36 protein-coding genes, 1 tRNA gene, 1 pseudogene and 1 riboswitch (1 of these 39 cut by a window edge) are annotated in these 41,561 nt (G+C 67.4%); of the genes and pseudogenes, 28 read left to right on the plus strand and 10 right to left on the minus strand.

Annotated features, from left to right (window positions below; all coding sequences use genetic code 11):
- The 4 genes from rnc to ftsY form a co-directional block, all read left to right on the plus strand.
- Nucleotides 1–653, plus strand: partial view of a ribonuclease III gene (rnc, locus tag AC1DCZ_RS05960; protein ID WP_476973754.1) — the 3' portion only. The gene continues 103 nt to the left of window position 1, outside the view; 653 of the gene's 756 nt are visible here — the last part of the coding sequence; its start codon lies off the left edge, out of view; the stop codon is at nt 651–653.
- Between the two features lie 9 nt (nt 654–662).
- The gene (mutM, locus tag AC1DCZ_RS05965; RefSeq protein WP_476973755.1) at nt 663–1,658 is read left to right on the plus strand and encodes a bifunctional DNA-formamidopyrimidine glycosylase/DNA-(apurinic or apyrimidinic site) lyase; all 996 of its coding nucleotides are present in this window, start codon (nt 663–665) and stop codon (nt 1,656–1,658) included.
- Nucleotides 1,659–1,822: 164 nt separating this feature from the next.
- Entirely contained in the window at nt 1,823–5,428 is a 3,606-nt protein-coding gene (smc, locus tag AC1DCZ_RS05970; protein ID WP_476973756.1) for a chromosome segregation protein SMC, read from the plus strand.
- A 65-nt stretch (nt 5,429–5,493) separates the two neighbouring features.
- Nucleotides 5,494–6,708 (plus strand): signal recognition particle-docking protein FtsY, encoded by a 1,215-nt coding sequence (ftsY, locus tag AC1DCZ_RS05975; RefSeq protein WP_476973757.1) that lies wholly within the window; start codon nt 5,494–5,496, stop codon nt 6,706–6,708.
- Nucleotides 6,709–6,828: 120 nt separating this feature from the next.
- Here ftsY and AC1DCZ_RS05980 read toward each other — a convergent pair whose 3' ends face one another.
- Complete coding sequence (locus AC1DCZ_RS05980; RefSeq protein ID WP_476973758.1) at nt 6,829–8,070, minus strand: MFS transporter; 1,242 nt, start codon at nt 8,068–8,070, stop codon at nt 6,829–6,831.
- 241 nt (nt 8,071–8,311) lie between these two features.
- Between AC1DCZ_RS05980 and AC1DCZ_RS05985 the strand changes: the two genes are divergently transcribed.
- Both AC1DCZ_RS05985 and AC1DCZ_RS05990 read left to right on the plus strand, forming a co-directional pair.
- Nucleotides 8,312–9,688: an ammonium transporter gene (locus tag AC1DCZ_RS05985; protein ID WP_476973759.1), complete on the plus strand. Its 1,377-nt coding sequence runs from the start codon at nt 8,312–8,314 to the stop codon at nt 9,686–9,688.
- Entirely contained in the window at nt 9,685–10,023 is a 339-nt protein-coding gene (locus tag AC1DCZ_RS05990; protein WP_476897031.1) for a P-II family nitrogen regulator, read from the plus strand. Before AC1DCZ_RS05985 ends, AC1DCZ_RS05990 begins: the two co-directional genes overlap by 4 nt.
- Nucleotides 10,024–10,199: 176 nt before the next feature.
- Here the strand turns inward: AC1DCZ_RS05990 and AC1DCZ_RS05995 are convergent, their stop codons facing one another.
- Complete coding sequence (locus AC1DCZ_RS05995; protein WP_476973760.1) at nt 10,200–11,588, minus strand: glucose-6-phosphate dehydrogenase; 1,389 nt, start codon at nt 11,586–11,588, stop codon at nt 10,200–10,202.
- Nucleotides 11,589–11,740: 152 nt separating this feature from the next.
- Here AC1DCZ_RS05995 and ffh point away from each other — a divergent pair, with 152 nt between their 5' ends.
- The gene (gene ffh, locus AC1DCZ_RS06000) at nt 11,741–13,330 is read left to right on the plus strand and encodes a signal recognition particle protein (protein WP_476973761.1); all 1,590 of its coding nucleotides are present in this window, start codon (nt 11,741–11,743) and stop codon (nt 13,328–13,330) included.
- Nucleotides 13,331–13,390: 60 nt separating this feature from the next.
- Nucleotides 13,391–14,125 carry an alpha/beta hydrolase gene (locus AC1DCZ_RS06005; protein ID WP_476973762.1) on the plus strand — a complete coding sequence of 245 codons (735 nt, stop codon included), beginning with the start codon at nt 13,391–13,393 and terminating at the stop codon, nt 14,123–14,125.
- A gap of 10 nt (nt 14,126–14,135) precedes the next feature.
- Here the strand turns inward: AC1DCZ_RS06005 and AC1DCZ_RS06010 are convergent.
- A pseudogene (locus tag AC1DCZ_RS06010) lies at nt 14,136–15,484 on the minus strand (phosphomethylpyrimidine synthase ThiC); the annotation flags it as partial.
- 67 nt (nt 15,485–15,551) lie between these two features.
- Nucleotides 15,552–15,659: riboswitch (TPP riboswitch) on the minus strand.
- A gap of 171 nt (nt 15,660–15,830) precedes the next feature.
- On the opposite strand from AC1DCZ_RS06010, the gene AC1DCZ_RS06015 reads away from it, so the two are divergent.
- The 11 genes from AC1DCZ_RS06015 (at nt 15,831) to AC1DCZ_RS06065 (ending at nt 23,781) form a co-directional block, all read left to right on the plus strand.
- Nucleotides 15,831–16,706: a VOC family protein gene (locus tag AC1DCZ_RS06015; protein WP_476973763.1), complete on the plus strand. Its 876-nt coding sequence runs from the start codon at nt 15,831–15,833 to the stop codon at nt 16,704–16,706.
- A 528-nt stretch (nt 16,707–17,234) separates the two neighbouring features.
- Nucleotides 17,235–17,672 carry a hypothetical protein gene (locus tag AC1DCZ_RS06020; RefSeq protein ID WP_476973764.1) on the plus strand — a complete coding sequence of 146 codons (438 nt, stop codon included), beginning with the start codon at nt 17,235–17,237 and terminating at the stop codon, nt 17,670–17,672.
- Between the two features lie 218 nt (nt 17,673–17,890).
- Entirely contained in the window at nt 17,891–18,313 is a 423-nt protein-coding gene (gene rpsP / locus AC1DCZ_RS06025) for a 30S ribosomal protein S16 (protein ID WP_476895627.1), read from the plus strand.
- A gap of 1 nt (nt 18,314) precedes the next feature.
- Nucleotides 18,315–18,557: an RNA-binding protein gene (locus AC1DCZ_RS06030; protein ID WP_211881261.1), complete on the plus strand. Its 243-nt coding sequence runs from the start codon at nt 18,315–18,317 to the stop codon at nt 18,555–18,557.
- Nucleotides 18,558–18,729: 172 nt separating this feature from the next.
- Nucleotides 18,730–19,293, plus strand: a complete 564-nt coding sequence (gene rimM / locus AC1DCZ_RS06035) for a ribosome maturation factor RimM (protein ID WP_476973765.1) — start codon at nt 18,730–18,732, stop codon at nt 19,291–19,293.
- 1 nt (nt 19,294) lies between these two features.
- Nucleotides 19,295–20,272 carry a tRNA (guanosine(37)-N1)-methyltransferase TrmD gene (gene trmD, locus AC1DCZ_RS06040; RefSeq protein ID WP_476973766.1) on the plus strand — a complete coding sequence of 326 codons (978 nt, stop codon included), beginning with the start codon at nt 19,295–19,297 and terminating at the stop codon, nt 20,270–20,272.
- Nucleotides 20,273–20,515: 243 nt separating this feature from the next.
- Complete coding sequence (gene rplS, locus AC1DCZ_RS06045; RefSeq protein ID WP_476895630.1) at nt 20,516–20,875, plus strand: 50S ribosomal protein L19; 360 nt, start codon at nt 20,516–20,518, stop codon at nt 20,873–20,875.
- 131 nt (nt 20,876–21,006) lie between these two features.
- Nucleotides 21,007–21,684: a signal peptidase I gene (gene lepB / locus AC1DCZ_RS06050; RefSeq protein ID WP_476973767.1), complete on the plus strand. Its 678-nt coding sequence runs from the start codon at nt 21,007–21,009 to the stop codon at nt 21,682–21,684.
- The gene (gene lepB, locus AC1DCZ_RS06055) at nt 21,685–22,695 is read left to right on the plus strand and encodes a signal peptidase I (RefSeq protein ID WP_476973768.1); all 1,011 of its coding nucleotides are present in this window, start codon (nt 21,685–21,687) and stop codon (nt 22,693–22,695) included.
- An 11-nt stretch (nt 22,696–22,706) separates the two neighbouring features.
- Complete coding sequence (locus tag AC1DCZ_RS06060; protein WP_476973769.1) at nt 22,707–23,372, plus strand: ribonuclease HII; 666 nt, start codon at nt 22,707–22,709, stop codon at nt 23,370–23,372.
- Between the two features lie 82 nt (nt 23,373–23,454).
- The gene (locus AC1DCZ_RS06065) at nt 23,455–23,781 is read left to right on the plus strand and encodes a DUF2469 domain-containing protein (RefSeq protein WP_018773443.1); all 327 of its coding nucleotides are present in this window, start codon (nt 23,455–23,457) and stop codon (nt 23,779–23,781) included.
- A 33-nt stretch (nt 23,782–23,814) separates the two neighbouring features.
- Here the strand turns inward: AC1DCZ_RS06065 and AC1DCZ_RS06070 are convergent, their stop codons facing one another.
- Nucleotides 23,815–24,744: a transglycosylase domain-containing protein gene (locus AC1DCZ_RS06070; RefSeq protein WP_476973770.1), complete on the minus strand. Its 930-nt coding sequence runs from the start codon at nt 24,742–24,744 to the stop codon at nt 23,815–23,817.
- A gap of 313 nt (nt 24,745–25,057) precedes the next feature.
- Here AC1DCZ_RS06070 and AC1DCZ_RS06075 point away from each other — a divergent pair, with 313 nt between their 5' ends.
- From AC1DCZ_RS06075 to AC1DCZ_RS06095, 5 genes are all read left to right on the plus strand, one after another.
- Nucleotides 25,058–25,414, plus strand: coding sequence for a YraN family protein (locus tag AC1DCZ_RS06075; protein WP_476973771.1), 357 nt, complete (start codon nt 25,058–25,060; stop codon nt 25,412–25,414).
- Nucleotides 25,415–26,968 (plus strand): YifB family Mg chelatase-like AAA ATPase, encoded by a 1,554-nt coding sequence (locus AC1DCZ_RS06080; RefSeq protein WP_476973772.1) that lies wholly within the window; start codon nt 25,415–25,417, stop codon nt 26,966–26,968.
- 49 nt (nt 26,969–27,017) lie between these two features.
- On the plus strand, nt 27,018–28,205 hold the full coding sequence (gene dprA / locus AC1DCZ_RS06085; RefSeq protein ID WP_476973773.1) for a DNA-processing protein DprA: 1,188 nt from the start codon (nt 27,018–27,020) through the stop codon (nt 28,203–28,205).
- Nucleotides 28,206–28,265: 60 nt separating this feature from the next.
- On the plus strand, nt 28,266–29,192 hold the full coding sequence (locus AC1DCZ_RS06090) for a tyrosine recombinase XerC (protein ID WP_476973774.1): 927 nt from the start codon (nt 28,266–28,268) through the stop codon (nt 29,190–29,192).
- A 289-nt stretch (nt 29,193–29,481) separates the two neighbouring features.
- Entirely contained in the window at nt 29,482–29,985 is a 504-nt protein-coding gene (locus AC1DCZ_RS06095; RefSeq protein WP_476973775.1) for a DUF3145 domain-containing protein, read from the plus strand.
- Nucleotides 29,986–30,125: 140 nt separating this feature from the next.
- Here the strand turns inward: AC1DCZ_RS06095 and fabF are convergent, their stop codons facing one another.
- The 6 genes from fabF to aceE all read right to left on the minus strand — a co-directional run bounded on the left by fabF (nt 30,126) and on the right by aceE (nt 38,204).
- Nucleotides 30,126–31,361, minus strand: coding sequence for a beta-ketoacyl-ACP synthase II (fabF, locus tag AC1DCZ_RS06100; protein ID WP_476895640.1), 1,236 nt, complete (start codon nt 31,359–31,361; stop codon nt 30,126–30,128).
- Between the two features lie 154 nt (nt 31,362–31,515).
- Nucleotides 31,516–31,764, minus strand: a complete 249-nt coding sequence (locus tag AC1DCZ_RS06105; RefSeq protein ID WP_476973776.1) for an acyl carrier protein — start codon at nt 31,762–31,764, stop codon at nt 31,516–31,518.
- Between the two features lie 132 nt (nt 31,765–31,896).
- Nucleotides 31,897–32,958, minus strand: a complete 1,062-nt coding sequence (locus tag AC1DCZ_RS06110; protein ID WP_476895642.1) for a beta-ketoacyl-ACP synthase III — start codon at nt 32,956–32,958, stop codon at nt 31,897–31,899.
- Nucleotides 32,955–33,884: an ACP S-malonyltransferase gene (locus AC1DCZ_RS06115; protein ID WP_476973777.1), complete on the minus strand. Its 930-nt coding sequence runs from the start codon at nt 33,882–33,884 to the stop codon at nt 32,955–32,957. Before AC1DCZ_RS06115 ends, AC1DCZ_RS06110 begins: the two co-directional genes overlap by 4 nt.
- An 87-nt stretch (nt 33,885–33,971) precedes the next feature.
- Nucleotides 33,972–35,216 (minus strand): PucR family transcriptional regulator, encoded by a 1,245-nt coding sequence (locus AC1DCZ_RS06120; RefSeq protein WP_476973778.1) that lies wholly within the window; start codon nt 35,214–35,216, stop codon nt 33,972–33,974.
- 207 nt (nt 35,217–35,423) lie between these two features.
- Nucleotides 35,424–38,204, minus strand: coding sequence for a pyruvate dehydrogenase (acetyl-transferring), homodimeric type (gene aceE / locus AC1DCZ_RS06125; RefSeq protein WP_476973779.1), 2,781 nt, complete (start codon nt 38,202–38,204; stop codon nt 35,424–35,426).
- A 397-nt stretch (nt 38,205–38,601) separates the two neighbouring features.
- Between aceE and AC1DCZ_RS06130 the strand changes: the two genes are divergently transcribed.
- The 4 genes from AC1DCZ_RS06130 to AC1DCZ_RS06145 all read left to right on the plus strand — a co-directional run bounded on the left by AC1DCZ_RS06130 (nt 38,602) and on the right by AC1DCZ_RS06145 (nt 40,673).
- Complete coding sequence (locus tag AC1DCZ_RS06130) at nt 38,602–39,021, plus strand: DUF3052 domain-containing protein (RefSeq protein WP_476973780.1); 420 nt, start codon at nt 38,602–38,604, stop codon at nt 39,019–39,021.
- Between the two features lie 71 nt (nt 39,022–39,092).
- Complete coding sequence (locus AC1DCZ_RS06135) at nt 39,093–39,563, plus strand: peroxiredoxin (protein WP_476973795.1); 471 nt, start codon at nt 39,093–39,095, stop codon at nt 39,561–39,563.
- Between the two features lie 31 nt (nt 39,564–39,594).
- A complete protein-coding gene (locus AC1DCZ_RS06140) occupies nt 39,595–40,488 on the plus strand; it encodes an NAD-dependent protein deacetylase (protein ID WP_476895648.1) in 894 nt (297 codons plus the stop codon).
- A gap of 109 nt (nt 40,489–40,597) precedes the next feature.
- Nucleotides 40,598–40,673, plus strand: a tRNA-Val gene (locus tag AC1DCZ_RS06145).
- Nucleotides 40,674–41,561: the final 888 nt, after the last annotated feature.

Genomic DNA, 41,561 nt, shown 5'->3' on the forward strand with positions numbered 1-41,561 from the left:
GCATCCCCACCAACGAACGGCTCGAGTTCCTGGGTGACTCCATTCTGGGGTTCTCCGTAACCGACGCGCTGTACCGTGACAACCCCACGCTGCCCGAAGGCGACCTGGCCAAACGCCGCTCCGCCGTCGTCAGCACCCGGGCGCTGGCAGGCATCGGCCGCAGCATCGGGCTGGGTGACTACATCTACCTTGGCCAGGGCGAAAAGCTCACCGAAGGCAAGAACAAGGCGTCCATCCTGGCGGACACCATGGAGGCGCTGATCGGTGCCACCTATATCTCCAATGACATCGAGACGGCCCGGCAGCTGGTGATGCGGTTGATCGGGCCGCTGCTTCAGGACGCGGCAGCCCTCGGCGCCGGAACCGACTGGAAGACGTCCATCCAGGAGCTAGCCGCCAGCCGGCAGCTCGGAACCATCAACTACGCAGTGGACGGCTCCGGGCCGGACCACGCTCGGACCTTTGAGGCCGTGCTGCGGATCGGCGGCACTGACTATGGCACCGGCAGCGGCAACTCCAAGAAGGAAGCCGAACAGGAAGCCGCCGCCGACGCCTGGCGCCGGCTGACGGCCCCGGCCGGTTCCGTGCCGGAAGTGTCTGGAGCGGTCCCGGCGTCACCGCCGGACACGCCGTCGACGCAGACCGGCAGCTAGGCAGCAGCATTGCCTGAACTGCCAGAGGTCGAAGTTGTCCGGCGCGGCCTGGTGAGCTGGGTGCGGGGACGGACCATCACTTCTGTTGACGTGGTGGACCCCCGTTCCCTGCGCCGGCACGCGCTCGGACCCGAGGACTTCGCCGGAAACCTGGAAGGCGCCCGCGTCCTGGACGTGGTACGGCGCGGTAAGTTCCTGTGGATGCCGCTGGCGGACACGCCCGCGCCGGCCGGACCGTTCCCTTCGGGGCCGGATGCCGTGGCCTCGGGGGATTCGATGGCGCTTCCCGCCGTGGCACTCATGGCCCACCTTGGCATGTCCGGGCAGCTCCTCATGCAGGACGGGGGCGTGCCGGACGAGAAACACTTGAAAGTGCGGTTGCGCCTGAGCGCTGCCGATGGAATGCCGGACCAGCTCCGGTTCGTGGACCAGCGTATCTTCGGCGGCCTGTTCCTGACCTCGCTCATCCCGACCCCGGACGGCGGACCCGGCGGGCTCGCCGAAACGCCCCTGCCGCTGATCGCCGCGGAGGCCGCCCACATTGCCCGGGACCCGCTGGACCCGCACTTCTCCTTCGACGGGTTCTACCGGCGCCTCCGCACCCGCAAGACCGGGCTCAAGCGCGCCCTGCTGGATCAGGGCCTGGTGTCCGGCATCGGGAACATCTATGCTGACGAGGCCCTGTGGAAGGCGAAGCTGCACTATGCCCGGCCCACGGACACCCTTCGCCGCCCGGACGCCCTCCGGGTGCTCGAGGCCGCCCGCGACGTCATGACCGATGCCCTCGCCGCCGGCGGGACAAGCTTCGACTCGCTTTACGTCAACGTCAACGGAGCCTCCGGCTACTTCGACCGCGCCCTCAACGCCTACGGCCGCGAGGGCCAGGAATGCAAACGCTGTGCAGCGGCTGGCATCGTGAGCCTGCTCAAGCGGGAGCAGTTCATGAACCGCTCCTCCTACACCTGCCCCGTGTGCCAGCCCCGGCCCCGGAACGGCCGCTGGTGAACCCGGCACCCTCACGCCGGGCCGGGTCCGCCCGGCGGCCGGTGTCCAGCCCGTCTAACCCCCCGAAATCCCCGGCTTTCCGCGCTTGAACCGGTAGATTTGGGGCAGGAAAGCACCCCCGGCAGCGGTTGCTGCTGCCGCCACCGAAAGAGAGCCGAAGCACCTTGCATCTGAAGAGCCTGACCGTTCGGGGATTCAAGTCGTTCGCCTCAGCGACGACGTTTGAGTTCGAACCAGGCGTCACTGCGGTGGTCGGCCCGAACGGCTCGGGCAAATCCAATGTGGTGGACGCCCTCGCCTGGGTCATGGGCGAGCAGGGGGCCAAGACACTCCGCGGCGGAAAGATGGAAGACGTCATTTTCGCCGGCACCTCCGGCCGGCCGCCCCTGGGCAGGGCCCACGTCTCGCTGACCATCGACAACAGCGACGGCGCCCTCCCCATCGAGTACAGCGAAGTGACTATCTCGCGCACCCTGTTCCGCACCGGCGGTTCCGAGTACGCCATCAACGGCGCCAGCTGCCGGCTGCTGGACATCCAGGAGCTGCTCTCGGATACCGGTCTGGGCCGGGAAATGCATGTGATCGTCGGCCAGGGCCAGCTGGACAAGGTCCTGCACGCCACCCCGGAAGACCGGCGCGGCTTCATCGAGGAGGCCGCGGGCATCCTCAAACACCGCCGCCGCAAGGAAAAGACGGTCCGCAAACTCGAAGCCATGCAGGCGAACCTGCAGCGCCTCAGCGACCTCACCGGCGAACTCCGGCGCCAACTGACCCCGTTGGGGAAACAGGCCGAGGTGGCCCGGCGCGCCCAGACCGTCCAGTTCGAGGTCCGCGATGCACGCTCACGCCTCCTGGCCGACGACCTCGTCCAGCTGCAGTCCGCACTGGCACAGGATGCCGCGGATGAAGCGGCACTCAAGGGCCGCCGTGCAGTCGTCGAGCGGGACCTCGAGGCCGGCCGCCAGCGCCAGGCAGCCCTCGAGCAGCTTGCCGCCGAGGCGACGCCGAAGCTCAACGCCGCGCGGGAGAACTGGTACCAGCTCTCCGCCACACGCGAACGCTTGCGTTCCCTTGGCTCGCTCGCCGGGGAGCGCCGCCGCCTGCTCGGCGCCGCGGATGGGGTCCCCGACTCCGGCCGGGACCCCGACCAGCTCGATCAGCAGGCGGCCCGCGTCCGTGAAGAACAGGCCGGGCTGGAGCAAGCGATCCTGGCACGGCGCGTCGCCCTGGAGGCCGCGACCGCGGCCAAACAGGACGCCGAGAACGCTGCCGAGGCGGAAAACAAACGGCTCGCGGCCCTGCTCCGAGCCGCCGCAGACCGGCGCGAAGGCCTGGCCAAACTCGCCGGGCAGGTCGGCGCGGCCAGGTCCCGGGTGGAGTCGGCCCAGGCCGAACTAGGCCGGCTGCGGGAGTCACAGAAGGCCGGCGAGGAGCGCCGCAGGCATGCCCAAAGCGAGTTCACGGCACTGGAATCGCAGGTGGCCGGCGTGGAGGACGGCGAGGAGGGCCTTGACGCCGAGTACGAGGACGCCAGCGCGGCCCTGGACGCCGTCGTCGCCGAGATCGATGCCCTGAAAGCGGCCGAACGCGAGGGCGAGCGGGAACGCGGCGCCCTCGTGGCGCGCCGCGACGCCCTCCAGCTGGGCTTGAACCGGAAGGACGGCTCCGGGCATGTCCTCGGCTCCGGTGCGTCCGGCGTGCTGGGAGCACTGGCGGCCATGATTACCGTGGAGCCCGGGTTCGAGTCCGCGATCGCCGCTGCCCTCGGCAGTTCCTCGGATGCCGTCGTGGTGCGGGACGGCGACGCCGCCGCTGCTGTTGTGAGGTTATTGAAGGACGACGACGCCGGCCGGGCCTCGCTGCTGCTGGCGGATGTTCCGGCCGGCGCGGCTCGTCCCGTGCCCGATGCCCCGCCGCTTCCGGACGGGGCCCGCTGGGCGGCCGGACTGGTCACGGCCTCGGGTGCCGCCGGGGCGGCAAATCTCCGACGGCCGGTGGACCGGCTCCTGGCGGGGATCGCCGTCGTCGGCGACCTGGACGCCGCGGCGCGGCTGATTGCTGCCCGCCCCGAACTCACCGCCGTCACCACGGCCGGGGACGTGTTCACGGCGCTGACGGTGGATGGCGGCTCCGCCAAGGCACCTTCCCTGCTCGAAGTCCAGGCGGCCGTCGACGACGCCGCGGCGAAGCTGGCCTCGATCACGGCCGGGCTGGAACGCAACCGCTTCGCCCTCTCGGCGGCGCAGGCCCGGCGGGCCGAGGCCGAGGACCGTGCGGATGCCGCCCTGGGCAGGCTCCACGACTCCGATGCAAAGCTGGCGGCCGTCGCCGAGCGCCTGGGGCACCTCAACTCGGTGCTGCGCAGCGCCGTCGGGGAAAGTGACCGCCTGGCCGCGTCCCTGGCCAAGGCCGAGGGCAACATCCTCAGCGAGCAGGAATCCCTGGAAGCGGTGTCGGCGCGGCTGGCCGCGGCCCAGGGTGCACCCGCCGAGGAGGAGCCTTCCCCGGAGCACCGCGACGCCCTGGCCCTGGCCGCCTCGCTGGCCCGGAGCAGCGAAATGGACGCGAGGCTCGCCCTGCGGAGTGCTGAGGAGCAGTTGGGCTCGACCCGCAACCGGGCGGCCTCGCTCGAACGCGCCGCCGCCACCGAGCGCCGCGCCCGGGAGGAGGCCGCCGAACGCGCGCGCCGGCGCCTGCTCCAGGCCCGGCGGGCAGCCGCCGTTTCGACTGCCGTGCACCATGTGCTCGGGTTCATCGACGCGTCCGTGGAACTCGCCCGCCAGGAACGGGACAGCGCCGAGGAACGCCGGGAACGGATGGACCGCGAGCTCGCGGAGGTGAGGACCGGCAACGGCGCCCTGGCCCGTGAACTGGCGGACCTTACGGACTCCGTTCACCGCGACGAGCTCGCCCGTGCGCAGCAGCGGCTCCGGATCGAGGCGCTGGAGCTCAGGAGCGTGGAGGAGCTCGGGCTCACCGCGGACCAGCTCGTGGCCGACTACGGCCCCGATCAACCCGTGCCCCTGCCCGCGGGTGAATCCGGCGACAAATGGGCTGCGTTGCGCGCCCCCGTGGACGAAGAAGGCCGCGAGATTCCCGAAGGCGGCCCCTTCGTCCGCGCAGAGCAGGAAAAACGGCTCAAGAGGGCCGAACGGGATCTCTCGGCGCTGGGCAGGGTCAACCCGTTGGCGCTGGAGGAATTTGCCGCGCTCGAGGAACGCCATCAGTTCCTCAGCACCCAGCTCGAGGACCTCAAATCCAGCCGCAAGGACCTGCTGGACATCATCAAGGAAGTCGATGAGCGCGTGCAGAAGGTCTTTGCCGAAGCTTTCGAGGACACGTCCGCCCAGTTCGTCCGCGTCTTCGCGCGGCTGTTCCCCGGAGGCGAAGGCCGGCTGATCCTGACCGACCCTTCCGACATGCTCACCACGGGCATCGAAGTGGAAGCCCGCCCGGCCGGGAAGAAAATCAAGCGGCTGTCCCTGCTCTCCGGCGGGGAGCGTTCGCTCACTGCGGTGGCACTGCTCGTGGCCATCTTCAAAGCCCGGCCCTCGCCCTTCTACGTCATGGACGAGGTGGAGGCCGCCCTTGACGACACCAACCTGGGCCGCCTCATCACCATCTTCGAGGAGCTGCGCGAGTCCAGCCAGCTGATCATCATCACCCACCAGAAGCGCACCATGGAGGTTGCCGACGCCCTCTACGGCGTGACTATGCGCGGGGACGGCGTCTCCACCGTGATCAGCCAGCGGCTCGGCGCCGGGGTCTGACCCGGGCGGCACTGCCGCGGGGTATACGCCCCCGGCGTGTTCGGGGTTTATGAGAAGCTAGGGGAGTGAACGACATCTTCCCCATTCTCCTGCCCATTCTCGCTGCCCTGGTGGTCCTTGGCGTGCTGATTCCGGTTCTCATGAAGACGCGGAAGAACATCACGAACTACCCCGGAACGCGTGATGCGAACGATCCCGCGGCGACAGGCACCGGCGCCGCCGGAACCCTCGTGGAGGACGGTCCGGGGCCGGTCCGCGAACGCAAGGCTCCCGACACCGTCGACCTTGAAGGCCTCGAAACGGTCGAGGTGCCGGACAACGTCGCGGGGCTGGAAACCGTGCCGGTGGAGACCCCGCTGCCTGTGGCCGGGCGCCTGACCCGCCTGCGCGAACGCCTGGTCAAGTCCAACAATATCTTCGGCAAGGGCCTGCTGGCACTGCTCTCCGCGGACAAGATCGATGAGGACGTCTGGGACGAGGTGGAGGAGACCCTCCTGCTGGCCGACCTTGGCACCGAGCCGACGATGCAGCTCGTGGACGCCCTCCGGGAGCGCGTCAAAGTGATCGGCACGCGCTCGCCCGAGCACGTCAAGGCCCTCCTGCGCGAGGAACTCATCAAGCTCGTGGACCCCACCATGGACCGCAGCCTCAACGTCGAACGCCATGCCGACAAACCCGCCGTCATGCTGGTGGTAGGGGTCAACGGCGTGGGCAAGACCACGACCGTCGGCAAGCTCGCCCGCGTGCTGGTGGCCGAAGACAAGGACGTCCTGCTGGGCGCAGCTGACACTTTCCGCGCCGCCGCCGCCGAGCAGCTGGCCACATGGGGACAGCGTGTCGGCGTCGCCACGGTACGGTCCGACGTCCACGGCGCAGACCCGGCGTCGGTCGCCTACGAGGCCGTCAAGGCAGGCATCGAGCAGGAAGTCGACGTCGTCATGATCGACACCGCGGGGCGCCTGCAGAACAAGGTCGGCCTGATGGACGAGCTCGGCAAGGTCAAGCGCGTCATCGAGAAGCTGGCCGAGGTCGACGAGGTGCTCCTGGTCCTGGACGCCACGACGGGCCAGAATGGACTGAACCAGGCCCGAGTCTTCGCCGAAGTCGTCAACATTACGGGCATTGTCCTGACGAAACTCGACGGCACGGCCAAGGGAGGGATCGTCGTCGCCATCCAGAAGTCACTCGGCGTTCCGGTCAAGCTCATCGGCCTCGGCGAGGGCGCCGATGACCTGGCGCCGTTCGACGCCGAAAGCTTCGTCGACGCGCTGCTGAACTAGGCCGCGAAGCCCGGCCGGGCCGTGCGGCTGAACTGAGCCGCGCTGCTGAACTGAGCCGCGCGGCTGAACTGAGCCGCGCTGCTGAACCAGGCCCGGGGCGGCGTCCGCCACCGCCCTGGATTATGCGGCTGGCCGCTGGAACGTCTCGCGGGCCAGCAGCCAGACCGCGGCCGCGGCTATCAGCACGCTGCCGGTGACGCCGAAGGCCCAGCCGTAGCCCAGCCGGTCCGCCAGCAGACCGGCGACCACCGGGCCGATGATCGCACCGCTGTCCTGGGTCATCTGGAAGACGGCAAGGACCCGGCCGCCGGAGCGTTCGTTGCCGATCACGTCGGCTATTGCCGCCTGCTGCGCCGGGCCGAGCAGCCCGGAGCCGATCCCGGCGACTGCTGACGCGAGCAGGAACCAGGGCAGCTCGTGCGTGAAACCGATGGCTGCCGTGGCCGTTCCCGTGACCATCAGGCCCGCCAGCATCATCGGCTTCCGGCCCGCGCTGTCCGCGAGCCGGCCCGAGAACGTCAGTGCCGCCGCGTTGCCGCCCGCGAACACCGCCAGCGCCCAGCCGGCCGACGTCGGCCCGGCGCCCAGGGCGACGACGGCGAAGAGCGGCACTGTCGCCATCCGCACCCCGAACGTGGCCCAGCCGTTGGCGAAGCTGGAAAACAGCCCGGCCCGGTAGGCGCTGTCCCGCAGCGCTTCGCGCAGCTCCATGGCCGGGGGCGTTGAGCCCGGCAGCCGCGAGCCCGCCGGAGCATGGCTGAGCTGGGTCTGGACGACGAGCGCCGCCAGCACCAGCGCCGCCGCGTAGGCAAGGAACGGAACCCTCAGCCCGAAGTTCGCGAGCAGTCCGCCGACGATCGGCCCGCAGACATTTCCGATCAGGAACGCCGAGGCGTAGGCCCCGGAGACACGGCCGCGGCTCTTCGGCGGCGCCAGCCGGACCACCAGGGCCATCGACGCCACCGTGAACATCACCGAACCGGCGCCGCCGAGTCCCCGGAAGACCAGCAGTTGCCAGTAGTTCTGGGCGAATGCGCACGCCGCCGTGGACGCGGCCACGATCAGCAGACCGGCGACATAGACCGGCCGTTCGCCGAGCCGCACGATCAGGGCACCGCCCGCCGGCGCAAAGACGAGCCGCATGAACGCGAAGATGCTCACGATCACGGCCGCCGCCGTCGCGCCCACATCAAAAGTCGTGGCGAACTGCGGGAGCACCGGCGCGACAAGTCCGAAGCCGATCGCAATGAGGAACGCCGCAACCAGCATCACCTTGATGTCCCGGGGCAGGCGGCCGCGGCCCGGCTGACTGTCGCCTGCCTCAGGCAGCGCGCCGCCGCGGAAACGGGTGGTTTTGCTCATAGCTGCTGTCGTCCTTGGGGAAGTCCCGGGTGCCGGCTGGCGGCGGGAGTGATTAATCGCGTGAAACATAACCGTAACAAGCGCGAGACGCACCATTTACGTCCGGGAGGTTCTTGTAACACTCCGGCAATCTAAATCCTCCGCCGGCGAAACACGACCCGGCGAAACTTTTCTTAGAACGCAAACATGCGTTGGGACCGGCGGACAAGTCCGCACCTAAAAGCAAGAGAGGACGTAGACCATGGAACTCACCGCAGGTCTCGTTTGGCTCCTGGTCGCATCAGCCCTCGTGCTGTTCATGACCCCGGGCCTCGCATTCTTCTACGGCGGCATGACCCGCGCCAAGTCGGCCTTGAACATGATGATGATGAGCTTCGTCGCCATTGGAACCGTGGGCATCATGTGGGTCCTGTGGGGCGCCTCGATGGCTACGAGCAACGAAGACAACTTCTTCCAGATCTTCGCGAACCCCTTCAGCCACTTCGGGCTGCACAACTTCACCGACCCCGCGGATCTGCTCAAGGTAGGCTACGCGGCCACCTTCGCCATCATCACGGTGGCCCTGATCTCCGGTGCCGTCGCCGACCGCGCCAAGTTCTCGGCGTGGGTCATCTTCACGCCGATCTGGGCCACCCTGGTCTACGCGCCGCTGGCCTTCATGGTCTGGGGCGGAGGCCTCTTCTCCAAGGACGGCTGGTTCGGCCAGACGTTTGCCCCGGTGATCGACTTCGCCGGCGGTACCGTGGTCCACATCAACGCCGGCGTGGCCGGCCTCATCCTGGTTCTGATCATCGGCAACCGCAAGGGCTTCGGCAAGGACCCGAACCACCGCCCGCACAACATCCCGTTCGTCATGCTGGGCGCTGCAATCCTCTGGTTCGGCTGGTTCGGCTTCAACGCCGGTGCCGCCGCCACAGTCGAGCAGGCCGGCCTGATCTGGATCAACACCCTCGCCGCGCCGGCAGCCGCCATGCTCGGCTGGCTCGCCGTCGAACGCTTCCGCGACGGGCACCCGACGTCCCTCGGCGCCGCTTCCGGCGTCGTGGCCGGCCTTGTCGCCATCACCCCGGCCTGCGCCAACGTCTCCCCGCTCGGCGCGATCGCCCTTGGCGTCGTCGCCGGTGTGGCCTCGGCCCTCGCGGTCGGCCTGAAGTTCAAGTTCGGCTATGACGACTCGCTCGACGTCGTCGGCGTGCACCTTGTTTCGGGTGTTGTCGGCACCGTGGCGATCGGCTTCCTGGCTACCCCGACCCAGGGCACCGCGGGCCTGTTCTACGGCGGCGGCACCACGCAGCTCGTCGCCCAGGTTCTCGCGGCACTGTGCTCCATCATCTTCACCGCGGTGATGACCTTCATCATCGCCTTCCCGATCCACAAGCTCATGGGCTTCCGGGTATCCCAGGAACAGGAAGTCGTCGGCGTGGACCTGAGCCTGCACGCCGAGACCGCCTACGAGTTCGGCGTCGGCGGCCACGGCGGAAGCTTCCAGCCGCTGCACGAGCTCATCACCGGCAAGCCGCAGGGCGACGGAGTCGTATCCGCGGCCGGGGTAGCCGCCGTGGACGTCGCATCGAACGGCAAGAAGACCGCAGCAGGTAAGGAAAGTGTGGGGGCATGAAACTGATCACAGCAATCGTCCGTCCGGAAAAGCTTGAGTCCATCCGCGAAGGGCTGGAAGCCTACGGCGTGCAGGGCCTCACGGTCAGCGCGGCCAGCGGCTACGGCCGGCAGCGCGGCTACACCGAGGTGTACCGCGGGGCCGAGTACAACGTGGACCTCCTGCCCAAGATCCGGGTCGAGGTACTGGCCACAGACGAGCAGGCGGACGACATCCTGGATGTCATCATTGCCAGCTCGAACACCGGCCGGGCCGGAGACGGCAAGGTATGGACGATGGATGTGTTCGAGGCAGTCAGGGTCCGCACCGGGGAGCGTGGATCGGCCGCCATCTAGCCGAACCCGCGCCAGCAAAACAGATCTGAAGAAGCGGGCCGGATACCGGAAAGGTATCCGGCCCGCTTCCTTCTGTCCGCGTTGGCCTGGCCGCCGGCCGTTCAGCTCGACCGGCCCTCCGGTCGTCTAGTTGGGCCGGTCCTCCGGCCGTTCAGCTGGGCCGGTCCTCCGGCCGTTCAGCTGGGCCAGCCCTCCGGGCCGGGGGTCCCGGCAGGATATTCCTCCAGCGGGACGTTCCCGGCAGCCCAGGACTTCAGCACGGGGTCCAGGATGCGCCAGCAGTCTTCCGCAGTATCCGCCCGCACGGACAGCAGCGGATCGCCGGTCAGGACCCCTTCCAGGACTTCGCCGTAGGGCAGGAGCTCCGAGGCGCTCAGCTCGGCCTTCAGAGTGGCCCGGTCCAGGCCCAGGACATTGCCCGGGCCGTTCACGTCGACGTCGAACTGCAGCGTGTCCGGGCCGAATCCGATTTTTAGCTTGTTGGGGGAGTCCACCCCGGTGAACCCCTTCGGGAGGTGCGGCACGGGCCGGAAGGTCACAACGGCCTCCTTGCGCTTGCTGCCCAGCGCCTTGCCCGAGCGCAGGATGAACGGCACGCCCTGCCAGCGCCAGTTGTCGATGTCCACCTGCACCTCGGCCAGGGTCTCGGTTTCCCGGCCGGCATCAACGCCGTCCTCCTCGGCGTAGTCCGGTACCTGCCGGCCATCGATGGAACCTGCCGTGTACCGTGCGCGGCGGGTGCTCTTGCGGTACGGGGCCTTGATGCTGCTGGCGCGCAGGACAGTGGCCACGGCGTCCCGGAGGTCCCGCTCGTCCACGGACGCGGGGGGCTCGATCGCCATCAGGGCCATGATCTCGAGCAGGTGGCTCTGGATCATGTCGCGGAGGGCGCCGGCGCCGTCGTAATAGCGGGCGCGTCCCTCCAAGGCGAGGTCCTCATCGAAGACGATCTCCACCTTTTCGATGTACTGCCGGTTCCACACCGGTTCCAGGAAGGTGTTCGCGAAGCGCAGTCCCAGGATGTTCAGGACGGTGGCCTTGCCCAGGAAATGGTCCACCCGGTGGATGTGGTCTTCGGGGACGAGCGCGCCCAGGGTCCGGTTCAGGTGGCGCGCGGACTCCTCGCCCGAGCCGAACGGCTTCTCCATGACGAGCCGGGTACCGGCTGGCACCTCGTCCGGAGCCAGCGCCTCACAGGCCAGTTGGCTGATGCGTGGCGGGAGCGCGAAGTAGACGGCCACAGGCCCCTCCAGCTGCGCCAGCAGGCCGGCGAGCTGGCCGGCGGCCGTAACGTCGAGCTGGTGGTAGCTAGTGGACTCCCGGATCCGCTTCAGCTCCCGCTTGCCGTACGCGTCCGCCTGCGAGTTCTCGTCGGCAAAAGATTCCCCGATGCGCCCCAGCCACTGTTCCGGCGTCCAGGAGTCCGATCCCGCGCCCACCAGGGTCAGGCCGTCGGCGCGCCCCCGGGCCACGAGCCGGGCCAGCCCGGGCAGCAGGAGCCTGCCGGTGAGGTCGCCTGAGGCGCCGAGGATGAGCAGTGTCTTTACAGTTGTTTGGCTGGTCACCTAAGCCAGCATGCCATCTTCAAGGCTCGTCTTGGTACCCTAGATAGTCGAGTCCCGTTGTCGAGGCAGTTCGTTCAGGCGAACACAAGCCGCGACGCTGGCGTGCCGGACCGGCCGCCATCTGTAGATCCACTGAAAGAAGTGCACGGCGCGTGTTCAATTCACTCTCTGACCGGTTGACAGCAACCTTCAAGAACCTCCGTGGCAAAGGCCGCCTGACCGAGGCCGACGTTGACGGCACCGTTCGCGAAATCCGGCGTGCCCTCCTGGACGCCGATGTCGCAGTCCCTGTCGTCCGGGAATTCACCGGGCGCGTGCGCGAGCGCGCCCTCGGCGCCGAGGTCAACGCCGCGCTGAACCCGGGCCAGCAGATCGTGAAGATCGTCAACGAGGAACTCGTGGAGATCCTCGGCGGCGAAACCCGCAGGATCCGCCTGGCCAAGACCGGTCCCACCATCATCATGCTCGCGGGCCTCCAGGGTGCCGGCAAGACCACCCTCGCCGGCAAGCTCGCCAAGTACCTCAAGGCCCAGGGCCACAGCCCCATGCTGGTCGCTTCCGACCTGCAGCGCCCCAACGCCGTCAACCAGCTGCAGATCGTCGGCCAGCGCGCCGGCGTCCCGGTGTTCGCCCCGCACCCGGGCGCCACGTCCGCCGAGCTTGAGCACCCCGCCGGGGACCCGGTCGCCGTTTCCCGCGCCGGAGTCGAGGAAGCCCGCCGCACGCTGCACGACGTCGTGATCGTGGATACTGCCGGCCGTACCGGCGTCGACGCCGACATGATGGAGCAGGCCCGCCAGATCCGCCAGGCGATCGTCCCGAACGAAGTCCTCTTCGTCATCGACTCGATGATCGGCCAGGACGCCGTCAACACGGCGCTCGCCTTCGATGAAGGCGTCAACTTCACCGGCATCGTGCTCTCCAAGCTCGACGGCGACGCCCGTGGCGGTGCGGCGCTCTCAGTCGCCTCAGTGACCGGCAAGCCCGTCATGTTCGCGTCCACCGGCGAAGGCCTCGACGACTTCGAGCTCTTCCACCCGGACCGCATGGCCTCACGCATCCTTGATCTCGGCGACGTGCTCACCCTGATCGAGCAGGCCGAAAAATCCTGGGACAAGGACGAAGCCGCACGGATGGCGAAGAAGTTCGCCGACCAGGAAGACTTCACCCTGGACGACTTCCTGGCCCAGATGCAGCAGATCCGCAACATGGGCTCCATGAAGAAGATGCTCATGATGATGCCGGGCGCGCAGAACATCCGGCAGCAGCTTGAACAGTTCGACGAACGCGAGATTGACCGCGTCGAGGCCATTGTCCGGTCCATGACGCCGCACGAGCGCGTCGCGCCCAAAATCATCAACGGCTCCCGCCGCGCCCGCATCGCCCGCGGCTCCGGCGTGCACGTCTCCGAGGTCAACGGCCTCCTGGAGCGCTTCGCCCAGGCCCAGAAGATGATGAAGAAGATGGCTGCCGGCGGCGGGATGCCCGGAATGCCGGGGATGCCCGGCATGGGCGGCGGAGGGGCCCGCAAGGGCGCCAAGAACGCCCCCAAGAAGAAGGCCCGCTCCGGCAACCCGGCCAAGGCAGCGCAGGAACTCCGTGACGCCGAAGCCCGGCGTGCGGCAGGGCCGACCAACCCCGTGCCCACCGGCGCGTCCTTCGGGCAGCAAGGCGGGGACTTCGATCCCTCCCAGCTGAACCTGCCCAAGGGCTTCGATAAGTTCCTCGGCGGCAGCAAGTAACCGGCAGCCCGCAGCTATGTCGCAGGCCCCCTTGCGGGACCGGTGCCCTAGGGTTAGATCATGTTCAAGCAGCGCGTAGTCTTCGTCCACGGGGCGGGCAGCTTCGGGGCCTCCGCGTGGCCAAAGCAGCACGGGATGGCGCTGGGCTACGACGCCCTGTTCCTGCGCCGCCACGGCTTCGACGCCGTCGCTGAACCGCTCGAATCCGACTTCGCCGCCGACGCAGCCATCGTGCTGGGCGCGCTCGCCGACGACGGACGCGGCGCGGCCGGCGGCCACGTCGTGGCGCACTCCCAGGGCGCCATCTCCGCGATGATGGCCGCCGTCGAACGGCCAGACCTCGTCCAGTCCCTCACCCTGGTGGAACCGGGCTGCCTCTCCCTGACGGCGGAACTGCCGGCCACGGCCGCGCACCGGACCCTGATGCAGCCGCTGTTCGACGTCCGCCACCATCTGAGCGACGACGATTTCCACAGGGAATTTGTGCGCCGCGCGTTTTCGGCGGAGGCTCCCGGCGCCACCACCCCGGAGGCACGACGCGCCGCCCGGCGGCTGAGGCTGCAGGCCCCTGCCTGGGAGGCGCCCCTGCAGATCGTGCCAGGGGTCCCCACACTGGTGCTCACCGGCGGCTGGGAACCACTGTACGAGGAAATCGCAGGCTACCTGCGTGAAACCGGTGCCCTGCACCGCGTCGCCGCGGGAGGACACCGGCCCCAGGACTCAGCGGACGGGGACCGGGTCATCCGCTCGTTCATTGCAGAGGTCAGCCGGCGCCAACACGCACAAGCGTCCTAGCCGAGGATGCCTAGGATGCTGCGGGTCCGCCTACGGAAGGCTCCGGCAGGTAGACCTTGCCGCCCGAGGCAAGGAACCCGTCGCTCTTGGCCTGCGTTCCGGCCGCCAGCTGTGCCAGGGCGGCCTGGGAATCCGCTGAACCGTACTCATCCCGGATGTTCTGGCTGATCCGCATGGAACAGAATTTTGGCCCGCACATCGAACAGCAGTGCGCCGTCTTGGCCGGTTCGGGCGGCAACGTCTCGTCGTGGAAAGCCTCTGCGGTGACCGGACCCAGGGAAGGGCGAACTGGTCCCGCCAGCGGAACTCGAACCGTGCCTTGGACAGGGCGTCATCGCGTTCGTGGGCGCCCGGGTGGCCCTTGGCCAGGTCGGCCGCCATCGGCCGCGATCTTCTAGGTGATCACTCCCGTTTTGACATCGTCCTTGTTCGGCAGCCCGAGGTGCTCCTTGGGCGTGACATAGCAGAGCATCGCGGTGCCGTACCGGGCGATCTCCGTGGCGCCGATGGCCAAGGTGATGTGGTCATAGCCCGGTGCGATATCCGCGACCAGCGGCCCGAGCGTGTAGAACGGTGCGCCCTGGCAGAGCTCCTGCTGGCGCTCCACGTTTTCACGGACCAGATGGAACGGCACATGGCCCGGCCCCTCCGGGAACGCGACATCGTATTTGGCGAAGATCGATCAGGGCCCGTCAAAGTGCGTGTAGAGGAAGTTCTCCCGGTGGTGCGCCAGGCACCAGCCGGCCATGATCGAGCCTCCGCGCGAGGCGATGCCCGTGACCCGGTCGGCGGTCAGTGGCAGATAGCATTGATCTTCACCAGGAAGGCTTTGCCGATGATCATGGGCTCGGATTCGGCGTGGTTGATGTTGTTCGGGATGGTGGTCCGGCCGGCCGCCACCTCGCCGCGGACCAGTTCGACGCGGCAGTTTTCGCGTAAGGCGACGAACGGCATCTCCGGCGTGACCACACCTTGCCGTGCGTGGCGCATCTGGGTCACCGTCCGGCCGGCGACGGCGCGGGGCACCGGCCGGGCGCCCTTCCACTCGGCGGACGCGTCACCGCGGCGCACGGCCGACCTGCCGTCGTCGAGCAGGTTCCGTTCCCGCCCGCTGTACGGCTCGGTATCGGCCCTGGCCGCAATCCACGGTGCGCGGAGCGGTTCCAGCCCCAGGACCGGGTCGCTGCCCGGCCCGGCCGTGCGGTAGACCCGGAACGGGGCGTTGGCGGCGCCGCCCGGAGCGGCCGCCAGCGCAATCTCGGTCACCGGAACACGGATGCCGTGCTCCGGATCGGTGGCGAACGCCAGGGAACGCGACTTCAGCGACTGTGTGGGGGCCGCGGGCTGGTTTTGTGCGGGCTGGTCTTGGTTGGTCCGGTCTTGTCCGGCCCGGTTTTAGGCAGGGCTGTGCTGTGCAGATTGGGTGCTCACGAAAATACTCACTTCCTTCGCCGGCATTACCCGGACAGGTTCAACGGTCGCAGGCTGCGTCAGCCCGATCTCAGCCCCTGCAGGGGCGCCCGTGTGGTCGTAGAAGAAGCTACCTCAGGGGCCCCGAGGTCCACCCGAGTGTGGCGGGCCCCGGATCGTCGCGTGGATCCAGCCACGGCGGCGGGCCCATTTGGAATAAATTGAAGCTTCAAGTAATTTTAATGTATGCAAGGTCATCGAAGGTCGGTGGCCACTGAACCACCGGAGCGTTCAAATGACTGCCGAAGCCACCAGCCACGATCTTCTTCCCGCCGCACTCACCATGGGCACTGTGATGCTCAAAGTCGGCGACATGCGGCTCATGACGGATTACTACCAGCGTGCCCTGGGCCTTGACATCGTGGCCGAGCAGGACGGCGGGCTCTACCTCGGCCGCCGCCAGAAGCCGCTCGTCCACCTCGCCCCCGCCCCCGGCCTAAACATCCCCTCCCGCGGCGAGGCCGGCCTCTTCCACACCGCACTGCTCTTCGAGGACCAGCCTGCCCTGGCCGCCACGGTCGCGAGCGCGGCCCAGTACGAGCCGCAGTCCTTCACCGGGAGCGCCGACCACCTTGTCAGCGAGGCGTTCTATTTCAACGACCCCGAAGGCAACGGAATCGAGCTCTACTACGACCGTCCGCGGGCCGCGTGGTCCTGGGACGGCAAGAACGTCGTGATGGACAGCCTCGCCCTGCCGCCGCAGCGCTATCTGGAACAGTTCCTGACCGAAGAATCCGTGAGCGGCCAGCGCGAGGCCGATGCCGGCGTCGGGCACGTCCACCTGCAGGTGGGCGACGTCCAGTCGGCCCACGACTTCTACGTCGGGACCCTGGGGTTTGAGAAGACGGCGGGCTGGCACGGCCAGGCGCTGTTCGTCTCCGCCGGCGGCTACCACCACCACATGGCTATGAACGTCTGGAACAGCCGCGGCGCCGGGCCCCGTCGGGATACCCTCGGCCTGGGCGAAGTGCTGATTGAAGTGCCTTCGGGGGACGACGTCGGAGCCCTCGCCGACCGTCTCAAGGTTGCCGGTGTCCAGTCCCACCACACCGGCGCCGAGCTGCGGTTCGAGGATCCGTGGCGCAACCGCATCCGTGTCGCTGTCCGCTGAGCACCCGCTGAGTCCGGCGCGGTCGCCGGGCGCGTGAGCCGTCCGCGGACGCACCATGTTGCGGTCAGCCACAGCTGTCCGGGATTTATTCCCACCGGTTTGCCATGCCCCGGTCCGCCACGCAGCCCTCGTTGACGGACACCGTTGCACGCAGCCCGTCTGCCTGCCGGGCACCGTTGCACGAAGCCTGCCTGCCGGACTGGTGATTGGCGAGTGCGCCGCCGCCGCCAAAGGCCTGCCGCTGCCCGTGCTGCGGCGGTGCGTAAGCTCTCCGCTTTCGCCAGGCACTGGACATGCCCAACGTTCAAGGGCAGCGCCTCAGGGGCATGTCCAACGCAGGCGGCCGGGAACGGACATAGTGCCAGCATGTCCATTGGTCGCGGTCGGGGGAGGGTATGTCCGCAGGCGAGGCCGGATGGAAGAGTTTCGACCACGGTCCAGGGGAGGTCATGTCCGGTCCGGGCGCGGCCGGGCTCGAGCGGCTAGGCTGAAACAACAATCCAGCCGCGACTCATGAGGAGTGTTTCCTTGGGATTCACCGAAATCTTTGTTTCCACCCACAACGCAGCCCTCAAGCGCGCCGGGGCCCTGGACGGCGGCGCGCCTGCCGCCCCGGGCGCCGTACGGATCCCGGACATCAGTGACTTCGAAGTCGAACGGCTCGGGGACCTGGCCGGCACCGCCGTCCACGCCGCCGGCGCCGACTATGAGCTGGCCATGGTGGATGTGGCCAGCGACTCCCTGCTCGGCGTTCCGCATGCCATGGTCCGGGCCCTCGCCGAGTTGCTCAGCTACGAGACCGAAGACGAAGGCAACATCCTGGAAGACGTGGCGGCGAGCTGGGCTGCCGAGGAGGACATGCCCTTCGGTGCGGACCAGGCCACAGGCTACGTCCGGCAGCTTGCCGAACTCGCGGCCGGCATCGACCCGGCCACGAAGTCTGAGCTCTACGTCTGGACATCCTGACTGGGGCCGCGACGTGCCTTCCGGGGTGAAATCAGCCACTGCATGGGTGTCAAGTCGAAATCCCGGCGCTGATCTGGCACAATGAACAGGTACTTGATCTGCGTGGCCCCTCTCTCCGCGTCCGGATCTTGTCCTTTTAGAACCCCCTAGTATGGCCCGCCCCACGGGTGCAGAACGCCGGGCTCGACCCCGTTTCAGAAACAGGAGTGACCACAAAAGTGGCCGTAAAGATTCGCCTTAAGCGCTTCGGCAAGATGCGCGCACCGTACTACCGCATCGTCGTCATGGACGCACGCTCCAAGCGTGATGGCCGTGCCATCGAAGAGATCGGCAAGTACCACCCGACCGAAGAGCCCTCGTACATCGAGGTCGACACGGACCGTGCCCAGTACTGGCTCGGCGTCGGCGCACAGCCGTCCGAGCAGGTTGCCGCGATCCTCAAGATCACCGGAGACTGGCAGAAGTTCAAGGGTCTCCCCGGCCAGGAGGGCACCTTGAAGACCAAGGCTCCCAAGGCTGCCTTCGTTACCCCGGAAAAGGGTTCCGTGATCATTCCGGAAGCCATCACCAAGAAGGCCAAGAAGGACGAAGCAGCCGAGGCCCCCGCCGACGCAGCAGCAGAGACCACCGAGGCTGAGTAACTTGCTGGCCGAAGCGCTCGAACACCTCGTCCGCGGGATCGTTGACACTCCTGAGGATGTCAAGGTCAGTGCGAAGAACAACCGCCGCGGGGACACCCTTGAGGTGCGCGTTCACCAGGACGACCTCGGACGGGTGATCGGCCGACAGGGCCGCACCGCACGCGCATTGCGCACTGTGGTCGCTGCGCTGGCGGACGGCGAGCCGGTCAGGGTCGACGTCGTCGACACGGACCGCCGCCGGTAACGCTTTCAGCAACACTTGTCTTGAGCCCGGCCCCTTCACCAGATAATGGTGGAGGGGCCGGACTGTTTTCCGCGGCAGTGCGGACCGCGCTGCAAGAACCGCGCGGCAAGACCCACGCGGCAAGACCCAAGAAGTAAGAATCCAGCAGTACGACTCCGGAACAGAGGAACAGATGCAGCTCCAGGTGGCACGAATCGGCAAACCCCACGGCATCCGCGGCGAAGTGACCGTCCAGGTGCTGACGGACGCTCCCGGTGACCGTTTCGTGCCGGGCACGCAGTTCATTGTTGAGCCCGCATCGGCCGGCCCGCTGACTGTACTGAGCGCCCGCTGGAACAAGGACATCCTTCTGCTCGCCTTCGAGGAGATCGAGACGCGTAATGAGGCGGAAACCGTTCGGGGCGCCAAGCTGTTCGTCGAGACCGAAGAAATCGACGAGGACGAGGACGAGGGCTGGTACGAGCACGAACTGGTGGGCCTGGACGTCCGCGTGGGCGATCAGGTGGTCGGGAAGGTCTCCGGTCTGCACACCCTGCCCGTCCAGGACCTGCTGGTTGTCACCGCGACGGACGGCAAGGAAGTCCTGATCCCGTTCGTGGAGCAGATCGTCCCCGAGGTCAACGTCGGCGAAGGATTTGTCCTCGTCACCCCGCCGGCCGGACTTTTTGAGGTCAATACCGAGACCGCGGCGATCCCCGACGACGGCGATTCCGACGCCGACGCGGACCGCGCCTGACATGCGGATCGACGTCGTCAGCATCTTCCCGGAGTACCTGGCCCCCCTGGAACTCTCGCTGATCGGAAAGGCCCGCCAGGACGGACTCCTGGACCTGAGGGTCCATGACCTGCGCGACTTCACCACGGACCGGCATCGGAGCGTGGATGACACCCCGTACGGCGGCGGCGCCGGCATGGTCATGAAACCCGAGCCCTGGGCGCAGGCGCTGGCCGCGGTGGCCGCCGCCGGTCGGGGGACGGCCGGCGCGGCGGACACCAGTGCGGACACCAGTGCGGACACCAGCCCGGCGGAAACCAGTGCGGACACCAGCCCGGCGGACACCAGTGCGGACACCAGTCCGGCGGACACCAGTGCGGACACCAGTCCGGCGGACACCGGCTTGGAGGAGACTCACCATTCGGACGCGGCAGCCAAACCGGTCCTGATCGTCCCGTCCCCGGCGGGGGAGCGGTTTACGCAGGCCACAGCCCACGAGCTCGCTGCCGAGAAGCAGCTCGTTTTCGCCTGCGGCCGCTACGAGGGCATCGACGAACGCGTGATGGAATGGGCCGCCGAACACTTCACCGTGCGCCCGATGAGCCTGGGTGACTACGTCCTCAACGGCGGTGAGGTGGCCGTGCTGGCCATGGTGGAGGCCATCGGACGGCTCCTCCCCGGGGTGGTCGGCAACCCCGAGTCCCTCGTGGAGGAATCCCACGCGGACGGGCTGTTGGAATACCCCGTCTACACGAAACCCTCCAGTTGGCGGGACCGCGAGGTGCCGGCGGTGCTGCTGAGCGGCAACCACGGCAAGATCGCCCAGTGGCGCCGGCACGAGCAGTACCGGCGTACAGCCGAACGCCGCCCCGACCTGCTCGAGGAATTCGACGCCGCCAAGCTGCCCCGCGCGGACCGGACGGCCTTCGCGGACCTCGGCTACGACGTCGTCGACGGCCGCCTCCGGCGCCGCCCCGACGCGGGGGTTGGGCACTCCTAGCGTCCGAGTCGCCCGGGATTGGCCCGAAGGCCCCGGATGTGGCAAAATTAGTCCTTGTGCCTGCTGGGTTGCGAGCCTGCCATAGGGGGAGCGCTGCCAACAGCCGGGCACCCCGGCCCTGTCAATTCGTGACGGAGCCGGATCGACAAACTTTCGACGGGAATTTCCGGCCGCATTTGCGCCCGGAGCTTGGCCGCCGTGACCCAACGTGAATGACCTGTGGCGTTCACCAGGAGTGAATCAATGCATATTCTCGATTCCGTAGATGCAGCTTCGCTGCGCACCGATGTTCCGACGTTCCGCGCGGGTGACACCCTCAAGGTTCACGTGAACATCATCGAAGGCAAGAACTCCCGTGTCCAGGTATTCCAGGGCTTCGTCCTGGGCCGCCACGGCGACGGCCTGCGCGAAACCTTCACCATCCGCAAGGTCTCCTTCGGCGTTGGCGTGGAGCGTACCTTCCCGGTGCACTCCCCGATCATCGACAAGATCGAGCTCGTCTCCAAGGGTGACGTGCGCCGCGCCAAGCTCTACTACATGCGTGAACTGCGCGGCAAGGCTGCGAAGATCAAGGAAAAGCGCGACTTCCAGACCGGCAAGTAAGACTTCCCGGACTTCCGAGGCAGTCTTCCACCGCGGGTCCACGGACCGTACCCGGTGCGTTAGCTAGTGCGGCGCCGGAGCTATCCGCAACAGCGCCAGTCACTTCAGAAAAGCGCCAGGGGATACGGATCATGGAACAGACAAAACGCCAGCCCAGGAAACCGGGCTGGCGTTTTGCGTTGTTGGCCCTGGTCCTGGCCGTGGCCATCAGCGCCGTGGTCCGCTCACTCTGGGTGGACGTTTACTTCATTCCCTCCGCCTCCATGGAACCCCTTCTGCGCTCCGGGGACCGGATCCTTGTTTCCCACACCGACTTCCAGGCCGGACCGGTGCGCCGCGGCGACGTCGTGGTGTTCGACGGCCGCGGCTCATTCGCCCCGCTGAGCAGCGGCCACGGTCCCGTGGCGGACCTCGTGTCCGAAGCCGGCGGCTGGCTGGGGCTGACAGGGAGCGACACCACGTACGTCAAGCGCGTTATCGGGCTGCCGGGCGACCGCGTGGTGTGTTGTGACGCCGGAGGCCGGCTCACAGTCAACGGCCAGCAAGTTGCGGAACCCTACTTGTACCCGGGCGACGAGCCCAGCCAGCTGAAGTTCAACGTGGAGGTGCCGGCCGGGCGGCTCTGGCTGATGGGGGACCACCGCTCCATGTCGGCCGATTCGCGGAGCCTTCTCGGCGCCCCGGGAGGCGGCATGGTTCCCCTGGAACGCGTGATCGGCCGGCCGGTACAGATTATCTGGCCACTTGATAGATTTGCAGCAGTAGCGCGGCCCGATCAGGCCGCCAACACGACGACGAACGGACAGTAGATGCCCGAGACCGAACCCCGGACTCCTGATCCGCGGGGGCACGACCAGCCCCCGGTTACCTCCTCAGCGATCCCCGCCTCCGAGCACCAGTCCGGATCCGATCACCCCACCACCGTGCTGCCGCAGGCGCGGGTTGCGGGTGCCGGGACCTCCGCCGTCGCAGGCGGTGCACCCGCGCCCGCCCCCGCACCCGCGTCCGCGCCGGGCGAGGCTTCCGGCTACGGGCACGCAGAGACAGCGGCCCCGACCCCCAAGCCCGACGACGCCGCGTCCGCCGGGCCGGCGCATGCCGGCGCGTCCTCACGGCGCGCCAGGAAGGCCAAGGCCCGTGAAGGCCGCAGCCCCCTCTTCCTGTGGCTCAAGGAAGTCGCCACGGTCGTCGTCGTGGCCATCGTGCTGTCGTTCCTGATTAAGACATTCCTCTTCCGGGCGTTCTATATTCCGTCCGAATCCATGATGAACACCCTGGATGTGAACGACCGCATCTTCGTCAACCTCCTTGTTCCGACGCCCATCGCCCTCGAACGCGGCGACGTCGTCGTCTTCAAGGACACCAAGGGCTGGCTGGTCCCCGCGGCCGGGACAGCAAAGGGACCTTTCACCTGGGTGCAGGACGGATTGACCTTCGTCGGCCTGCTCCCGGACAACTCCGAGCAGCACCTGGTCAAACGCGTCATCGGACTGCCCGGAGATCACGTCGTCTGCTGCGACGCCGGGGGCCGGCTGACGGTCAACGGTGTGCCCCTGGACGAGAAGTACATCAACGCCGCCGAAGTGCCGCAGGTCCGCGACTTCGATGTCGTGGTGCCGGCCGGCAAGGTCTGGGTCATGGGGGACAACCGCAACCACTCGGCGGATTCGCGCGCCCACATGGACACCAACGGCGGCTTCGTGGACGAGCAGGATATCGAGGGCAGGGCGGCTGTGATCGCCTGGCCGTTGAACAGGATTTCGGGCTTGGACAACTACCCCGACGTCTTCCATAGCGTGCCGGCCCCGGCTGGAAAGTAGGGCCCGCCGCAATGTCCGAAGCACCCACCCTCGACTACGAACGCCGCTTCCGCAGCTCCGGCGCCCGGCTCGTCGCCGGCGTCGATGAGGTGGGCCGCGGAGCCCTCGCGGGTCCCGTCAGTGTGGGGATCGCCGTCGTTGATGTGCAGGAGCAGCGGCTCCTCGCGGACGTGCGGGACAGCAAACTGCTCAAGGTGGCCGACCGCGAACGGCTCGTGCCGCTGGTGAGCGCTTGGTCCGTCGCCTCTGCCGTCGGACACGCCTCGGCCAAGGAGATCGATGCCCTCGGCATTGTGGGGGCGCTCCGGCTCGCGGGGACCCGTGCATGGCTGGCGGTGCTCGCCGCGGGGGTCACGCCCGACGTCGTGCTGCTGGACGGCAGCCACAACTGGCTCTCTCCCGGGACCCAGGCGTCGCTGTTCGACGTCGAACCGGCGGAGCCCGGGTGCGACGCGCCGGTGCACACCCTCGTCAAGGCCGACATGCAGTGCCTGAGCGTAGCCGCGGCCAGCATCCTGGCCAAGGTCGAGCGCGACCACATGATGTGCGAACTGCACAGCGAATACCCCGCGTTCGGCTGGGACGAGAACAAGGGGTACGGGACCGCCGCGCACAAGGACGCGCTCCGCGCTGCGGGACCGACGCCGTACCATCGGGTCAGCTGGCAGCTGCTGTAGGCCTCTGCGCACCTGGTGCAGGCACACCGGGCGCAGGCGCGGGGTGGCGCGCGGCCGGCGCCGGATGGTGCAAGATGGAACCATGAGTGCCGAGGACCTTGAAAACTATGAGACCGACATGGAGCTCCAGCTCTACCGCGAATACCGCGACGTCGTCGGGCTGTTCAGCTATGTGGTCGAGACCGAGCGGCGTTTCTACCTTGCCAACCACGTCGACCTGCAGGCCCGCAGCGCTGACGGCGAGGTCTATTTCGACCTGACGCTGCAGGACGCCTGGGTGTGGGACGTCTACCGCTCGGCCCGGTTCGTCAAGAGCGTCCGCGTCATCACCTTCAAGGACGTCAACGTCGAAGAACTGCCGCGCAGCGAGGAGCTCGCCCTGCCCAAGGTCGAGGACCTGGGCAACTGAGCCTCGTTCCCCTGCCCCCTGGCCCCTGCTCCCTTAGTCCCTCAGTGGCGCCTGGCTGACCGGCGCAGGATTCCCATTCCGGTCCGGAGTGATGCCCGGCTGCCGCAGCAGGGCCAGTACACTCTCCGGAGAGGAGCCGCAGCCATCCGGGTTTGCGGATCCCCGCTCGGCCGCGTGGTCGGACGCCGTGTCGCCGATACCCATGGTTGCGACGGCCGCCTTCCACCCGCCGAGCCCCTCGATCAGCTTGGGAACCCAGACGTTGGCCGCGCCGTTGACGTAGTCCCATGCTTTGGGATGGACACCCGGGCCGAGATAGATGCCACCGTCCGGCGCCCGGGTGAGGAGTGTGGGCGGTGGCAGGACTCCCATCAGTTGCGCGGCCTGGTATTCGGACATGCTCCACGGCGGTTCGTCGAAGTAGTACCAGCTCGCGGCACAGATGCCGTACAGCGTCGGACCGAACTGCGCGAAGTTCAGATACAGCTCCATAATCCGTTGATGCGACAGGGTGAGGCTGAACTCGGTCGCAAGGCCTGCCTCCAGTCCTTTCCGCAACGCATTCGGTTCAGGCCACAGGAAGATGTTTTTCACGAGCCGTTGCGGGACCGTGGAACCGCTCGGATCATCCTTGCCCAGCAGGTAGGCGGCGGCTCTGTCCCGGAACTCATCAACGGAGAACCCTCCAACGCGCGTCCCCAACTGCTGGTCCTCGTGGGCGACGGCCGAGGCAATGACGTAGCGGCTGATGTGATTCAGGGACACGTACTGGTAGGCGATGGGGCCGCCGGTCTCCAGCATGAAGGCAGTATGCGGGGGAGTGACCCAGATGAAAGGGACGGCGGCCAGTTCCGTGAGGACCGCCATGGCGAGGGCGAGCTTGAGGACCCTGGCGAGGAATCGCCGCAGCCGGTGCTTGCGCTTCCTGGCCCGATCCGCCGGCTCGCGCTCTTGGGCTGGCACTGGTTCGTGTCCGGACTCACGCCCGGGTGCGGGTGTCGGTCCGGGCGCCGACGCTGGCGCAGGCCGATCGGGTGCAACCTGTCCCTCCGGCCCGCGCAGCCGAACCGGGCAATGGGTACGTTTCGTCGACTGACAACCGCCTCGACACGTCCTGTCAACGTCTCCCGCCACGACCGCCGCGGCTCTGATGGCCGGCGACGCGTGCAGCGGATCCGCCCGGACCGCGGGCCTCCGGCAGGGCAATCCGGCGAAGTTTCCCACATAGCGCACCAGCCGTCTGGGAAGGCTTGGCTTGACTGCGCATTCTGGTGTCATGAGAGCCAAGGATCTGCTGGGCCGGCGCGGGGAGGAACTCGCCGTCGGGTATCTTGAATCGCTCGGTATGCGCGTAATCGACCGCAATTGGCGCTGTCCCGAGGGCGAAATCGACATTGTGGCGCTCGATGGCGACGCCTTGGTTATTGCCGAGGTCAAGACGCGGACATCGCTCGCCTACGGCCACCCCTTTGAAGCCGTGGGCGTGGAGAAACTGGCGCGGCTCCATCGGCTCGCGTCGGCGTGGTGCCGGGACCATGAGTTGCGGATGCCCCTGCGCCGGGTGGACGTCATCGCCGTGCTCGACGACGGCATAGGGGAGCCCGCCGTCGAGCACCTCAAGGGGGTGGGGTAGATGGCTCTGGGCCGGACCTACTCTGTGGCCCTGGTCGGGCTCAACGGCTACATCGTCGAGGTCGAGGCTGACATCGGCCAGACATTGCCCGCCTTTGTGATCCTGGGCCTGCCGGACGCGTCGCTCAATGAAGCGAAAGAGCGGATCCGCTCCGCCGCGCAGAACTCAGGCATTCCGCTCAGCCGCCGGAAAATCACAGCCAATCTCATTCCGGCGTCCCTGCCGAAACGCGGTTCCGGCTTCGACCTCGCCATCGCCATGGCAGTGTTGCTGGCAGCCGACGATATCCGTCCCACCGGTCGGTCGGTCTTCATCGCCGAACTTGGCCTTGACGGGAGGCTGCGGCCCGTGCGTGGCATTCTCCCCGCGGTTATGGCGGCCGTACGGTGCGGTTATCCCGACGTCGTCGTGGCGCACGCCAACGTCGCAGAGGCCGAGCTTGTGCCCGGCGCACGGGTCCAGGGCTACCGGACGCTGGCACGGCTGGCGTTCGACTGCGGCGCCGATCCCACGAATCTGGCCCTGGACTTCGAGCCCTGGCCTGAGGACACGGAGGGCGACGATGCCGAAGCTGCCCCGGCCCAGGCCGCCATGCCGGACATGCGCGACGTTTCAGGGCAGGCCGAGGCACGGCGTGCCTTGGAGGTGGCGGCAGCCGGCGCCCATCACCTCCTGATGACCGGTCCTCCCGGCGCAGGGAAGACCATGCTGGCGGAGCGACTGCCGGGGCTCCTGCCGGACCTGGGCGACACCGAAGCCATGGAAGTAACTGCGATCCATTCCTTGTGCAGCCTGGCCTCCGCTTCCGTGCAGTTGCTGCGCCGCCCGCCCTATGAAAACCCGCACCATACCGCGACGTCGGCAGCCATTATTGGCGGTGGCTCGGGGCTGCCGCGGCCTGGAGCGGCGTCCCGGGCCCACCGGGGCGTGCTGTTCCTTGATGAGGCGCCGGAGTACGAGCGCCGGGTCCTCGATGCCCTCCGGCAGCCGCTGGAAAGCGGCGAGCTGGTCATCCACCGTTCGGCGGGCACGGCGGCCTACCCTGCGCGGTTCCAGCTGGTCCTTGCGGCGAATCCGTGTCCCTGTGGCAAGGCATCGGGCAAGGGCGTCGACTGCACCTGCACACCCACGATGAGGCGGCGCTATCTGGCCCGCATGTCCGGGCCGTTGCTGGACCGGGTCGATATCCAGCTGCAGGTTGAACGGGTATCGCTGGCCGATTTCGGGCGGCCCGGCGCTGAGGAGGACAGCGCCGCCATCGCAGAGCGCGTCCGGGCGGCGCGCCGGCGACAGCTGGAGCGGCTGCGGCCGCTCGGGATGGAGACCAACTCACAAGTGCCCGGGCGGATGCTGCGGGGCGAGCTGCGGCTCGCGGCACCCACCACGCGAATCCTGGACCGTGCACTCGAACGCGGTGTCCTGACAGCCCGCGGCTACGACCGCGTGCTGCGCCTCGCCTGGACCCTGGCGGATCTTGCCGGCCGGGAGAGCCCGGATCCGGACGACGTCGGGCAGGCCCTGAGCCTCCGCCAGGCCGCCGTCGCCAGCGGGTGACGCCGCCAGGGCACCGTTTGAACCATCAGCCATACCAAAGGAGAGCACCATGTCGATCGAGGAGAGGACCGCACGGGCGGCGCTGTCCCGTCTGTTCGAGCCGCAGGATGCCGCCGCCCTCGCGCTGGTCCACGTGGCCGGCGCGGAAGACGCCCTGCGCATCGCCACGGGCCAGCTCGCGGCCGGTCCGGGGCTTGAGCAGGACATTTCCGGCGTCCTGTCCGACAACGGCTCCCGGGGAGGCTGGGCTGGCCTGGGCGAGGCCTTGAAGCGATGGGCGCCACGCGTGCCGGATCTGGCACCGGCCCGCGACCTCAACACCATGCAGCGGCTCGGCGGACGCCTGATCATTCCCTCCGACGAGCTGTGGCCACGCCAGCTCGCAGACCTCGGCCTCCAGGAGCCGTTGTGCCTGTGGTGGCGGGGAATCGAACAGGAACTGCCTCCGGCCGCCCGGTCCATCGCCCTCGTGGGCTCGCGGGACAGCACGTCGTATGGCGCTTCCGTGACCGGGGACCTTGCATACTCCTTGGCGCAGCGCGGCTTCACCATCATTTCCGGCGGCGCCTACGGAATCGATGCCCACGCCCACAGGGCAGCCCTCGCAGGCAGCGCCGGCGGCATGCCTACGATCGCTGTCATGGCCGGGGGAGTGGACCGCTTCTACCCCTCCGGGAACGAGGACCTGCTGAGGGCTGTCGCGAACCAGGGCGCGGTCCTCGCGGAAGTCCCGCCAGGGTCAGCTCCCACCCGGTACCGTTTCCTGCAACGGAACCGCCTCATTGCGGCGCTGGCATCGGTCACGGTGGTGGTCGAGGCACGGTGGAGGTCGGGGGCGCTTAACACGGCCCACCATGCCGAAAGCCTGGGCCGGGCAGTGGGGGCTGTGCCGGGTTCCATTCACAGCGCCAATTCCGCCGGGTGCCACCGGCTCCTCCGCGAAGGCGGGGCGGTCTGCGTCACCGATGCCGGAGAGATTGCCGAGCTCGCCTCCCCCAGCGGCGACTGCCTGTCCGAGGATAAAGCCGGGAGGGAAGAAGCGCACGACGGACTGACCCTTGAGGACCTGATCCTGCTAGACGCGCTGCCCCTCCGGAGCGCCAGTTCGGTTGAGAAGCTTGCCACCGTAGCGGGGCTTGGTCCGGACTCAGTCAGGGCGGCCCTCGGACGGCTCGGGCTGCTGGGACTGGCCGAGCAGTACCGGGGCGGTTGGAAACGATCCGGACGATCGGGCTGACACGCCGCGGTTCGTCATGGCTTTCCTCGATTGCCCCGCGAATACTGCGAGAGTAGGAGGATGTCTAGACAGGAGCTTCCCGCCGTACTGGCCGCTGCCGCCCGCCGGTTCGGCCGCTACTTGGAGGCGGAGCGGGGGAGGTCGGTGCACACCGTGCGCGCCTACCTCTCGGATGTCGAAAGTTTGTTGGCCCATGCGGCCTCTGAGGGGGTCGAGGACCTGGACGGGCTGGAACTGGGGAGCCTCCGGCGATGGCTCGGCGCGCAGAGTGAGGCCGGAATGTCCCGTGCCACCTTGGCCCGCCGTTCGGCCACCGCCCGCGCCTTCACCGCCTGGGCCGTGCGGGAGGATCTGATCACGGCCGACCCCGCGCTGCGTCTCAAGGCCCCGAAGCGTGAGAAATCGCTTCCCGGCGTCCTTCACCAGCAGCAGGTACGCAGGCTTGTCGAGGGTGCGGAGTCCGCTGCGTCCGAGGGGGTGCCGCTGGCCCTGCGCAACAGGGCCATGGTCGAACTGCTCTACGCCACCGGTGTCCGGGTCGGCGAACTGGCCGGTATGGACGTGGACGATCTCGATCCGGACCGCAGGACCCTGAGGGTGGTCGGCAAGGGCAACAAAGAGCGGACGGTGCCTTACGGGCTGCCCGCGGCGCTCGCGGTGGACGACTGGCTCCGGCGCGGCCGCCCTGCCCTGGCCAGTGAGGCGAGCGGCCCGGCGCTGTTCCTGGGCGTCCGCGGCAAGAGGGTCGACCAGCGCCAGGTCCGAAGTGTAGTCAAGGGCATGCTCGAGGCGCTCGGCGACACCGCGGCGACGGGACCCCACGCCCTGCGGCACTCGGCGGCCACCCACTTGCTCGACGGCGGCGCGGACCTGCGGGCGGTGCAGGAAATCCTGGGGCACAGCAGCCTGGCCACGACCCAGATCTATACGCACGTCTCAGTGGAGAGGCTCCGGCAGAGCTACCAGCAAGCCCATCCCCGCGCCTGAAATCACGCACCAGCAGTCCCGTACTGCAGGGTTGGGAAATCCGCTCGGCGCGCCGGGAAAGACGCGCCGAATTTCACTAGCGTAATTAGGACGCGTGGGGCAGAATAAGACTCACGTCCGGGGAGTTTCAAGTTGAGCTTGAAGCTAGAGTGCTTTGCGCCCCAGCTTGAAATCCGGCTGTATATTAGGAGTTTGGCAGGAGTTCCGTTACTGATTCGGATCCGCGCAACAGACAGACATCCAGGCAAAGGTCGTTGGGGAAGACGTACCTACAGCTATGGAGGATGGAATGTCTGTTGCACTGACCCGCGGTGTGTTGTTTGTTCACTCGGCCCCGACCGCCCTGTGCCCCCACGTTGAGTGGGCCATAGGCTCTGTCGTGGACAAGCGGACGGACCTGGAGTGGACTGCGCAGCCTGCTGCGCCCGGAATGTACCGGGCTGAGCTGTCGTGGACCGGAACTCCGGGCACGGGGGCTCAATTGGCGTCCGCTCTTCGCGGCTGGGCCCATTTGCGCTACGAAGTCACGGAAGAGCCCAGCCAGGGCGTAGACGGCGGCCGCTGGTCCCACACGCCTGAACTCGGCATCTTCCACGCCACTACCGACGTGCACGGCAACATCATGGTCTCCGAGGACCGCATCCGGTACGCCTACGAATCCGGGGCGGGCGACCCCTCTGCCGTCTACCATGAGCTTTCCCTCGCCCTCGGCGAAGCCTGGGACGAGGAACTCGAACCGTTCCGGCACGCCGCCGAGGGCGCCCCCGTCCGCTGGCTGCACCAGGTCGGCTGAAGGCTGCGGGCAGCCTTTAGCCGAAGCAACTCCATAGTTTCGCCCCAAACGACAGATGGCGGCAATGTTCACTAAGGAACGTTGCCGCCATCTGTCATTTTACGCGGGAAGAGCCCTGGGACGAGCCGCGGGACGAGACGCTAGATGCTGCGCACCGCGATGACGGCGTTGTGGCCGCCGAAACCGAAGGAGTTGCTGAGTGCCGCGATGCTCCCCGCAGGCAGGTCGCGGGCGGACGTGACGACGTCGAGCGGGATCTCCGGATCCTGGTTCTCCAGGTTGATGGTCAGCGGTGCCTTGCGTTCGTAGACGGCCAGGACGGTCAGGACGGCTTCCACCGCACCGGAGGCGCCGAGCAGGTGTCCCATCTGCGACTTGGTGGCCGAGACGGCGACGTTGTCCACGTGCTTGCCGAGGGCGGCTTTGAGGGCCGCGTACTCCGGCTTGTCGCCGACCGGGGTGGAGGTGGCGTGCGCGTTGACGTGCACCACATCCTCGGGCTGGATGCGGCCGTCGAACATGGCAGCCTTCAGCGCGCGGGTGGCGCCGAGGCCCTCAGGGTCCGGGGCGGTGATGTGGTAAGCGTCGGCGGTGACCGAGGTGCCGGCCAGTTCGGCGTAGATCCGGGCGCCGCGGGCCAGGGCATGTTCCTCGGCTTCGAGGACCAGGGCGCCGGCGCCTTCGCCCATGACGAAGCCGTCGCGGTCGCGGTCGTAGGGGCGGGAGGCGTGCTCGGGATCGTCGTTGCGGCGCGAGAGGGCCTGCATGGAGGCAAACGCGGCGATCGGCATCGGGTGGATGGCGGCTTCGGCGCCGCCGCAGACGACGACGTCGGCCTTGCCGGAGCGGATCAGTTCGAGGCCCATGTGCACGGCCTCGGTGCCGGAGGCGCAGGCGGAAACGGGGGTGTGGGCACCGGCGCGGGCTCCCAGGTCCAGGCTGACCGCTGCCGCCGGGCCGTTGGGCATCAGCATGGGCACGGTCATGGGCAGGACGCGGCGGGGGCCCTTTTCGCGCAGGGTGTCCCAGGCGTCCAGGAGGGTCCAGACTCCGCCGATGCCGGTGGCGAAGGCCACGGCGAGGCGGTCGTGGTCGATCTCGGTGATGCCGGAGTCGGCCCACGCCTCGCGGGAGGCGACCACGGCGAACTGCGTGGACGGGTCCATCCGCTTGGCCTCGACCCGGCTCAGGACCTCAGTCGCGGGGGTGGAAGCGCGTGCGGCGAAGTGCACGGGCAGCTCGTACTTGGCCACCCAGTCGTCCTCGAGCGTGTGCGCGCCGGAGACGCCCTTCAGCGCGTTCTTCCACATCGTGGGGACATCGCCGCCGATGGGTGTGGTGGCACCCAGACCGGTAATGACTACTTTGCGTGCCATGGGATCACTCTCTGTCGGTGCGCCTGCCGTGTCCGGGCCCGGGGAAAGGGGTGGCCGGGGCCTGCGTTTGGAAAACTCTGTGGTCTTGCACTCTTGGTCTTGCAAATGGCGCGGTCCGGGGCGCGGTTGCGCCCCGGACCGGCCTGGGCCGAAACTAGGCGGCCTGCGCGCTTGCGATGAAGCTGACGGCGTCGCCGACGGTCTTAAGGTTCTTGACCTCTTCGTCCGGGATGCGGACGCCGAACTTTTCTTCAGCATTGACCACGATCGTCATCATCGAGATGGAGTCGATGTCCAGGTCCTCAGTGAAGGACTTGTCCATCTCAACAGCCTCCGGTGCGAGACCGGTTTCTTCGTTGACGATTTCAGCCAAGCCGGCCAGGATCTCTTCGTTGCTAGCCATTGACGGCTCCTTTTCTAGTTGGTGCCTCAGGCTGCCGGCGGAGCCGGCCGCCTCGGGCGGAAATGGTTCAAGCCGAGGGTTCGGCTTGGTGCGGGAATGCGTGCTGGGTAGAACGTATTCAGTTCGGGGGTGCTACGGGAGCACGATTACCTGGGCGCCGAAGACCAGTCCGGCTCCGAAGCCGATCTGCAGTGCGAGTCCGCCGCTGAGCTCGGGGTTCTCCAGGAGCAGGCGGTGGGTGGCCAAGGGGATCGAGGCCGCCGAGGTGTTGCCGGCCTCCGCGATGTCGCGGGCGACCTTGACGGTCTCCGGCAGCTTCAGCTTCTTGGCCATCTCATCGATGATGCGCATGTTGGCCTGGTGCGGGATGAAGGCGGCGAGGTCCTCGGCCTTGATCCCGGCCGCGTCGAGGGCCTGCTGGGCCACCTTGGCCATTTCCCAGACCGCCCAGCGGAAGACCGTCTGGCCGTCCTGGCGGAGCGTGGGCCACAGTGACGCATCGGTCACGGCGGCTTCCTCGTCACTGACGGCCTTGCCGTGCTTGCCGGACAGTGCGAGTTCGCGGATATCCAGCATCGAGTGCGTCATGCCGATCGCATCCCATTTGCTGCCGTCCGAACCCCACACGGAGGGGCCGATCCCGGGGGTGGCAGAGGGGCCGATCACGACGGCGCCGGCGCCGTCGCCCAGCAGGAAGGAGATGGTCCGCTCGGTGTTGTCGATGACGTCGGACAGCTTTTCCGCACCGACCACGAGGACGTAGTCGGCCGCACCGGACCGCACCAGGGCGTCGCCCTGGGCGATGCCGTAGCAGTAGCCCGCGCAGGCGGCGGAAATGTCGAACGCCGGCGCCGGCGTCGCGCCCAAACGGTCGGCCAGGCTTGCGGCAGCGGAGGGTGTCGCGTACGGGTGGGTGACGGTGGAGACAATGACGGCGCCGAGCTGGGACGCGTCGATGCCGGCCTTCTGCAGGGCCTCGCGGGCGGCGCCTTCGGCCATGTCGATCACGCTGACGTCGGCGGGGGCGCGGTGCCGGGTGATGATGCCCGTGCGCTGGCGGATCCACTCATCAGAGGAATCGATCCACTGGCACACGTCTTCGTTGGTGACGATGACGCTCGGCCGGTAGGCGCCGACACCCATGATGCGGGTGTTCTCGTGCACGGGCGACTGCTTAAGAGTGGGAACGCTCATGCCCCTCCTTCCAGTTCTGCGAATAGGGCCAGGGCCGCGGAGAGGTCGTCCGGGGTCTTGACAGTGACGGTCTTGACGCCGGGCATGCCGCGCTTGGCGAGGCCCGCGAGGGTTCCGGCCGGAGCCAGTTCGATCACGCCGGTCACTCCGCGCCGCACCATGGTCTCCATGCAGAGGTCCCAGCGGACCGCACGGGAAACCTGGGCGATCAGACTCTCGACGGCGGCCGGGCCGTCGGTGACTTCGGCGCCGTCGAAGTTGGACAGCAGCGGAACCTGCGGGTTCCGCGGGTGCAGGGAGGGCCGCAGGGCCTGCAGTGCCGCGACGGCGGGGGACATGTGCGAAGTGTGGAAGGCGCCGGCAACCTTCAGCGGAATCACCCGGGCCTTGGCCGGGGGGTTCTCGGCCAGCGCCTTGAGCTGTTCCAGGGTGCCAGCGGCGACGGTCTGGCCGGCGCCGTTGACGTTTGCGGCGGTGGCTCCGCAGGCTTCAATGGCCGCGAGGACGTCGGCGGGGTCTCCGCCGACGACGGCGCTCATGCCAGTGGGGATGGCCGCTGCGGCCGCGGCCATGCCGTTCGCGCGTTCCCTGACAAACGTCATGGCTTCGGTTTCTGTCAGCACGCCGGCCAGGGCGGAGGCCGTGATTTCGCCGACGGAGTGTCCGGCGAGAATCACCGGAAGGGTTCCGAGTTCGACGTCGAACAAGGACGTTGCGGCCACCAGCCCGGCGGCGACGATCAAAGGCTGCGCGACGGCGGTGTCCTTGATCGTCTCCTCATCGGAGGTGGTGCCGTGGGCGGTGAGGTCGATACCTGCGATTTCGCTGAGGGAGGCCAAATGGCCTGCGACGGGAGGCAGTTCTAGCCACGGGGCCAGAAAACCTGGGGTCTGGGAGCCCTGTCCGGGGCAAACGATTGCAAGCACGTAACCAGCTTTCCAAATTACCGCGTGATTATCGGTGTATTCATACACCAAGCTCACTGGGTCAGTTTGTAGGAAGTCTACAACCGATCAGGAGTTGTTGCGGGACGGTTGACGTTCCGTGGCGGGCTTCGGCGGGGCCGAGAGACGCCCCACCACCAGGGCTGTCTGGAGCACGAACGCCTCCCGCGGCAGGAGCGGATCCCAGCCTGTCACGTCGCAGACGCGCTTGAGCCGGTAGCGCACCGTGTTGGCGTGGACGAAGAGCTCCCGGGCTGTCGCCTCGAGGGAATGGCCCAGTTCCAGGTAGGTGCCCAGGGTTTCCACGAGGCCGTTGGACGCGGCCAGGAGGGGCCGGTAGATGTTCTTGACCAGGGAGCGACGGGCAGCGTCGTCCCCTGAGATGACCCGTTCGGGCAGCAGATCGTCGGCCGCCACGGGGCGCGGCGCCGAGGGCCAGGCGCGGGCCGCCGTCAGACCCGCGAAGGCGGACTGTGCGGAGCTGCTGGCCTCGAGCAGTGAGCCTGCCTCCGGTCCGTAGACGACAGGACCCGGGGCGAAGAGCTCGCTGAGCTTGAGGTAGGCCGTCTCGCGGTCCTGGAGCCCGCCAAGGATGAGGATGAGCCTGTCGCCCTGGATGCCCACGAGGGCGTCCTCGGCGAAGCGGCCGGCGGTGCGGCGCAGCTCGCTGACGTAGCTGGCGCTCGGTTCGGACGGCGAATTGCCCACCATGACCGTAAAGCGCTCCTGCGCCTTCCAGCCCAGGGCGGCGATCCGGGACCGCAGCGCGTCCGTGTTTTCGCCCCGCAGGATTGCGTCGACAATGAGTGCCTCGAGCCGCGTGTCCCAGGATCCCCGGGACTCGGCGGCCCGGGCGTAAACATCCGCGGCAGCAAAGGCGACCTCCCGCGAGTAGCGCAGGACAGCTTCGCGCAGGGCGGACTGGTCCGCTTCGGGCGCGATCACGGGGACCTGGTCCTCGACAACCTCCACGACGATCCGGATGAGCTGGAGGGCTTTCTGCAGGCTGATGGAGCGCGTGAGTTCGGTCGGCGCGGTGCCGAAGACGTCGGACAGTATCCACGACGGCGAGCTGGGACGTTCGTACCACGTGACGAAGGCGGCGATGCCGTTCTGGGCCACCATGCCCAGCGCCGAGCGCTCGTCCGAGTTCAGCCGGCTGTACCAGGGCAGGGATTTCTCCAGCTGGCGGAGGGTCGTCGTGGACAGCTGACCCACGCTCGCGCGGAGCTTCTTGAGAGTTTCGGCTTTCTCCGGAGTCATCGCCCGTGAGCTTGGCGTGCGTTTTGCGGGGGTGGTGATCGGCTCTGCCATGCATCGAGCATACGGGGCGGGCCGCCCAAGCTCCATTTGTGCAAAGGCTACAAGTGCCTTTGTCCTGGATCACAGCCGAGAATGACCGGCGTGCCGGGGCCGTGCAGCTCCGGGCACCGTGGTGACGGTGCTTAAACGCACGACGGCGGGTCCCACCTTCCGGTGGGGACCGCCGTCGTGCGCTGTTATCCGGCTGGGGTGCCCGGGTTAGGAGTCGCCGCCCGCGTTGCCGGTGGTGCCGGCATTGACGTTGTGCAGGCGGTACTTTTCAATCGCCTGGGCCGGAGCCTGGGCATCCACTTCGCCGCGGCGGGCCAGCATCTGCAGGGAACGGACCACGATCGAGTGGATGTCGTTCTTGAAGAAGCGGCGCGCGGCGGCGCGGGTGTCGGAGAACCCGAAGCCGTCAGCACCGAGCGAGGCGAACTCGTTCGGCAGGAACTGGCGGATCTGGTCCGGCACGGCCTTCATGTAGTCGGTGACTGCCACGATCGGTCCGGTGGCACCGGCGAGCTGTTCGGTGACGAACGGAACACGGGCGGGCTGGCCCGGGTTGAGGAAAGCTTCCTCCTCGGCAGCCATGGCGTCGCGGCGCAGTTCGGTCCAGGACGTCACGGACCAGACATCCGCGGAGACGCCCCAGTCCTCGGCGAGGACCCGCTGGGCCTCAAGGGCCCAGGGGACGGACACACCGGAGGCGAGGATCTGCGTGCGCGGGCCGTCGATCTTGGCCGGTGCGAGCAGGTAGACGCCCTTGATGATGCCCTCGACGTCGATTTCCGCCGGTGCCGGCGGCTGCACGATCGGCTCGTTGTAGACCGTGATGTAGTACATCACGTTCCGCGACGGGTCGTTATCGGCAGGGCCGGGGCCGTACATCCGGTTGAGACCGTCGCGCATGATGATGCCGATCTCGTAGCCGTATGCCGGGTCGTAGGAGACGACCGCCGGGTTGGTGGCGGCGAGGATCGGCGAATGTCCGTCCGCGTGCTGCAGGCCTTCGCCGGTCAGCGTGGTGCGGCCGGCGGTAGCGCCGATGACGAACCCGCGGGTCATCTGGTCTGCCGCGGCCCAGAAGGAATCGCCCGTGCGCTGGAATCCGAACATCGAGTAGAAGACGTAGATCGGGATGAGCGGTTCGCCGTGGGTGGCGTAGGACGTTCCCGCCGCGGTGAAGGCTGCGACGGAACCCGCCTCGTTGATGCCGGCGTGCACGATCTGGCCGGAGATGGACTCCTTGTAGGCCAGGACGAGTTCGCGGTCGACAGAGAGGTAGTTCTGGCCGTTCGGGTTGTAGATCTTCGCGGTCGGGAAGAACGCGTCCATGCCGAACGTGCGGGCCTCATCCGGGATGATCGGCACGATCCGCTTGCCGAACTCCTTGTCCCGCATGAGGTCCTTGAGCAGGCGGACGAATGCCATGGTGGTGGCTGCCTGCTGCTTGCCGGAGCCGCGGTTGGCTACTTCGTAGACCTTGTCCTCCGGGAGCGTGACCTCGGAATGCTTGGAACGGCGTTCGGGGACGAAACCGCCGAGTTCCTTCCGGCGGCCGATCAGGTACTGGATCTCCGGGGAGTCCATGCCGGGGTGGTAGTACGGCGGCCGGTACAGGTCGGCTTCCAGCTGATCGTCGGTGATCGGAATGCGCAGGTGGTCGCGGAAAGCCTTGAGGTCCGCGAGGGTGAGCTTCTTCATCTGGTGGGTCGCGTTGCGGCCCTCGAAGTGGGTGCCCAGGCCGTAGCCCTTGACCGTGTGCGCCAGGATGACGGTCGGCTTGCCCTTGAACTCCACGGCGGCCTTGTAAGCGGCGTAGACCTTGTTGTAGTCATGGCCGCCGCGCTTGAGGTTCCAGATCTCGTCGTCGGACAGGTCCTGGACCATTTCCTTGGTTTGCGGGGTCTGGCCGAAGAAGTGCTCGCGGACGAACGCGCCGGACTCGGCCTTGTACGTCTGGTAGTCGCCGTCGACCGTCTCGTTCATGATCTTCACGAGCGAGCCGTCCTCGTCCTTGGCCAGGAGCTTGTCCCACTCGCGGCCCCAGACCACCTTGATTACGTTCCAGCCGGCACCGCGGAAGAAGGCTTCGAGTTCCTGCATGATCTTGCCGTTGCCGCGGACGGGTCCGTCGAGGCGCTGGAGGTTGCAGTTGATGACGAAGTTGAGGTTATCGAGCTTGTCGTTGGCTGCGAGCTGCAGCAGGCCGCGGGACTCGGGCTCGTCCATTTCGCCGTCGCCAAGGAACGCCCAGACCTGCTGGTCCGAGGTGTCCTTGAGGCCGCGGTTTTCCAGGTAGCGGTTGGACTGCGCCTGGTAGATGGCGTTCATCGGGCCGATGCCCATGGAGACGGTGGGGAATTCCCAGAACTCCGGCATCAGGCGCGGGTGGGGGTAGCTCGAAAGGGCGTGCCCTTCCTTGGACTTCTCCTGGCGGAACCCGTCGAGGTCCTCCTCGGTGAGGCGGCCTTCCATGAAAGCGCGGGCGTACATGCCGGGGGAGGCGTGGCCCTGGAAGAAGACCTGGTCCCCGCCGCCCGGGTGGTCCTTGCCGCGGAAGAAGTGGTTGAAACCGACTTCGTAAAGCGTCGCGGCTCCTGCGTAGGTGGAGATGTGGCCGCCGACGCCGATATCCGCCCGCTGTGCGCGGTGCACCATGACTGCGGCGTTCCAGCGAAGCCACGCCCGGTACTTGCGCTCGATCTCCTCGTCGCCGGGGAACGGAGCTTCCTGGTCGACGGGAATCGTGTTGACGTAGTCCGTCGTGGTGACCATCGGCACACCCACGCTTTGCGCGCCGGCCCGCTGGAGCAGGCTGCGCATTATGTACTGGGCACGTTCGGTGCCCTGTTCCTGAATCAGGGTATCCAGGGACTCGATCCATTCGGCGGTCTCTTCTGGATCACGATCAGGCAGCTGGTTTGTCAACCCGCTGAGGATATGGGAGGTATCTTCTCCTGCAGCCACGTCCAACCTCTCTTTGAGCGCATTCATCGGCACCCTCAGCTCCGGCAGGGTAACTGCCTGGCGTGAACGCGACGTGTGCGACATATCGGTTACAACAGCCCGGTCGTGTGCGCCGGGCAAGGTCCATGCACGACTATGCCTGCCTGTCTAAGCGGGGCGGTCGCCCTTGCGGGCGTAGTCGTCACCAGCCACTCTAGCTGTGACAGCTGGAGGATGCGTAGCCGTCGTATGGAGGCACTGTCGTATTTCCCGGGCATACTGGTTGTGTGACGAGAAGCCGCGCTGCGGCGTTCGGATCGCGCTGTGTGACGCAGAATATGGCGGATCGCGGTGCCAACAGCTTGAAGCGCAGGCCCAAAGGGTGTTGGCTTGTAGTAATGGAAATCACTAGCGATATTGAAAACACCAAGCATAGGAGCAACACGTGAGCGAGGCCGACGCCGCCACTTCGGTAAATGTGGCGGAGAAACTGGGTTTCAAAGACGGGGACCTGATTCAGGAATTCGGTTATGACGACGACGTCGACTTCGACTTGCGTGACGACATCGAAGACCTCACGGGGTCGGAACTCTTTGATGAGGACGACCACGAAGTCGTCGATGCCGCAATTCTTTGGTGGCGCGCCAGCGATGGAGACCTCGTTGACACCCTTGTGGATTCGCTGACCACCCTGAGTGAAGGCGGCGTGGTCTGGGTCCTGACCCCGAAGTCCGGCCGTGTCGGCTACGTGTCGCCTGCGGACATCCAGGATGCCGCCCCCACCGCTGGTCTGCACTACACCACCTCCGCGGGCGTCTCCAAGGACTGGAGCGCCACCCGGCTGGTCACGCGGAAGAACAAGTGACGCAAGCGCTGGAGCAGGCCGGCGCACGGCCGTCCGCTCCAGCGACGGCGGTTCCCGCGGCGGTTTTTCCGATGACGGCCGTTCCGGCGGTCGGCGAGCCCGCACCGGACTTCGAACTGTCAAACCAGTTCGGAGAGCCGGTGAGGCTCTCGGAATTCCGGGGCCGCAATGTGGTGATCGTCTTCTACCCGTTTGCTTTCTCCGGTATCTGCACGGGTGAACTGTGCGAGATCCGGGACAACCTGGCGCTTTTCGAGGACGCCGACGCCGCCGTGCTGGCGGTCTCGGTGGACAGCAAGTTCGCCCAGCGGGCGTACGCGCAAAAGGAAGGGTACGGCTTCGACCTGCTGGCCGACTTCTGGCCGCATGGCGCCGTCGCAGAAACGTACGGCGTGTTTGATGCCGAGAACGGCATGGCCAAGCGTGGCACGTTCATCATCGATGCGGCCGGAATCGTGCGGTACGTCGTGGTGAATCCCCGTGGCCAGGCGCGGGATCTTGCAAAATACCGCGCCGCGCTGGCGGGTCTCGGCGGGAACTGAACCCGTGAGGCAACGGCGACCTGGGGTCGGCATGACTGGTTTTGCGAGCTTGCCGCCGGTTGCGGCCGCAGCGCCGGCCCGCGACGAGCTTGAGGTGCTGCAGGAAATCCGCGCCGTCCTCGCCGGCGAGCGTTTTGCCCTGCTGACCGGGGCAGGCCTGAGCACCGATTCCGGCATTCCAGACTACCGCGGACCCGGCGCCGCCCCGCGGGCCCCGATGACGTACCAGGAATTCATCGGCAGTCCGGGCAACCGGCAGCGCTACTGGGCCCGGAACCACATCGGATGGTCCCATCTGCGCCGGGCGGATCCCAACGACGGCCACGCCGCCGCGGCCCGCCTGGAACAGCGGGGGCTGCTCACCGGACTCATCACGCAAAACGTGGACCGCCTCCACGAGGATGCCGGCAGCGTCAACGTGGTGGACCTGCACGGTCGGTTCGACCAGGTCGTCTGCCTCGGATGCCAGCGCCGCTACAGCCGCAGGCTGCTGGCGGGCGTGCTTGAGGAACTCAATCCCGGATTCCTGGAGCGTGCCCTGGCCGCGGGCGTGGTCGAGATGGCCCCCGACGCAGATGCCACTGTCGAGGACGCCGGGCTGATTGAAAGTTTCGTCTTGGCACACTGTCCCGCGTGCGGCGGCACCCTGAAACCCGATTTCGTGTACTTCGGCGAGAACGTGCCGAAGGACCGCGTGGAACGTTCCTACTCCATGGTGGACGAGGCCGCTGCGCTCCTTGTCGCCGGGTCCTCGTTGACCGTGATGAGCGGCCTCCGTTTTGTCCGCCATGCGGCCAAGCAGGGCAAGGCCGTGGTCATCATCAACAGGGGCCAGACGAGAGGCGACGAGCTGGCCACTATCAAACTGGAAGCAGGCGTCAGCGGGGCCCTGACGTGGCTCGCGGCAGAACTTCCGGAACTGTAAGGCGCCGCGTCGGTGACGGGCGGGCGCGCCGCGATTAGCGTTCGGCCGGTCGCATCCGGTAGAGTAGCTGTTCGTTGGTTGACGCGCGGAAGTGCGGAAATCACGGTTTGGGTCTTTAGCTCAGCTGGTAGAGCGCCACGTTTACACCGTGGATGTCATCGGTTCGATCCCGGTAGGACCCACCAAGTTACGCAGCCCCGCCACTCCGGATAATCCCCGGAAAGGCGGGGTTTTTGCGTGGTCCCGGGCGTGTCGTGTTCCGCTGGGTTCCTTGGATAGTCTTCCCTAGGGTTCCGTAAAGTTACAGTGTGTGAAAGTGGTCTGCCGTTGCTGACCCTCCCTAAAACCTCCCTGGCTTCTCAGGAGGGCAGTAAACCGGGCAGCCTGTGAGCCCACCGGATTCCGCGCATATTTTGGGGCAGCGCCGGTATTCTTCGATCTCCCATTCGGAGTCGTTGACGCGCCCGACGTTCCCCGCGGGGATCCACGCCCAGTCACCGGGCCTTGTTGAAGATTGACGCTTTGCCCATTCAATCGGGCGAATGCCATTGCCACCATGCGGCATGGCCGCCGTCCGCCGAACCTGACCCGATACTCGCGCCCACACGCACTTAGCCATCGTATCCAGACCCAAAAACGCCCCCGCCTGAGTCTGGTGAGGGACTCCTGCGGGGGCATTCTTGTGGTACCGTTCCGTCGCGGCTGGGGGTATGCGACGGAACCCGTCCACCATAGGCGCGTAACAATCGTCGGTCAAACGGCCCCTCCGAAGATGGAGGGCGGGACGTTTTCACTTAGGCATTTTGGAGTCCCCGCGCACCTACGACAGTTCCGGCCTACCCATAAGACTCGGGGTGGACTTCGGGTCATCGAACCAGGAAACTCGACACCGCCGCTGCGGCGCGTGTCACGGCATCCGGGGGAACCCTACGTGTCAGGCTGGAACGGTACCAACGTCTCATAGCAAGTCCGTTTAATCACGTGGGGCGAGAGCCAGGAACCCAGTAATCATGTCCAGTCCAGTTTTGAGTGCAGTACGCGAAGATAGTGCTGTGAGTAGTAGTAGTAGTAGT

This window comes from Arthrobacter sp. 10N418, assembly GCF_056394725.1.

Coding starts and splice junctions, on each gene's coding strand:
- AC1DCZ_RS05980 (WP_476973758.1), bottom strand. CDS start 8,070: ATGAGCAAAACCACCCGTTTCCGCGGCGGCGCGCTGCCTGAGGCAGGC.
- AC1DCZ_RS05985 (WP_476973759.1), top strand. CDS start 8,312: ATGGAACTCACCGCAGGTCTCGTTTGGCTCCTGGTCGCATCAGCCCTC.
- AC1DCZ_RS05990 (WP_476897031.1), top strand. CDS start 9,685: ATGAAACTGATCACAGCAATCGTCCGTCCGGAAAAGCTTGAGTCCATC.
- AC1DCZ_RS06005 (WP_476973762.1), top strand. CDS start 13,391: ATGTTCAAGCAGCGCGTAGTCTTCGTCCACGGGGCGGGCAGCTTCGGG.
- AC1DCZ_RS06015 (WP_476973763.1), top strand. CDS start 15,831: ATGACTGCCGAAGCCACCAGCCACGATCTTCTTCCCGCCGCACTCACC.
- rimM (WP_476973765.1), top strand. CDS start 18,730: ATGCAGCTCCAGGTGGCACGAATCGGCAAACCCCACGGCATCCGCGGC.
- trmD (WP_476973766.1), top strand. CDS start 19,295: ATGCGGATCGACGTCGTCAGCATCTTCCCGGAGTACCTGGCCCCCCTG.
- rplS (WP_476895630.1), top strand. CDS start 20,516: ATGCATATTCTCGATTCCGTAGATGCAGCTTCGCTGCGCACCGATGTT.
- lepB (WP_476973767.1), top strand. CDS start 21,007: ATGGAACAGACAAAACGCCAGCCCAGGAAACCGGGCTGGCGTTTTGCG.
- lepB (WP_476973768.1), top strand. CDS start 21,685: ATGCCCGAGACCGAACCCCGGACTCCTGATCCGCGGGGGCACGACCAG.
- AC1DCZ_RS06060 (WP_476973769.1), top strand. CDS start 22,707: ATGTCCGAAGCACCCACCCTCGACTACGAACGCCGCTTCCGCAGCTCC.
- AC1DCZ_RS06065 (WP_018773443.1), top strand. CDS start 23,455: ATGAGTGCCGAGGACCTTGAAAACTATGAGACCGACATGGAGCTCCAG.
- AC1DCZ_RS06075 (WP_476973771.1), top strand. CDS start 25,058: ATGAGAGCCAAGGATCTGCTGGGCCGGCGCGGGGAGGAACTCGCCGTC.
- AC1DCZ_RS06080 (WP_476973772.1), top strand. CDS start 25,415: ATGGCTCTGGGCCGGACCTACTCTGTGGCCCTGGTCGGGCTCAACGGC.
- dprA (WP_476973773.1), top strand. CDS start 27,018: ATGTCGATCGAGGAGAGGACCGCACGGGCGGCGCTGTCCCGTCTGTTC.
- AC1DCZ_RS06090 (WP_476973774.1), top strand. CDS start 28,266: ATGTCTAGACAGGAGCTTCCCGCCGTACTGGCCGCTGCCGCCCGCCGG.
- AC1DCZ_RS06095 (WP_476973775.1), top strand. CDS start 29,482: ATGTCTGTTGCACTGACCCGCGGTGTGTTGTTTGTTCACTCGGCCCCG.
- fabF (WP_476895640.1), bottom strand. CDS start 31,361: ATGGCACGCAAAGTAGTCATTACCGGTCTGGGTGCCACCACACCCATC.
- AC1DCZ_RS06105 (WP_476973776.1), bottom strand. CDS start 31,764: ATGGCTAGCAACGAAGAGATCCTGGCCGGCTTGGCTGAAATCGTCAAC.
- AC1DCZ_RS06110 (WP_476895642.1), bottom strand. CDS start 32,958: ATGAGCGTTCCCACTCTTAAGCAGTCGCCCGTGCACGAGAACACCCGC.
- AC1DCZ_RS06120 (WP_476973778.1), bottom strand. CDS start 35,216: ATGGCAGAGCCGATCACCACCCCCGCAAAACGCACGCCAAGCTCACGG.
- aceE (WP_476973779.1), bottom strand. CDS start 38,204: ATGAATGCGCTCAAAGAGAGGTTGGACGTGGCTGCAGGAGAAGATACC.
- AC1DCZ_RS06135 (WP_476973795.1), top strand. CDS start 39,093: ATGACGGCCGTTCCGGCGGTCGGCGAGCCCGCACCGGACTTCGAACTG.
- AC1DCZ_RS06140 (WP_476895648.1), top strand. CDS start 39,595: ATGACTGGTTTTGCGAGCTTGCCGCCGGTTGCGGCCGCAGCGCCGGCC.